Here is a 55,899-nt window from a genome sequence, read left to right as displayed (position 1 = left end):
GCCTGCTGCCCGGCGTCCTGATGCGCAATGCTCGGCTGAAATTCATCTGCAAGGACGTGCATCTGCGCGTCGAGCGTTCCGATACGCCGTTCACCCGCGGCTACAATGCGGGCCAGGTGATCCGCGTGCCGGTGGCGCATGGCGAGGGCAATTACGAGGCGGATGAAGAGACCATCAAGCGGCTCGAAGGCGAGGGGCGGGTGCTCTATCGCTACTGCTCGGCCGACGGCGTGGTCGATGATATCAGCAACATTAACGGCGCGGCGCAATCCATCGCCGGAATCGTCAACGACAGGGGCAACGTGCTCGGCATGATGCCGCACCCGGAGAACCACGTCGAAGACATCATGGGCTGCACCGATGGCCGCGGCCTGTTCGCCGGCCTCACTGCGCATCTGGAAAAGGCCGCGTGATCTCGTTCGCGGGGAAGCGGGCTCTCGCCGCGATCGCGGCGCTGTCGCTCGCGACATTTTCGTTCGCGACCGCCGCCTTCGCGCAGGATTTCCCCAAGCGCCCGATCACGATGATCGTGCCGTTCGCGGCCGGCGGTACGTCGGACGTGATCGCGCGCACGGTGGCCGAGCAGATGGGCATCGCGCTCGGCCAGACCATCGTGATCGAGAACGTCGCCGGCGCCGGCGGCTCGACCGCGTTGGCGCGCGCCTCCCGCGCCGAGCCTGACGGCTACACCATCGCGATCGGCAACGCCGGCACCAATGCCGCGACCTACACGATCTATCCCAAACTGCCGTTCACGCCTGAATCCTTCGTGCCGATCGCCATGGTCGCGAAGACGTTCGGCATCATCGCGCTGCGCAAGGATTTCCCGGCGAAGGATCTGAAAGAGTTCATCGCCTACGCCAAGGCCAACCCGGGCAAGATCAATCTTGGCCACGCCGGTGTCGGCTCGTCGAATTACCTCATTTGCAAGAGCTTCGTGACGGCCGCCGGGATCGATGCGACGCTGGTCGGCTATCGCGGCGCAGCGCCTGCGCTCACCGACGCGGTCGGCAGCCAGATCGACGGCGTCTGCGACGCCGCGGCCTCCGTCTCGCAGTCCATCAACGAGAAGCTGGTGCGGGGGCTCGTGGTCGGCTCGACCGTGCGGCTGGCCACGCTACCCGATCTGCCGACGTCTGCCGAGGCGGGCCTGCCGGACTTCGAGGCGCAGGGCTGGAATGGCCTGTTCGCACCCAAGGGCACGCCGGAGTCCGTCATCGCCAAGCTGAATGCGGCCGCGCGCACCGCGGTGGAAACCGACGCGGTGAAGAAGCGTTTTGCGGATCTGTCGACCGTCGCGCCCGATCCCGACGAGCATGCGCCCGAGGTGCTCCAGAAGCTCGTGACGCGCGACGTCGAGAAGTACCGGAAGATGCTGGCGGACGACGCCAAGTAGCAGCCGCCCAAATCATAGCAAGTCATACCGGTTTTGGGCTTGCTGTCTCATGAACCTCAATTGCGTTTGAGACGACTGACTCCTCGTCGCCATCAAGGCGCACGCGTCCGGGGTCGCTGATTTCCGCGCGGATGGAAGCAACTCAAAGTTGTTTCGCCGCGCGAGTTGCGATATCAGGAAGCGTGCGCTGTCGTTGTGCTCCCGGATGTCACATGCCCGTCGCTTTGGTCGTTCTGCTGCTCGATATCACACTGATTTATCACGCGTCGCGAACCGGACGGTTGCAGCCCTGGGCCTTCATCATCCTGATGGTGCCGCTGATCGGCGCGCTCGCCTACATCGCGGTCGAGCTCGTCCCCGAATGGTTTTCCAGCCCCGGTGCGCGACAGGCGCGTCAGCGCGTCGCCAATCGGCTGGATCCGGAGAAGCGCTATCGCGAGCTGTGCGACCGGCTGGCGGCCACCGACACCATCGCCAACCGTGCGGCGCTGGCCGAGGAATGCGCGAAGGTCGGCCGCTTCAGCGAGGCCGAGCAGCATTACGGTCACATCCTGAGCCTGCCGATGGGCCACGACCCCGCTTATGCCTTCGGCAAGGCGCAAGCCGAGTTTTCCGCCAAGCGTCCGGCCGATGCTCTGGCGACGCTGGACGATCTTCAGAAGCAATGGCCGGACTTCGATTCCGCCGACGCACATCTGCTCTACGCCCGCGCGCTCGCCGAGGTCGGCCGGCTCGACGAGGCGCTGGAGGAATATCACGCCGTCGCCGGCTATTTCCCGGGCGCCGAAGCGCGGGTGCGCTACGGCATGCTGCTCCAGATGGTCGGCCGCAGCGCCGAGGCGCGCGTGGTCTTCAACGAGCTCCTGATCCAGATGCGTCGCGCGCCCAAATATCTGCGCGAGGCGCAAGCCGAGTGGCTCTCGATCGCCGAGAAGCAGATTTCGACCTGAAGGGGCGTGCCAGGCGGTTGGCTTCAGGTCGGGAATCTCACAGAAACACCAGCGATATCCAGGGCACGAAGGTGATCAGCAGCAGGCCCAGGAAAAGCCAGGCGAGATAGATCCAGATCCGGCGCATGCCGGCATCCGGCGACACGCCGCCGATGCTGCAGGCTGCGTAGTAGCAGAGGCCGAACGGCGGCGCGAACAGGCCGAGGCCCATCGGGAGGATCACCACCATCGCATAGTGCACCTCGTTAATGCCGAACGTTGCGGCCACCGGAAACAGCAGCGGGCCGAACAGCACGATGGCCGGAATGCCCTCCAGGACGCTGCCGAGCACGATGAAGGCGACCACCGAGATCAGCAGGAAGCCGTAAGAGCCGCCGGGCACGCCGGCCATGCGCGCGGCCAGATCATGCGAGAAGCCGGATTGCGCCAGCGCCCAGGCCATCGCGCTCGCCGCCCCCACGATGAACAGGATCGAGCCCGACAGCGAGGCGGTCTGTACCAGCATCGGCAGCACGTTCTTCCAGACCAGGCTGCCGCGATAGATGATCAGGCCGAGCACGAGGCAATAGGCGATGCCGATGGTCGAGACTTCGGTGGCCGTCGCGTACCCCTCGACCACCGCGCTGCGGATCAGGAACGGTAGCGTCAGCGCCGGCAAGGCGACCCACAACGTCTTCGCCACCACCGACATCGGCGCTCGCGCGATCTTGAACGCGGCGTTTTCCTCCGCGCCCGCCCGGTAGCGCGCGACGAAGCCGAGCACGATCGCCAGCACGATCCCCGGCAGGATGCCCGCAGTGAACAAGGCCGCGATCGACACGCCGGTGACGGAGGCGATCGCGATCAGCACGATCGACGGCGGAATGGTCTCGCTCATCGCGCCCGACGCCGCGAGCAGGGACACCAGCTCGCCATCCTTCATGCCGCGCTTGCGCATCTCGGGAAACAGCACCGGCGCGATCGCCGCCATGTCGGCGGTCTTGGAACCGGAAATGCCCGAGACCAGCAGCATGGCGCCGAGCATCACGTAGGACAGTCCGCCCCGGACATGGCCGAGCACAGAGGCCAGGAACGCGACCATGACGCGCGCCATCCCGGTTTGCTCGACCAATTGTCCCAGCAGCACGAACAGGGGCACCGCGAGCAGGATCAAGGAGCTCATGCCCTCGTCGATCCGCCCGACCACGACCAGCAGCGGCGTCCGTGTCGTGGTCAGCAGGAAAGCGACGGTCGCCAGACAAAACGAAAACGCGATCGGCACGCCCGCCATCACGGCGCAGCCGAGCAGGCCGACGAAGAAGATCAGCAGATTCCAGTTGCCGAGCGATTTCAGCGAGGGACCTGCGAGATAGAGCACGCCGGCAATCGCCGCAAACAGGAGGGCGACGGCAAGCAGGTCCTTTGCCGACCGCTTGACGAGCGTGAGGCAGATGCTGGCGAGCGCGATGATGCAGCCGACCGGGATGGCGGCCGCGCGAACCATGCCGGACCAGCCAAGCGCCGGCGTCTCCACGAAGGCCTGGTCTTCCACATAATCCAGCGCCGGATGCAGGATGATCGCGAGGAACAGCGCAACCCCGCCGGCGGCAAGCGTCGAGGCCCAGGCCTCGGCGCGCGGTGACAGATACGACGTGAAGAACGTCAGGCGCATATGCGCCGAGCGCTGCACGGCGATCGCGCTGCCGAGCATCGCCAGCCACAGGAACAGGATCGACGCCAACTCGTCCGACCAGATGATCGGCCGGTGGAAGATTCCACGCGCGACGATGCCGGCGAACAGGATGACGACTTCGGCGACGACGGCGATTGCAGCCGGGATCTCGACCAGCCAGCGCAGCGATTGCTCCAGCCAGCGTCCGCGCAGCGGCCGTGCTTCGCCGAGCGTGACCGTTTCCGGCATGCCGACCACCGTGCTCATGCCAATGCTCCGGCCGCGGCCTCCAGCGTCTTCCAATTATCTTCGCCGAACTTGGCGCGCCATTCCTTGTAGAAGCCGGCGGCCGACAGTCCCTTGCGGAACGCCTCCTTGTCGGAGACCTCGAAGGTGATGCCCTTGGCGATCAGCTGGTCCTTCAGCGTCAGATTGAGCTTTGCGGTGTCCGCGCGCTGCTCCATCGCGGCCTGGTCGAACTCGCGCCGCACGATCGCCTGCAACTCGTCGGGCAGCGCCTTCACCGAGCGGCGGTTGCCGAGGATGAAGAACGGATCCCAGATGTGGTTGGTCTCGGAGATGTATTTCTGCACCTCGTAGATCTTGCCGGCCTCGATGGTGACGAGGCCGTTCTCCTGGCCGTCGACGAGATGGGTCTGGAGCGCCGTGTACAATTCGTTGAAGTTGATCGAGGTCGGGTTGGCGCCGAGCGACTTGAACAGCGAGGTGAAGATCGGCGACACCGGCACGCGGATGCGGTAGCCGTCGAGGTCGGCCGGCGTCTTGATCGGCTTGGTGAACGACGAAATCTGCCGGAACGTGTTGTCGGCGGGCTTGGCCACCACCAGCGCGCCGGTCTTCTCGATCTGGGTTGCGATCAGCTTGCCGAGGTCGCCATCCATCGCATTCCAGACCTGGCCGTAGTCCGAGAACGCGAAGCCGACATTGGCGATGCCGGCGGTCGGCGCCACCGTCGACAGCACGGAGCCCGCGATGTTGAGGAAATCGACGCCGCCGCTGCGGATCTGGGTCAGGAGATCGGTGTCCGAGCCGAGCTGCGAGGCGGGAAAGAACTTGATCTCCAGCCGGCCGCCGCTCGCTTCCCTGATCCGCTTCACGGCCTGATCGAGGCGGGTGTTGATCGGCTGGGTCAGCGACTGGCCGGTGGCGAGCTTGTATTCGAACTCCGCGGCCTGCGCCGGCCGGGTGCGGATCGCGACCAGTGGAACGGCCGCAGCCGCCACCATGAAATTGCGGCGTGAAAGCGTGTGGTTCTTGCCCGACATCGTTGGTCCTCCCTGATGGTCTCGTTCGGCGCCTTTGTCGGCGCACGTGGTCGTTGCGGCGCGCAGGCTTTGCTGCGCCGGTGTCGTCAAAATCGCTTGTCTGGTGAAAGGCCTGGCCTTGCGTTCCTTCCCCCGGGCGGACCGGCGCTCTGCGCCGTCCAGTTTCCTCGTCGGCACCCGTCTGTCGCGGGTTGCCTTGAGGTTGAAGCCTAGATCGCTGGTCATGCACGACAATTGAATTATATTCGCCGTCACTTTAGCTGGCCTAAAAGGTTTCCTGATGCAGATACCCTTCCGCGCCATCATCGTCTTCCACGCGGTGGCGCGCGCGGGCAGCATTTCCCGTGCGGCGGATGAATTGCGGGTGACGCCGTCGGCCGTCAGCCAGCAGATCCAGGCGCTGGAGCTGCATCTCGGCACGGCGCTGACCTCGCGGGTCGGGCGCAACATCACGCTGACCGAGGCCGGCGAGCGCTATTTCGAGATGATCAGCCGCGAGATCGAGCACGTCACCGATGTCACGCAGCATGTCCGCGGCATCCGTTCCGCCACCACGTTGACGGTGCGCGCCGCGCCGAGCGTATCGAGCAAATGGTTGCTGCCGCGGCTTGCCAGCTTCGTCGACGCCAATCCGGACATCGAATTGCGGCTCGACGGTACCAATGAGCCGACCGATTTCCGCAAGGAGAATGTCGATCTGGAGATCCGCCACGGCGAGGGCGGCTGGGCCGGCCTGTTCGTCGAAAGCCTCGGCAAGGAGCGATTCTTTCCGCTGTGCGCGCCCACGTCCTTTGCGGCGGGCAGTCTCGCAGCCCAGGATCTGCTCGAGCACCGGCTGATCCATTCGGTGAAATCGCAGATGCAATGGCCGCGCTGGTTCACGGAGGCCGGCATCGAGCCTGCGGAACGCTGGAAGCGCGTGCTGTTCGACCGCAGCCACATGGCGATCGACGCTGCCGTCGACGGCCTCGGCATCGGGCTGGAGAGCGAGCTGCTGGCCTGGCGCGAACTGCGTGACGGCCGCCTGGTTTGCCCGGTGAAGAATCCGCCCGAGGTCACGCTGACCACGCAGTGGATTGTCTGCCCGCATGGCCATCTGCGCCACCGCAAGACCCGCACCTTCCTCGACTGGTTGCGCCGCGAACGCGACGCCTGGAGCGGCGCGCATGATCCGGAAAAGTGTGAAGCGGTTTTCCGAGAAAGATCATGCGCAAACTAAGAGCCAAAGCGCGCGGATTGTTTAGCGCGTCTACATCGTCGCGGCAGATAATCTGAATTGCCCTTGGATTCACCGCTGCCTAACGTTTGCTGCGAAACGGCGGACACAGCCGTCGTCAGAGAACGCCAAGGAAAAATCCCATGAATCTCCATCGCATGCTGCTGGAGCGCAAAGCTGCCGGCAAACCGATCACCATTGGCCTGATCGGGGCCGGAAAATTCGGCCTGATGTTCCTGTCGCAGGTACGCCAGACCGATGGCATGCATCTCGTCGGTGTCGCCGACCTGAACACGGGCCGCGCCCGTTCGCAGCTCAAGCTCGGCTGCTGGCCCGAGGAGCAATATGCGGCTGCTACGATCGACGATGCGCTGAAACAGGGCCGCACGATCGTCACCGACAATGCGGACGCCCTGATCACCCATCCCGCCATCGAGGTCATCATCGAAGCGACCGGAGATCCCGGCGCAGGCATCCGCTTCGCGATGAAGGCGATCGAGAACGGCAAGCACATCGTGATGGTCAATGTCGAGGCGGACGCAGTCGCAGGCCCAATCCTGGCGCGCAAGGCAAAGCAGGCCGGCGTGGTCTATTCGCTGGCCTGGGGCGACCAGCCGGCGCTGATCGCCGATCACGTCGACTGGGCCCGCGCAGCCGGCTTCAAGGTCGTCGCCGCCGGCAAGGGCACGCGCTACCACCCGACCTATCACCAGTCGACGCCCGACACGGTCTGGGACATCCTCGACAAGTACATGAAGATCAAGGATCGCAGCTCGATCAACCCGAAGATGTTCAACTCCTTCGTCGACGGCACCAAGTCGGGCATCGAGATGACGGCGGTGTGCAATGCGACCGGGCTGCATGCGCAGAGCGAGGGCCTGTCGTTCCCGCCGGCGACGCGGTTCGAGCACGCCGAAATCTGCAAGCCGAAATCCGACGGCGGCATGCTGGAGAAGTCGGGCGTCACCGAGGTCACGTCCTCGGTCTATCGTGACGGCACCGACGTGCCGCAGAGCCTCGTGATGGGGACCTATGTCGTGTTCGAGACCGACAGCGCCTATTCCGAGGAATGTTTCCGCGAATACAGCATGCTGCCGGACAAGACCGGCAAATATGCCTCGCTGTACCGGCCGATCCACATGATCGGGCTCGAGCTCGGGATCTCCGTCGCCTCCGCGGCGCTGCGCAAGGAGCCGACCGGCGCGCCGATCGTGTTCAATTCCGACGTCGTCGCGACCGCCAAGCGCAAGCTGAAGGCCGGCGAGATGCTCGACGGCGAGGGCGGCTTTTGCGTCTGGGGCAAGCAGACCCCCGCCGACGCTTCACTAAAGCATGGCTACCTGCCGCTCGGCCTCGCCCACCATGTCAAGCTCAAGACCGATATCGCGCCAGGTCAGCGCCTGAAATGGGAGGACGTGGAGTACGATCCCAATAGTCTCGCCGTGCGGGTGCGCCGCGAGATGGAAGCGGCCTTCCGGCAACCAAACATGGCTGCTTGATCGGTACAACGGCGGCGCGGCCTGCGCCCGACCAAAGCGCGATGACATCGATGAATCGTCATCGCGCTTTGGGCTATTACTCGAGCGTGGTCTTCGTACCGCTAGCGCAGCTTCAGCCGTTCCGCCGGCACCGTCATGGCGGCGACGCCGGCCATGACCAGCAGCAGTCCCAGCGCGAGGTTCGACGGCACGCTCTCGCCAAGTAGCAGCACGGACAATCCGACGCCGATCGGAATGCGCAGATAGCCTTGTGCGTTCGTGGTCAGCGTGCCGAGCCGGCCGAGGCAGACGTAGAACAACATCAATCCCAGCGCGCTGGAGACGATGCCCATGACGATTGTGGCGACGATCGCCGTCGGCGTCGGGTGCAGCGTCCAGGGCTGGTCGATGATCAGCGAGGGCGGCAGCAGCACGAGGCCGCCGAACAGCAGCGAGCCGGTCGCCACCACCATCGGGTCGTATTCGGAGAGCCGCAGGCCAAAGATCGTCGCGCAGGCGAAGGAGATGGTGGCGAGCAGGATCGCGATCTCGGCAATGATCTCGCTGCCGAAGCCGCGTAGCGCGTCCAGCCCGACGATGGCGATCGTGCCGGCAAGGCCGAGAATTGCGCCCGCGAGCTTTAGCAGCGTTGCCGGCTCGTGCCGCGTGATCAGAGAGGTGATCAGGAAGGCGAAGATCGGCGTCGTCGAGGCGAGCACCACCGTGTTCGACGCCGGGACATATTGTTGCGACCAGGTGATGATCAGGAACGGGAAGGTCGAATTGATCAGCTGCTGGGTCGCAAACAGCTTCCAGGCCTTCAAGTCGGTCGGCAGCTTGACGCCGCGCATCCACAGGATGGCAAACAGGAAGGCGAACGCGATCAGCGAGCGCGCCGAGATGAAGGTGATGGGAGGGATCGTGGGAAGCGCGAGCTTGGCCAGCGGATAGGTCGAGCTCCAGCAGCAGGCGAGCGCGAACAGCAGCGCGTAGTCGCGCCAGTTGCGCGCACCGGTGGCGATGATGGATGGCGACGATGATGCGGCGGCCGCCGTGCGGCCCGACGATGTGCTCTGCGGCACCTTGTTCCTGCTCCCCCGCGCCAAAGCGCTTGTCGCAAGTCTGGGCGAGGGAACGCGAAAAGGGAAGGCGTCGAGCTATGCGTTTGGCTGGAGTGCCGGCTTCCGCTTCACCCGCTTGATCGTGCCGGAGAAGGTGAACAGCGGCCGCCCGGCCGAGGTCAGCTTGCCCCGCAGGAAGATCAGCGAGCCGCCGGCGCGGGACACTTCGCCGACGCATTCGACCAGCTCGCCCTCGCGGGCCGCGTCGAGGAAATCACAGGCGAAATTCGTCGTCACGGCCGGGCCATCCAGCTCATGGGTGGCGATCGCGAACAGGCAATAGTCGGCGAACGCCATGAAGCAGCCGCCATGGACGTTCCCGGAGCCGTTGAGGTGCTTTTTCTCGACCCGGAACGCCGAGCGGACGCTGCCGTCGTCCTCGATCTTGTGCCAGAACGGGCCGATATGGCTCTCAAAACTGTCGCGAATCCAGGTCCGCCAGCCCGTGAACTCGCCATCGGTGGCGACGTGCAGGTCCGGGCGGCGGGTGGAGGGGACTTTGGTCAATTCGTGCAAGGAAATGGGCCTTCAATTACGGATCTTTAGCCCTTAAATCCGATCCGTCAGCGCCTTGCAATTCCCGTTCCCGCCGACCGCCTGCCCGCAAAACGTGGGACAGCGGGAAAATGCGCCATAAAGGGCTTTTCGTAGGCCCCCGATCTTCCTAAGAACGGCAAAACGCCGCGGAAAGCCCCGAATCCATGAAGAACGAACCCAAGATCACCCCCGAACTGGTTGCCGCCCACGGGCTCAAGCCCGACGAGTACGAGCGCATCCTGAAGCTGATCGGGCGGGAGCCGACCTTCACCGAGCTCGGCATCTTCTCGGCGATGTGGAACGAGCACTGCTCGTACAAATCGTCGCGCATCCATCTGCGCGGCCTGCCGACCAAGGCGCCCTGGGTGATCCAGGGCCCCGGCGAGAATGCCGGCGTGATCGACATCGGCGACGGCCAGGCCGTGGTCTTCAAGATGGAGAGCCACAACCACCCGAGCTACATCGAGCCCTACCAGGGTGCGACCACCGGCGTCGGTGGCATTCTGCGCGACGTCTTCACCATGGGCGCACGTCCCATCGCCTGCCTCAATGCGCTGAGCTTTGGCGCGCCCGAGCATGCCAGGACGCGGCATCTCGTCTCCGGCGTCGTCGCCGGGGTCGGCGGCTACGGCAATTCGTTCGGCGTGCCGACGGTCGGCGGCCAGGTGCGCTTCCACACCCGCTATGACGGCAACATCCTCGTCAACGCGATGGCTGTGGGCCTCGCCGACGCAGACAAGATATTCTATGCGGCTGCCTCCGGCGTGAACATGCCGATCGTCTATCTGGGCTCCAAGACGGGGCGCGATGGCATCCACGGCGCCTCGATGGCCTCGGCCGAGTTCGACGACAAGTCCGAGGAGAAGCGCCCCACCGTGCAGGTCGGCGATCCCTTCGCCGAGAAACTGCTGCTCGAGGCCTGCCTCGAGATCATGGAGAAGGGCTGCGTCATCGCGATCCAGGACATGGGCGCCGCCGGCCTGACCTGCTCGGCGGTCGAGATGGGCGCCAAGGGCGACCTCGGCGTCGACCTCGATCTCGACGCGGTGCCGACGCGCGAGACCGGCATGAGCGCCTACGAGATGATGCTCTCGGAGAGCCAGGAGCGCATGCTCATGGTGCTCAAGCCCGAGAAGGAAAAGGAAGCCGAGGCGATCTTCAAGAAATGGGGCCTCGACTTTGCGGTCGTCGGCTACACCACGCCGAGCAAGCGCTTTGTCGTCAAGCATGGCGGCGACGTGATGGCCGATCTGCCGATCAAGGAGCTCGGCGACGAGGCGCCGCTCTATGACCGGCCGCATATTCCTTCTGCCGCGCTGCCGGTCGTGCATGCGCGCGAGGTGCCGGCGCCGATGGGCGTCGGTGCCGCGCTGGAGAAGCTGATCGGCACGCCCGACATGTGCAGCAAGCGCTGGGTCTGGGAGCAATACGACCACGTCATCCTCGGCAACACCTTGCAGCGTCCGGGCGGCGACGCCGCTGTCGTGCGCGTGCAGGATGGGCCGAAGGGGCTGGCACTGACTGTCGACGTCACGCCGCGCTATTGCGAAGCTGACCCGTTCGAGGGCGGCAAGCAGGCGGTGGCGGAAGCCTGGCGCAACATCACCGCGGTCGGCGGCAAGCCGCTCGCGATCACCGACAATCTCAATTTCGGCAATCCTGAACGGCCCGAGATCATGGGCCAGTTTGTCGGCTGCCTGAAGGGCATCTCGGAAGCCTGCCGCACGCTCGACTTCCCGGTCGTGTCCGGCAACGTCTCGCTCTACAACGAGACCAACGGCCGCGCGATCCTGCCGACACCTTCGATCGGCGGCGTCGGCCTGCTCGACGATTTCACCAAGTCCGCTTCGCTGGCCTTCAAGGCGGAGGGCGAGGCGATCCTCCTGGTCGGCGAAACCCACGGCTGGCTCGGCCAGTCGGTCTACCTGCGCGACATCTGTGGTCGCGAGGAGGGCGCGCCGCCGCCGGTCGACCTCGCGGCCGAGAAGCGCAACGGCGACTGCGTGCGCGGCATGATCCATGCGGGCACCGCGACCGCGGTGCACGATCTCTCCGACGGTGGCCTCCTGATCGCGCTCGCCGAGATGGCAATGGCCAGCGGTATCGGCGCAAGACTGCTCGCGGCGCCGGCGGCGCTCGTGCCGCAGGCCTATTGGTTCGGCGAGGACCAGGCGCGCTATCTCGTCACCGTGCCGGAAGCGGACGCCGGCCGCGTGCTGGCCAAGATGCGCGGCTGCGAGGTGCCCTGCGTGCGCATCGGCACCACCGGCGGCGATGCGATCGCGATCGCGGGCGAGGCGCCTGTCACGATCGATAGCCTGCGGAAGTCGTTCGAGCGCTGGCTGCCGGAATATATGAGCGGGAAGGCGGCGTAAGGCGCTTTCTCCGTCATTGCGAGGAGCAAAGCGACGAAGCAATCCAGACCGTCTCCGCGGAGAGACTCTGGATTGCTTCGCTACGCTCGCAATGACGGGCGGAGAGACCTCGGCCTCACAAAACGTGCGACGCGCCCGGAATCTTCCGCAACATTGCCGTCAGTCCCCAGCTCAGCAACACCGTAAGCACGAAGCCGATCGCGGCCTTGAAGATCGCAGGCCACGAGTAGTCGAACAGCACATACTGGATCCACAGCGCGATCGGGTAGTGCACCAGGAACATGCCGTAGGCGTCCGCCTGCATGCGGTCGAGCAGATTCGGCCCCGGCGACTTCTGGTGCAGGAAAAAGGCGAGGATCGCGAGCAGGATCGCGGCCGAGAACAGCACGACGAACGTGCCGTAGATCGCCTGATACCAGTCCGGCAGCACGTTGGGATTCCCGAGGATTGCGCGCTTGATGTAGATCATGCACCACATCAGGCAGTAGGGCACCAGCGTGGCGATCACCCACATCCATCGGTTCTTCGGCAACTGGCCCTCGGCGCTGAGGATGCCGCGATCGAAGTTGGCGGCACCGACGCTGACGCCAATGAAGAAATAGGCGAAGTAGAGCAGGACGCGGCTCGCCTGCACCGAAAACGGTCCGAACTCGAACCATTTGTTGGCCCCGAAATGGACCAGCGCTGGCACGTAGACGACGGCGGTGACGACGACCAGCAGCAGCCAGAACACGGCCGGCTGGTCAAATCCGCGCAGCGAAACGCGGTTGACCGGATCGACCAGGTGGGCCGAGACCCGGTAGAGCAGGCTCGCAGTCAGGTCGAACGCCAGCAGCACCCACACGAACCAGATCGGCCCGCTCGGCCACGGCCCGACGGTGATCGTCTTCCACCAGAACGAAGCGAAGGTCAGCTCGGGATCGTGCCGCAGCGCGATCGCGTAATAGGCGATCGGGATGACCGTGAAGGCCGCGATCACGAACGGCAGCCCGAGCCGCAACAGGCGGTCGCGCAGGAAAACCTGTGGCGCCTTGCGCGCGATGCCGGACCACGTGAACAGTCCCGACAGGAAGAAGAACATCGCCATGAAGAAGCTGTCGGTGCAGAGCACGACGACGTCGAAGCCGATCCAGGACGCCGGGTCGGTGTGACCGAAATAGGTGTAGGGAATGACCGCGTGGTGCAGCAGCACCACCAGCGTGAGGAAGGTGCGGGTCCGATCGAGCGACAGATTGCGCGCCTTGGCTTTCGGCGCGGCGTGCGCCTCTGCGCCGATCGTCGCGGAATGTGACATCGTCATCATGGTCGCCCCGATTGCACTCCAGCCCTGGCCGGACTGTGCCGCCGGGAACCGGATTCAGCAAGCGCAGTTTATGCCGCGCCTTGCTCGCGGAGCGCCCTCAGGAACCAGTTCCGCGCAGCGAAGTTAGCGTTCGCGAATGGGTTGAGGGCCGCAAAACATGCGGCATCCACGTCGGAGCTGGCTATGACGATCCTGAAATGGGCGCTGATCTTTCTCCTGGTCTCGATCGTGGCCGGCGTGCTCGGCTTCACCGGCCTCTCGGCCGCCTCGGCCGATGTCGCCCGCTTCCTGTTCTATATCTTCGTCGCGATCTTCCTGGTGCTGCTGATACTGGGGCTCACGATCTTCAGGGCGTAGCCGGGCAGACGGGAGATTTGACATGGCGTGCCGGCTCTCAGGCTGGCCGGTCAATCGCTTGCGAACGGTCTCACGTGGGTGACCAGCCCCGCCAAGAACTCGTCGGGACGATCGAACGGAATGAAATGACTCCCCCCGCGCACCCAGACAAATTCCTTATGCGGAGCCGTGATCTGATTGAAGAGTTCTTCGGCCGGCCCGCTCGGTGTGTTGTAGTCCGCATCGCCCTCGATGAAGATCACCGGGATCGGAAACGCGAGCCCCAGCGAGGCGACGTCGCGCTTAAACATGGGGCCCTCTCGTCCGCGCAGATATTTTGCGGAGAAGGCCATGCCGTTGCGCCAGTTGTACCAGTCCAGCAGCGAGAATTCCGGCATGAATGGGGGCGGGACGGGACCTGCCAACTGGACGCTCTCGATGGAGGGTAGCCCCAGCACTTTGCTCCATTTGTCCGCAACCAGTCGATTTTGTGGACTGAACAGGGGGCGCGCGACGATTGGTGCCAACTCCGCCTGGGCCTCGCTGTTGCCAGCGGACTGCGCCAACGCTTGCAGATGCGCGATGGTGATCTCGAATTGCTTCTCGAACGTCACCCTGCCGACCACTTGTCCCGTGCCGACATAAGCATAAAACAGATCGGGGCGCTGCTTGACGATGTGAATGCCCAGAAACGAGCCCCAAGAATGCCCGACCAGGACAATTTTGTCCTTGTGCAGATGGGTCCGCAGATGCTCGACCAGCTCGACGCCATCCTGTGTCATCCGCTCCAACGTCATGGTTGGCGCGAGCGCGTCTCCAGCAGCGCCATAAGTGCGCCCGGTGCCGCGCTGGTCCCACTGCACGACGGTGAAATGCTTTTCCCAGGGGCGCCAGCCCGACGAGATCGGCAAGGTGGAGCCTCCGGGCCCGCCATGGACGAACAGGAGGACCGGGTTATCCCGATCCTCGCCGCGGATTTGAATCCATTGCTTGATTCCACCGATGTCGACGAAGCCTCCCTCCTGCACGCCCTTTGGTGAGCGGATCGCGAGAGTTTCGGCAGCAAGATGTTGGCGATAGGCGCGGAATCCCAGTCCGGCGGCGGCCACCACAATGAGGATGCCGGCCACGCCCAGCAACGAGACCCCAATCAGTCTTGCGGCTCTTCGCGGCATCCTGAGCCTTGCGTCGACGGAGCGGAGGCGGCCTGCGATCGCCCAGCGCCCCGGCGCGACGAGCCTACCCCACTTCCTCGATCTTCACCTTGTCCGGATAGAAGGCGAGATGGCCGGAAATCTCCGTCATAGCGGGAAAGGGCGTCTCGTAGGTCCAGATCGCGTTGTCGAGCGTCTTGCCGTCGGCCTTGACGCTGTAATAGCTCGCGTCCCCTTTGTAGGGGCAATGGGTGACGCGGTCGGTGCGCTCCAGCAGCGCCATGTTGGCGTCCTCCCGCGGCACATATTGCACCGCCGGATATTTGGCCTCCTTCAAGATCAGTGCCTTGCTGGTCTCGGCGATCACGATGTCGCCGGCCGTGACGCGGACGCGCCGGGGATTTTGGGTAATGGTGATGGGGTGGTCGGGCCCTGGAAGCTTCATGATTTCACGCCTTTTCGATCAATCTGCCGCGCGCGGCACTTTGTCGTGCCTTTATCCGGATGGGATCAGGGATATAGTGCCGGAATGCGTGACGTAGAAGCCCGTTCACGCTAAGTTTGGCCCTGCCGGTCCGGGGACCCCGGCAAGCGATTCGAAGCCGAGACAGGAGCAAGACCCGAATGCCCATGGACGCCCACGATATCGAGGCGATGATCAAGGCAGCGATCCCCGATGCCGAGGTGACGATCCGTGACCTCGCCGGCGATGGCGACCACTATGCCGCGACCGTGATCTCGGAATCCTTCCGCGGCAAGTCCCGCGTCCAGCAGCACCAGATCGTCTATCAGTCCCTGCAAGGCCAGATGGGCGGCGTGTTGCATGCGCTGGCATTGCAAACCGGGGTACCGGGGGCCTGATCTGATCGCGTGACGGGGGGATGACGATGGCTGCGGACAATCCTCGCGGCGCGATGTTTCGCGTCATCGCTCCGAACCAGCACAGCCGCGTCACCAATGCTGAGCTGTTCTTCGACCTCGTCTTCGTCTTCGCCGTCACGCAGGTCTCGCACACGCTGCTGCACCATTTCACGCCGCTCGGCGCGGTGCACGTCACGGTGCTGTTCCTCGCGGTGTGGTGGGTGTGGGTCTACACCGCCTGGGTCACCAACTGGCTCAATCCCGAGCTGACTCCGGTCCGCATCCTGATCTTCCTGATGATGCTGGGCGGCCTCGTGCTGTCGACCACGATCCCGACCGCCTTCGAGGGGCGAGGCCTGTGGTTCGCGATCGCCTACGCGACCATGCAGGTCGGACGCACCGCCTTCTGGCTGTTCGCGACCCCGCGCCATCGAACGGCCGTCCGGCACAACGCGATCCGCATTCTGGTCTGGCTCTGCGGCTCCGCGATCTTCTGGATCCTCGGCGGTCTCGCCCATGACGAGGCGCGGCTGTGGTTCTGGATCGCGGCGCTCGCGATCGAATACGTCTCGCCCGCGGTGCGCTTCTGGGTCCCGAAGCTCGGCTTCTCGTCGGTAGAAGCCTGGGCCGTCGAGGGCGGCCATATGGCCGAGCGCTGCGCCGGCTTCATCATCATCGCACTCGGTGAAGCCGTCGTCGTCAACGGTGCCACCTTCGCCGAGCTGGAGTGGACCGCGGACAACATCCTGGCCTTCATCTCCGCGCTCACCGGCGCCATCGCGATGTGGTGGATCTATTTCCACAAGGGCGCGGAAGCCGGTTCCGAGCGCATCTCGAAATCCGCGGAATCCGGCCGGCTGGCGCGGCTCGCCTACACCTATCTGCACATGCCAATCGTCGCCGGCATCATCCTGACCGCGGTGTCGGACGAGCTGGTGCTGAAGCATCCGACCGGCCATTCCGATATCAGGACCATCGTGAGCACGGTCGGTGGTCCCCTGGTGTTCCTGGTCGGCACCATCCTGTTCAAGCACGCGATCCGCGGCTTCCTCCAACTCTCCCACGGCATCGGCATCATCCTGCTACTGGTGCTGTGGTGGTTCGCCGCCGATCTCTCGCCGCTCTGGCTGTCGGTCGCGTCGACCGTGATCATGATCGTGGTCGCGGTCTGGGAGTCGGTGTCGCTGGGGACGAAGCCGGAGGAGGCAGAGGCGCATTGAGTCCCGGCGCCACTGGCGCCGGAGCCTTTACTCCGCCGCCTCCAGCGCGTGCACCGAAAACATCTTCGCCGCGTCCGTCCAGCTTTCGCGCACCTGCCAGCCCGCGCCCTGCGCCAGCGCAGCAAAACGCTCGAGGCTGTATTTGTAGCTGTTCTCGGTGTGGATGCTCTCGCCGGGCCGGAACGAGAAGCTGGTGCCGAGGAGGCGCACGGTCTGGCTCTTCTTGCTGATCAGGTGCATCTCGATCCGGTGCCGCTCGCGGTTGTAGATCGCGCGATGGGTGAAGGCGGACAGGTCGAAATTGCCGCCGAGCTCGCGGTTGATGCGCACGAGCACATTGAGGTTGAAGCGGGCGGTGACGCCGGCGGCATCATTGTAGGCGTCGTGGAGGACGCGCTCTTCCTTCTCGAGGTCGGCGCCGATGATCATCTGCGCGCCCTTGCCCAGGATCTTGCGGGCGCTCTTCAGGAAGGCCTGCGCCTCATGCGGCTCGAAATTTCCGATGGTCGAGCCGGGGAAGAAGCCGACCTTGGGCATCGATGCGACTGCCTTGGGCAACTCGAACGGCGTGGTGAAGTCGGCCGCCACCGGATAGATGCCGAGCGTCGGGAAGTCCCGCTTCAGGCCGTTGGCCTGCGCCTTCAGGAAGTCGCCGGAGATGTCGACGGGCACATAGGCCGCGAACCTGCAGTGATCGAGCAGCAGGCGGACTTTCGTGGTTGCTCCGGCGCCGAACTCGACCAGCGCCGCATGCTGCGGAATGATCTTCGCGATCTCGCTGCCGCGCTCCTTCAGGATCGCAAGCTCGGTCCGCGTCGGGTAATATTCCGGCAGGCGCGTGATTGCCTCGAACAGCTCCGAGCCGGTCGCGTCGTAGAAATATTTCGGCGACAGCTTTTTCGGCTTCTGCGAGAGGTCCTCGATGGCCTCGCGGGCGAAAGCGGTGGTCTGCTCGTCGGGGAGATGGGCTTCGGCCAAAGCGCTGGCGTGCACATTCATGATACTCTCCTGAACGCGCTGTCCGGCGCGCATTTATCGTCGGATGATTTTTTATTCGTAGTCGGCGAGCCGCAGTCCCGTGAACTGCCAGCGATGGTGCGGATAGAAGAAGTTGCGATAGGTAATACGGCTGTGGCCCTCGGGAGTTGCAAGCGAGGAGCCGCGCAGCACCAGTTGGTTGATCATGAACTTGCCGTTGTACTCCCCGAGCGCGCCTTCGATGGCGCGATAGCCGGGGTAGGGCGAATATGAAGAACGCGTCCACTGCCAGACGATGCCGAAGGCGTCGTTGAGCTCGCCGGCTCTGGCCGCAACCTCCCATTCCATCTCGGTCGGCAGATGCTTTCCGGCCCAGCGCGCAAACGCATCGGCCTCGTAATAGCTGACGTGGCAGACCGGCGCGTCCGTATCGACCGGCTTGAGGCCAGCGAGCGTCATCATGTGCCACTGGCCGTCGATCTCGCGCCAATGGCCGGGGGCGTCCCAGCCTTCGTTGTTGACGGTGGCAAAGCCGTCCATCAGCCACAGCGTTGCGGTCCGGTAGCCGTCGTCGCGCATGAAGGCGAGCCACTCGGCGTTGGTGACGAGATTGCGTGCGACCCTGACCGGACCGACGAGGGCGCGATGCGCCGGCTTCTCGTTGTCGAAATGAAAACTGTCGTCGACATGACCGACGGTGTGGATACCCTCGTTCAGCGTCAGCCAACCCTCACCCGCGCGTGTCGAAGCCGGGAAGCGCCAGTCCGGATCATAGGCCGGCGGGATCGGGTTCTGCGCGAAGGCCTGCAGGATGTCGGTGAACATCAGTTCCTGATGCTGCTGCTCGTGATTGAGCCCGACCTCGACGAGCGGTGCGACCTCGCGAAGCTTGTCCGCGCCAACCTCGCGGAAGAATTTGACGACGGCCGTATCGACATATGTTCGATAGGCGCCGACCTGATCGGCGCTGGGGCGGGTGATGTCGCCGCGGTGATTGCGGGAATGACGCGGGCCGGCGCTGACGTAATAGGAATTGAACAGGAACGCGAAATCAGGGTGGAAGGGCCGGTAGCCGGGACAGTGCTCACCGAGCAGGAATTGCTCCCAGAACCAGGTGGTATGGGCCCGATGCCATTTCGCGGGGCTCGCATCCGGCATGGATTGAATCTGCTGATCCTCCGGCGACAGCGGCGCGGCCCGGCGCTCGGTCTCGTTGCGGACGGCGAGAAATGCCTCTTCCAGCCCCTGGGCGAGGCCGCGCGGGTCGGCCGACGGTGACGAAAGCGGCGGGGTGGCCGTAGCGGAGGCTTGTTTCGTCACGTTTTTCTCCAGACAGGACAAGAGAACGTTGTTGGCGTTGCCCGGTTCCAAAACCTGGGTTCGTCCTAGATAGGGGCTCCGTTACGGTATGAAAGTCCTCCCCGGCGATGATATTCGTGGCATCATGCAATGCGGCCGGCGTGGCCTGGACCGGCCGCCCAAGGGGTGTTCGCCGCCATTTTACTTTGGATGCACAACGGTTTGGGCTACATATATAGGCAAGTATCGGGTTAGATCGGCTGGGCCGGCCCGAGGGAATCGTTGAGGGCTGCGCCCCGGAAGGACATGGATATGAGCATCGAGGAATTCATCGCCAACGAAGTGAAGTCGAACGACGTGGTTCTGTTTATGAAGGGTACGCCGCAATTTCCGCAGTGCGGTTTCTCCGGCCAGGTCGTCCAGATCCTCGACCACATCGGCGTTGGTTATAAGGGCCTCAACGTCCTCGAATCCGCCGAACTGCGTAACGGCATCAAGGAATATTCGAACTGGCCGACCATTCCGCAGCTCTATGTGAAGGGCGAGTTCGTCGGCGGATGCGACATCATCCGTGAGATGTTCCAGGCTGGCGAACTGCAGCAGCTCTTCTCCGAGAAGGGCGTCGCCGTCGCGGCTTGATCGGGTGACCCAGCTGACGCGCCGCATCGGCGGCGCCGAGCTCGAGGTTATCGTAGCTGACATCACGACACTCGGCGTTGACGCCATCGTCAACGCCGCAAATTCGTCTCTCCTGGGCGGAGGCGGCGTTGATGGCGCAATCCACGACGCTGCCGGTTCCGAGCTTCTGGCCGAGTGCCGGACGCTCGGGGGATGTCCGACCGGCGATGCCAAGATCACGAAGGGCTACCGTCTGCCCGCGCGACATGTGATCCACGCAGTCGGCCCCGTCTGGCACGGCGGCGGCTGCGGCGAGGCGGATGCGTTGCGCTCCTGTTATCGCCGTGCGCTTGAGCTCTCCCAGGCCAATAGACTGAACTCTCTAGCCTTCTCCGCGATCTCGACCGGGGTATATCGCTTTCCGGCCGATCAGGCCGCGACGATTGCGGTCCACACGACCATTGAAGCCCTGCCGGCTGCGCCGCTGGTCACCCACGTCATATTCTGTTGTTTCTCGGAGACAAGCGCCGCGCTCCACACGGACGTTTTGGCGCGGTACGGCAGCCCTTGTGCCTGATGACGTGGTCAGTACACTCCGCTCGGCCACCTTCCGGGGAGGGGATATGAATTCACATTTCGGACTGCGTGCGTTGGTTTGCGGCGCACTGGTATCGCTGGGGGCGATGTCGCTCGCGCGCGCCGAAGGCACTTACGAGATTCCGGCCGGCGCGCATTTCAATCAGGACAAGCTCGCCAAGGTCAGCGAGTTCTTCAAGAACGAGGTCGCGACGGGCAAGATCGCCGGCGCCACCGTGCTGATCAAGCAGCATGGCAAGCCGGTCTACCACGAAGCCTTCGGCGTGCAGGACGTGGTGAGCAAGGCGCCGATCACCGACAAGACCATCTTCCGCCTGTTCTCGATGAGCAAGGCGATCACCTCCGTCGTCGCGGTGCAGTTGATCGAAGACGGCAAGATCAAGCTCGACGATCCCGTCTCGAAATACATTCCCTCCTTCGCCAACGTGAAGGTCGGCGTCGAGAAGAAGGCCGACGACGGCACCAAGTCGCTCGAACTCGTCCCGTTGAGCCGGCCGATGACGGTGCATGATCTGATGACGCACACCTCGGGCGTCACCTATGGCTTCTATGGCGACAGCCTGGTCCGCAAGGCCTATCGCGAGGCCAATATCTACGCCGGCGATTTCGATCTCGCCGAGTTCGCTGAGCGCATCGCAAAACTGCCGCTGCACAACCAGCCGGGCGCGCTGTGGCAATACGGCCATTCCACCGACATCCTGGCGCGAGTGATGGAGGTCGCAACCGGCAAGCCGCTGCTCGAGATCGAGCGGGAGAAGCTGCTCGACCCGCTCGGCATGGTCGACACCGGCTTCTTCGTCACGGCCCCGGAGAAGCAGAAGCTTCTGGCGCAGCCGGTGCCGAACGACAGCGATTTCCGGGTCGGCCGGATCAACGATCCGACGGTTGTCAAAAAAATTCAGTTCGCCAGCGGCGGCATGGTTACGACCATGGCAGACTATGAGCGCTTTGCGCAGATGCTGCTCAACGGCGGCAGCCTCGACGGCAAGACCATCCTCAAGCCCGAGACATTCAAGCTGATGGTGACCGATCAAATCGGCCCGACCTCGGGGGTTGGTCGCGACTATTTCTATTTCCCCGGCGACGGTTTCGGCTTCGGTCTTGGCCTTGCGGTCCGCACCGATCCCGGCAACGCCAAGCCACCGCCGCCCGGTGATCTCGGGGAATTGAAGTGGGACGGTGCTTCAGGCTGCTATTTCGTCATCGACCCAAAGCAGGACATGTTCTTCGTGCTGCTGGAGCAGACCCCGACCGAGCGCCAGCGCGTGCAGCGGACATTGAAGCAGTTGGTTTATGAAGCGATGGAGAAGTGACATGTTCGGGCGCCGCGCGCTGATCGCGGCGCTCGTTCTTTTGTTCGGTGCAGGTGGTGCGCAAGCGGGCTCCGAGGGGCGCGCCCACACCTTCTCGCCAGAAGGCCTGGCAAAGGTTTCCGACTACATCAGGAGCGAGGTCGCAGCCGGCACCTTTCCGGGCGCGATCCTGCTGCTCCAGCAGCACGGCAAGCCGGTCTATTACGAGAATTTCGGCGTCCGCGATGTCGCCACCGAGATCTCGATGAGCGCGGACACGATCTTCCGACTCTATTCGATGTCGAAGCCGGTCACGACAGTCATGGCGATGATGCTGGTCGAGGAGGGCAAGCTCTCGCTCGACGATCCCGTCGCAAAGTACATTCCGGCCTTTGCCAAGATGAAGGTCGGTGTCGAGACGAAGGCCGAGGACGGCAAGGTTGCACTGGCGCTGGAGCCGCTCAGTCGCCCCGTGACGATCAAGGATTTGATGCGCCACACTGCCGGGCTGCCCTACGGTTATTATGGCGGGGGCTTGGTGAACAAGCTCTATGCCGACGCGGGTCTCTTCGACAACAAGGCTTTGACCAACGCCGAACTCGTCGCGAAGATCACCGCGCTTCCGCTCGCCGAACAGCCCGGCACGAACTGGGACTATGGCCACTCCACGGACGTGCTCGGCCGCATCGTCGAGGTCATATCGGGGAAATCGCTGTTCGGGTTCGAGAAGGAGCGGCTGCTTGATCCGCTCGGGATGACGGACACTGCATATTATGTCGCCGATCCTGCCAAGTGGCCGCGCGTCGCCGAGCCGATGCCGCAGGATCGCGCGATTAGCCCGATGACGCAGATCCGCGATCCCAGGAAACCGCTGAGGTGGGAGTCGGGCGGCGGCGGCCTTGTCGGTACGGTCGGTGACTACGCGCGTTTCTCGCAGATGCTGCTCAACGGCGGCAGCTATGCAGGCCGGCGCTATCTCAAGCCGGAGACCATCGCGCTGATGGCGTCGGATCATATCGGCCCCGAGACGAAGATCGCGCGCGATCAGAATTACTATCCGGGCGGTAGCTCCGGCTTCGGCCTCGGTTTCGCGGTGCGCACCTCGGTGCCATCAGGGACATCGTGGCCGCTTGGCGAATATCGCTGGGACGGCGTCGGCGGCACCTTCTTCTTCATCGATCCCGAAGACGACCTGTTCGGGATCTTCATGGTGCAGACCCCCTCGCAGCGCGGCCGGATTCAGCTGGCGCTGAAGACGCTGATCTATCAGGCGATGGGACGGTAGCTAGCCGCCTTCGCAGCCCGGATGGAGCCAACGGGTCGGCGCGATGCGCCGCCCGATGACAGGCTCCGCGCAATCCGGGAAAATCTTTCCGCGAGGCGAGGACCACGGATTTCGCTGCGCTCCATCCGGGCTACGGACTTACGCCCCGCGCACGATCTCTCTGACGTATCCGATCGTTTCCTCGACCTGGGCCGCATTGACGTCGAGATGGGTGCAGGCGCGGATGCGGCCGTCCATCATCGCGAGCGTCACGCCGCGCTGGCGCAGTGCGGCGACCATCTTGTCGCCGGCAATTCCGGCGCCATCAGGCTTGAAGAACACGAGATTGGTCTCGGGCTCCTGCACCTCGACGCCTGCGATCTGCGATAGCCCGCGGGCGAGCGCGCGCGCATTGGCGTGGTCGTCGGCGAGGCGATCGACGTGATGGTCGAGTGCGTAGATGCAGGCGGCCGCGCAGACGCCTGCCTGCCGCATCGAGCCGCCGAGGCGCTGCTTCCACTGCCACACCGCATCGATGAAGGCGCGGGTGCCCGCGAGCACGCCGCCGATCGGCGCGCCCAGGCCCTTCGAGAAATCGATCCAGGCCGAATCCCACCCCGCCGTCATGTCGCGTGGGGAGATGCCGCTTGCTACCGTGGCGTTGAGCAGGCGCGCACCGTCCATGTGGGTGACGAGGCCGTGCTGCTTGGCGATCGCGACGATCTCGTCGAGCGCCGCCTTCTTCCAGATCGTGCCACCGCCGATATTGGCGGTCTGCTCGACGCTGACGACGGTCTGCGGCGGTTGGTAGCGCGTCCGCGGATGCAGTGCCTTGCGAAAGGTCTCCGGTGTGAACTGGCCGTCGGGTCCCTTGAGCTGGGTGACCTGGAAGCCGCCGATCGCGGCATGCGCGCCGCCTTCACGGGCGATGATATGTGCGCTCTCGTGGGCGAGGATCTCGTCGCCGGGACGGCAATGCACCAGCGTCGCGGTGACGTTGCACATCGTGCCTGAGGGCATGTAGACCGCGGCTTCCTTGCCCATCAGCGCGGCGACGCGCTCGCACAGTGCGTTCACGGTCGGATCGTCGCCGACCTGCTCGTCGCCGACCTCGGCCCGCGCCATCGCCTCGCGCATCGCAGCCGTCGGCTTGGTCTGCGTGTCCGAAAGCAGATTGATGCGCACCGGTGGCGCCTTGGGATCGATCGGGGGAGGGGTGTAGAGCATCAACTTGCTCCCTGAGGGGAATGGCACTCGCTCGCGGTCAGCGAGCTCTGGGTGGACGCCGGGCGGCGTGACGAAACCGCATAATAACGATTTCTGTCTCGGTCACACGATAATCGATCAGATAGGGATAAGGGTTGACCGGCAAGCGATGGACGTATGCACGCGTAGTCGTTCGCCCTGCGTGGGGGTAGGTCTCTAGCAATGCTATGAGAGCGACAATGCGATCGCGCACGTGGCCTGCGCCTTGGGGCGAGCGCGCCTCAATGTGTAGGTCAGAATTTGGTCGATTTGGGCGAGCGCCCGCTTCGTATAACGGACCTTCACAGCCCGTGCTTGGCCCACATCGCGCGGACTTCGTCGGCGCTGGCCAACTCGCCGCGGGCGATTTCGGCTTCGGCCTCGGCGAGATCTGCCTCTTCCGCCGCTGTCAGCTGGATTGGTGGCTGATCGACCCCGGCAAGCTCAAGCAGGGTCCGCGCCAGTTCGTCCTGCTCTGAATCGGGCAGGCCGGAAACTTTGCTGAAGGCCTCTTCCAGAAGACGAGTCATGCTCAACTCCGCGATGTGCAATCATAGCACAGATGGCTTGAGACATAGGAATCACCGGCTCAAACAAAAAGGCCCCGGTGAACCGGGGCCTTTGAATGTCGTTCTGCCGAACTATCAGCGCGAATAGAATTCGACGACCAGATGCGGCTCCATCTGCACCGGGAACGGCACGTCGGAGAGGCCGGGGATGCGCACGTACTTGGCGGTCATCTTGCCGTGGTCGACTTCGAGATAGTCGGGGGTGTCGCGCTCGGGGAGCTGGCTGGCTTCGAGCACGTGGGCGAGCTGCTTGGAGGCTTCCTTGACCTCGATCACGTCGCCGATCTTGAGCTGGTAGCTCGAGATGTTCACCTTGCGGCCGTTCACCTTGATGTGGCCGTGGTTGATGAACTGGCGCGCGGCGAAGATCGTGGAGACGAACTTGGCGCGGTACACGACCGCGTCGAGACGACGCTCCAGCAGGCCGATCAGGTTCTCGCCGGTGTCACCCTTGAGGCGGCTCGCCTCAACATAGATGCCGTGGAACTGGCGCTCGGAAATGTTGGCGTAGTAGCCCTTCAGCTTCTGCTTGGCGCGCAGCTGCACGCCGAAGTCGGAGAGCTTGCCCTTGCGGCGCTGGCCGTGCTGGCCGGGGCCGTACTCGCGGCGGTTGACGGGGCTCTTCGGGCGGCCCCAGATGTTCTGGCCCATACGGCGATCGAGTTTGTACTTCGCCTCACTGCGCTTAGTCATCGCGTCCTCTTCAGGTACATGGTTTGAGGAAACGCGCCCTCCTGTGTGACGGGCTAGCCCGGCACTGACAGGTCCGATCCCCAAAGCTTAAGGGAGAGGACCACGGGTCGCGAAACGCTTCGCGGGCCGAAATCGGCCCGCGAGCAGGCGGCTTTTAGGTGAGTTTGGGCCGTTCTGTCAATGCGAATAGCCCCGAAATCATGTCCGGACCGCGCGGATCGGCTTCGGCCCGGCCGCGCGCAATTCGGCAGCGATTTCAGTGTTCAGGACCTGTTCCAGCCGGGTCAGGACCCGGGCAATGGGGGCGGCGTCGGTGACCCGGTGGTCCCAGCGGATCACGACATGGATGGTCTGGTCGCCCTCGACCACCCCATAACTGACGATGAACGGGCCCGGCGTGATGGGATGGAGCTCGCCACCGCCATAGGCGGCCACTGAGCTCACCGCAAAACTGCCGAACCAGTTGCCGCGCTGCCGGCCGAAATTCAGCCCGACCGCCCAGCACAGCCGCCGCAGCGGCAGCGGCAGGCGGGTGGCCCGCATGATCTTGCGGAACATCGGGATATCGTCGATTGGGGCCGTCTTGGCACGCCGGATTTCGGCGTCCACCGCGGCCAGCGCCATGGCTTCGGGAGCCGCGATTCGCTGCGGCATCACGCATTCCTCGCCGTCTTGGACCCGGGCGATCGCCACCGACGCCACACTATTGGGCAGCTCGTAGAGCATCGGCCAGGGCCATTTGGCGTAGACGGTGCGCAGGACCGGCTCGTCCCTGGCAACCAGGGCAAAGGCCTTGACGAACATCGCGGCCCAGCCGGCGGGCGCCATCGCTCCGGCACGCGCCTCCAGCAGGGGGCGAATATTGAGGGGGCGGGAGAGCGAGACGAATGGCACGTCCATCGACGCCCGCATGAGGTCGCAAATCAGGCGGCGCGGCAGCGAAATGGTCTTGGGCGTCCCGCGCATGGGTCTTTCGGTTCCTACGGACTAAAATATGTGCAGCGAGCGGGTGGCCCGCTCGCCGCGTGCTCTAGCACGATCCAACCCGCCTGGGGTCGGTCGGTTCGCCGCATCAGGGTGCCGGCGAGGCCAGCGGCTTGGTCTTGTCGACGATGTAAACTCCAAGCACTTTCATGGCCTTATCGCCGTGAGCCTTGGCGTCGTGCACGACGCCTGCCGGGATCTGGTAAGAATCCCCGGCTTTCAGGGTTTTCTCCGGCTGGCCGTCGATGAGGAGATTCAGCTCGCCTTCGAGCACGTAGCCGGTTTCGACCCCAGGATGGGTATGGCGTCCGGCCGCGCCGCCCGCCGGGACCTCGGCGATGGCGGTGACGGTGTTGTAACCGTCGGGAAATTCGACCTTCTGCAGTGGGGTCCGCTTGATGCCGGTCTGCTGGGCGAAGGCTGCGAGGGCGAGGCTGGTGAAAGCGAGAGCGAGCAAAGTCTTTTTGAGCATGGTTCTTCCTCCCTGGAACCGCCGACCCTAGCAGCGCGGCAGTTCCCGGCAAGGCCGCGATCGCCTCGTTCAGCGCTTGATTCCCTCGAACGCCGCCATGATGCCGCGCTGGAACAGCGACCAGTCGAAACCCAGCGCGATCGCGCGATAGCCGCGATCGACCAGGGCGTTGGCCTGGTCTGCGGTGCGGGCCACGCCGCCGATCGGCACGCCGCTTTTGAGGATGCCGGCCTCGGCGCGGGCGACCAGCTCCAGCAATTCCGGATCGTCCATCTGCCCGCGCTTGTTGATGGACGTCGCGAGATCGCCGGGGCCGATCACCGCGACGTCGATGCCCGGCGTCGCCATGATCTCGTCGATGCGATTGACGGCCTCGACATGCTCGATGGTGATCATGCAGATCATCTCGTCGTCGGCGCCGGCCATGTAGTCCGGCATCGACTGGCCCTAGCGGAACGGCGCGTGGAACGGACCCCAGAGACGATCGCCGCGGGGCGGATAGCGCACGCTGCGCACCGCCTTCTCGGCTTCGGCGCGATTGGTGATCATCGGGAAATTGATGCCGAAGGCGCCGATGTCCATCGGCGCTTTCGCAAGCCACGGCTCGTTCGCCGCGATCCGCACCAGGGGCGTGCATGGCGTGCCTGTCGTGGCGGCGATCATCGCATGCGCTTCGGTCAAGCCAATCGGGCCATGCTCGAGGTCGACGATGATCCAGTCGAGCGAGCGCGCCATGATCTGTACGGTCTGCACGCTCGGGATCGTCGCGATCGCGCCGAAGGCGGGGCGCCCTTCGCTCCACAATTGGCGGAGGCGATTGAGCGGCGTTGCGGGGACCGGCATGGGGATGAACCTGCGAAGATGGCGACGGCGAAGCCTAGCAGCGCGCCGTCGAGGCGCAAGGTCAGGCCAGCGCGCGGCCGCCGAAGAACGGCGTCAGCGTGGCTGAAAGCCCGTGCACGCGGTTCGAGGTGAAGATCATCTCGGCGCCGGAGTGCGCAATGCCGCCGATTTGCGCGCCGAGCAGGTCGGAGACGCGGCGGGCGATGGCGGGCGCGGGGTCGATCCATTCGACCGGCCAGGGCGCGAGCGTCTTCATCCGGTCGAGCAGCAGCGGGTAATGCGTGCAGGCGAGCACCACGGTGTCGGTGCGCGATGTCGCGTCCGCGGGATCACCGACGAAGCAGGGGGCGAGTTCGGCGAGGATGTCGCCGTCGCTGATCGGATGGCCGCTGAGCGCGGCTTCCGCCAGCGAGGCGAGCTCGGGCGAGCCGACCAATGTCACCTCGCAACCTAGGCCGAAATCGCGGATCAGAGCCTTGGTGTATTCGCGCTTCACCGTGCCCTTGGTGCCGAGCACCGAGACGCGGCGGGTTTTCGACTGCGCGCAGGCGGGCTTGATCGCCGGCACGGTGCCGACGAAGGGCAGGGAATAAGCGGCGCGCAAGTGAGATAGGACCAGGGTGGACGCCGTGTTGCAGGCGATGACGATGAGGTCAGGATCGTGGGTGCCAATCAGTTCGCCCATCAGCGGCACGACGCGGGCGATGATCTCGTCCTCGCTGTGGTGGCCATAGGGGAAGAAGGCATCGTCGGCGACATAGACGTAATGCGCGTCCGGGCGCGCGGCCACGACCTCGCGGAGCACCGTGAGTCCGCCAAGGCCGGAATCGAACACCAGGATCGTCGCAGAATTGGTCACGTCGCTACCTTAAGGGCACCATGGTTACCATTCGGTTTTTGGGGCGGTTTTGCGGCGGGGCCGTTTGGTACCAGTTTGGAACGATTCAATTTCACGGTTACCGCAAGTTCCCGCTATCAGCAGCTGCGCTGCGGACGGGGACATATCCGCAAAACTCCGGAGAGCCGACATGATCAGAAATACCGGTAACGGCTGGGGCAGCGTTTCCCGGTGGCTGCACTGGATTTTGGCGCTGGCCATCCTCGCCATGATCGGCTTCGGCTGGTGGATGAACCATATCCCGGCGCGTCCCGACCGCTTCTTTTACCGCTCGATCCACGCCGATATCGGCTATGTGATCCTGCTGCTGACCGTGCTGCACCCGGTCTGGCGCGCCGTCAACCCGACGCCGGCGATGCCGCCTGAAACCTCGCGCTGGCAGAAGATCGCGGCCCATGTCAGCCACGGCGCGCTCTATCTCGTGGTCATCCTGGTCGCGATGCTGGGCTGGGCGCATTCCGGCGCGCGTACGCCGGATTATTCCGACTTCTTCGGCCTGTTTCACGTGCCGCAATTCACCTCTCCCGACCGTGCGGCGGCGGGCGCCTATGAGGACCGCCACATCCTCTTTGCCTATGTGCTGCTCGCGCTGATCGCGATTCACGTGGTCGCTGCGCTTTGGCACCACTTCATCCGCCGCGACCGCGTCGTGGCGCGGATGGTGACGGACGAGGCGGGGTAGGTCTCGTGTCCCGGACGCGCTGCAGCGTGCAACGCTGCTGCGCAGAGCCGGGACCCAGGAGGCCACGGTACCGACCGCAACATGGGCCCCGGCTCTGCAGCGCATCACTTCGTGCTGCGCTGCGTCCGGGGCACGAGAGCAAAGTGTCGGGGGCATGCTCTCTCCCCACGCCATCATTGCGCGCGCAGCGAAGCAATCCAGAGTCTTTCCGCGGTGGCTGCCTGGATTGCTTCGCTGCGCTCGCAATGACCGGTTAAGATGCGGCGTCACGACAGGTCCAACTCACGGTCGCAGGAGATGCTATGCTCACCGTCCATCATCTCGGCAAGTCGCAATCCGAGCGCATCGTCTGGCTCTGCGAGGAACTGGGAATTCCCTACGAACTGAAGCGCTACGCGCGCGATTCTGTCACCAAGCTGGCGCCGCCCGACTACAAGGCGCTGCACCCGATCGGGAGCGCGCCCGTGATCACCGACGGCGACCTCGTGCTCGCCGAGTCCGGCGCCATCGTCGATTACATCATGGCCAAATACGGCGACGGGCGCCTTGCGCTCCGCCCTGATCATCCTGATTTCGCCCAGTTCCTGTACTGGTTTCACTTCGCCAACGGCACGCTGCAGGCCGGCATGGGCCGGCTGATGATCCTGAACCGGCTCAAGCTCGCCGAGGACAATCCGATACTGGTCGCGAGCAGAGGGCGTACCGACCGCGCCTTCGACCTGGTCGATGCGCGCGTTCGCGACGCCGAATATCTGGCGGGCGACACCTTCACCACCGCCGACATCATGATGGGCTTCTCGCTCACCACGATGCGCTACTTCCAGCCCTATGACCTGTCGCGCTGCCCGAATGTGATCAAATATCTCGGCCGCGTCGGTGCCCGCCCGGCCTACCGGCGCGCGATGGAGAAGGGCGATCCGGGAATGGCGCTGCTGCTGAGCTGAGCCGCGGCGCCGTTCACGCGATCCGGTTCGTGGTCGCCGCCCGCTCGCTCGCCAGCTGCTTCTGCAAGCGGTCGATGTTTTGCAGCAGGCGCTGGCTGGTCAGCACCAGGAAGTAATAGCCGAACTGCGGGTCCTGAAAATAGATCTCGAGCAAGCGGTCATAGGTGATCGTCAGGACCTGTCCGTCCTCGACGCATTCGATCGTTCCGGTGCGCCGGTTGTCCGGCGTGAGGAAGCCGAGCTCTCCCATGAGAGCTCCGGGCCCGATCTCGACATTGATCTCCTTGACCAGGAACTTGCCGGTGACCGTGAGGAGCATCTCCTTGGCGGGATCGCCCAGTTTGAAGAGCGTATCGCCACTGCGATATTTGCGCTCGGTCATGAACGGCTTGAGCCACTCGATCGACATGTCGCCTTCGGCCGCATGGCGCGCCTTCTTGACCAGCTTGAGCATCTGCCGCAGGCGCAGGGCGTTGATCGGAAGCAGCAGCAGATAGAGGAGGAAGGTCGAGACGTTGGCCGAGAGCGCGCCGAAGACGGCGAAGAACGCACAGCCGACCATGTTGGCGACGCGCAGGGGCACCATCGTCCGCATCAGGAGGGTGGCGACGAAGAAGCCGGCGCCGACCGCGGCGAACAGATTGGCCAGCGTGATGTTTTGGACAAAGATCTCCAGCAACCGGTTGAAGATCGCGTCGTAGGTGACGTTGTTGGGATCGAGGCCCATCTGGACCAGGATCTTTGCGATCCTGAGGTTGTCCGTCGCCGCATCCAGAATGCGGTCGAGGATCGAGGAAATGTCTGCGCTGCCGGACGGCATGTACTAACCCCGCGTAAGGCCTTCAGTCCTGGTCGGTATGCTCGACACGTATAGCCGAAATCGAATGACGACCGCTTGAAATGAAGCCTTCGGCCGCCGTGCCGCAAGAGGCAAATTTTAGCCTGATCGGGCGTTTCGGCAATTGCCCGTTGGTTGTGCGCATGGCCGTGTTGCGCCCGTGATTCGGGGCCCCCGGGGGCGCGGGCTTTGGCGTCTTGGATCGTTGCGCCCCGACGGGGCGGGGGCGCAGGGCGACCAGCCTTACGGCTTGGCGGCGGGTTGCACGACCTGCTGCTCGACGAGGTCGAGGTGCCCCGGCAGCGAACCGGCGCGCAGCAGCATCGCGACACTATTGGCTTCCTCCAGGGTGAAATTGCCGGAGATCTGGCCCGAGCCGCCGGTGATCGGCTCGCGGATCACGGGGGCGGAGATCACCTTGCCGTCGAGCACGATGGCGAAGGGCCTTCCGATGTTCTCCTCGGTGACGTGGGCAAAGCGCCGCGTCCCGCGGCCGTTGAAGCGGAACGAGGCGATCGGGTCTTTCGTACCGCTGGCAAATCCCGGGCCGGCATAGCTGATGTCGTCGCCGTCGAGCGCGCTGTCCTTGGCGACCAGGTAATGGCGCTCGTCCTTGAAGCCGGGCAGGACTTCGGTGCCCGTGGGCGGCGTGCCGGATTGCGCCTGCTCCGCCGGCATCGAGACGTCGATCAGGCGGAAGCTGACCTTGACCTTCCTGGCGAAGACCGCGGTCACGCGGGCGGGCTCCATCATGCCCGGAATGAAAATGCGGATGCGATCCGTGCCATCCGGAAGGACGCTGGCGAGGTTGATGCCGGCATCCTTGAGGCGCTGCTCGATCATCGCGATGGAATCTTCGACGAGATCGCGCAGCCGGGCCGCGGATGCGGCATCGGTCGGCGCGAGCCTCACCAGTCCGTCGCCGCCATCGGTCACCGTGAGCGCATGCGACGGCAATCCCTCCGCGGCCGACGCGAGCTTGCGTGCGAGCTGCTCGCGGCCCTTGGCGTCCGCGATCTTCACCTCGACGCCGGCGTCGCGGATCGCAAGACCGGAGAAGGCGATCTTGCCCTCACGCAGGGTCTTGTAGACATCGTCGCGCAAATCCGTGACCACGCTCTCGCGCAAGCCGTCGGTATCGACCTTGTAGACGATGCGCGAGCCGCCCAGCTTCTCCATCTTGTCGGCGACGAAGGCGGCGATCCTGGCACGCATCTTGTCGAACTGGCCGTCCTCGGCGCGCGCCGCGCGGGGCAGGACGATCGCCGAAATCATGATCGCCGAGGTCACGGCGAGCGCGACAATCAGCCGTGTGACGCGGTCCCGCGGGGGCGTGGTCATGATTTCCTCAAGTCTTGCGGCAGGACGCTGGCAGGGGAGTCCGATGCATGTTCTTGGTCCCCGCATCGGGCGGGGAGGTTCAATGGCCTCGAAGACGCGTGCTACGACCGTAGCCGTTCGGCCATGGACGAACGCTCAATCATCCATCATTCTGTCCGCGCTCGACCGGCCATCGGTCGAGGTCTCGCCGACCAAAATGTCAAAAGACAGGGGGCGGGGAAATGCATCTGAGGGAGGACAGAATTCCATGGCGGGCATCCACGCGCTCGATCGGTTCATCGGCAACGACTATCCGGACTTCGCGACGGACGCAGAGGTCCGGGCCTTCGAGCAGGTCCCTTACGCCGATCGCGTCGCAGCCGAGAGCACCTATGACGCCATCAGGCTCGGTGCGGAGCGCAACCCCGACGGCGCGGCGATCCAGTTCCTGCAAAACGCCGATCCGGCCGATACGCCTGTGATGGTCACCTATCGCGATTTCGTCGCGCGCGTCACGCAGGCCGCCAACATGTTTCACGCGCTCGGCGTCGAGAAGGGCGACGTCGTCAGCTTCATGCTGCCGCTGGTGCCCGATGCCTTCGTGACGCTGTTCGGCGCCGAGGCCGCGGGCATCGCCAATCCCGTCAATCCGCTGCTCGAGCCGCACCAGATCGCGGAGATCCTTGAGGCCGCGAACACCAAGGTTCTGGTTGCGCTCGGGCCGATGCCGGGCACCGACATCTGGCAGAAGGTCGAGCAGATCCGTCCGCGGCTAAAACATCTCAAGGCGGTCGTGCAGGTGTTCGGCGGAGGGGCTCGGCGATCCAGGACAAGCTGAAGCTGCCGGTGGCCGAGGTCTACGGCATGACCGAGACCTCGAGCGTGCACACGCTTGCTTATCCCAGCCGGCCGATCCGGCTCGGCTCGGTCGGCCTTCCCATGCCTTACGCGCGCGTGCGCATCGTGCAGCTCGATGCCGACGGCCGCTTGATCCGCGACTGCGCAGCCGACGAGATCGGCGTCGTCATCATGGCCGGGCCCGGCGTGTTCAGCGGCTATCTCAACGACGAGCACAACAGGGGCGCCTTCGTCGACGAGGTCTGGGTCAACTCCGGCGACCTCGGACGTCTCGATGCCGACGGCTACCTCTGGATCACCGGCCGCGCCAAGGATCTCGTGATCCGCGGCGGCCACAATATCGACCCGGCGCCGATCGAAGAGATCATGTTTCGCCATCCCGCCGTCGGCTTCGCCGCCGTGGTTGGCCAGCCCGACGCCTATGCCGGTGAATTGCCGGTCGGTTATGTGCAGCTGAAGCCGGGCGCCACGGTCGAGCCGGGCGAGCTGGAAGCCTGGGTGCGCGAGCGCACGCCGGAGCGCGCGGCCGTTCCGGTGCAGGTCATTCCGATCGATTCGATGCCGGTGACCGGCGTCGGCAAGGTGTTCAAGCCGCAGCTGCGCTGGGATGCCGCGCAGCGCGTGTTCGCCAAGGTGCTGTCGCCGCTCACTGAGCGCGGCATCGACTGCAAGGTGAAGGTCGGCGCGCACGGCAGCCACGGCTCGATTGCCACTGTGACGCTCGCGGGCCTGCCGGCAGACCAGCGCGAACTCGTCGCTGGCGAGGTGCACACGCTGCTCGATCCGTTCGTGATGCGGCACGAGGTGGCGCAGGCGTAAGTGAGGGCACACGAGGCTTGCGCGCCTCGCCGCGAGCGCGCATCATCCTCTCAAAAAATGGGGGGAAGCCGATGCCTGAACTCTCTCGCCGCCATCACCTTCAACAATTGTCGGCCGTGTTCGGATCCGCTGCGCTGTCCGGATTGTCACGGCCGGTATGGGCGTCAGAGCCGGACATTCCGCCGGAGGGCATCGGCAAGGGCATCAAGCATATCTCGTACAGCGATGTCGGCGGCCGGCCCGACACTGTGCAGGTGATGTTCAACCGGCAGCACGTCTATGTCGGACACATGTTCAGCGACGGCGTGACGATCCTGGACGCATCCGATCCGCGCGCACTGAAACCGGTCAATTTCTTCACTGCCGGGCAATACACCCGCACCCACCATCTGCAGGTGGCGGAAGACCTGCTGCTGCTTGCGAACGGCGCCAACATCGTCGCGATGCAGTCCTACGACAGCATGCGCGGATATTTCGAGAATTCGCTCGCCGACAGCATCACCAAGGCCAAGAAATTCCGCTCCGGCCTGTCGATCCACGACATCTCGAAACCGGGCGAGATGCGCGAGGTCGCGTTCCTCGAAATGCCGGGCTTCGGCATCAACCGGCTATGGTGGCCCGGCGGCCGCTACGCCTATGTGTCGGCGCATTTCGATGGCTTCGCCGACCACATCCTTTGCGTGGTCGATCTCAAGACCATCACCAAGCCGGAGATCGTCGCGAAATGGTGGCTGCCGGGCATGAACCGCGCGGCCGGCGAGCCGGCGACGCCCAAGGGCAAGCGCTTTGCGCTGCATCACATGATCACGGCCGGCGATCGCGGCTATGCCGCCTGGCGCGACGGCGGCTTCACCATCCACGACATCGGCGATCCCGCCAATCCGAAGCTGCTCTCGCACATCAACTGGTCGCCGCCCTTCGCCGGCGGCACGCATACGCCGCTGCCGCTGCCCAAGCGTCAGCTCGCCATCGTCGCGGATGAAGCCAATGCGGATCAATGCGCCAAGGGCCTGTTTCACACATTCGTGCTTGACGTGCGCGCGCCGCAAAATCCGGTGCCGATCGCGACGCTGCCGACGCCACGCGATCGCGACTTCTGTGCGAAGGGCACCTTCGGTCCGCATAATCTGCATGAGAACCGCCCCGGCTCCTTCCAGAGCGAGGAGACGATTTTCGCGACCTACAACAATGCCGGCGCCAGGGTGTTTGACGTCAGGGATCAGTTTGCGCCGAAGGAGATCGCGTATTGGGTGCCGCCGACACCGAAAAAACTCATCGACCCCCGCCCGAACGTCGCGCTCGCAGCTAAGACCTGCGATGCCTATGTCCGGCCCGACGGTCTGATGTTCGTCTCCGACTGGAACGCCGGCATGCACGTGCTGCAATATCAGGGGTAATCGCCGCGCAGCGGGAGTCGGCGACTTGTCCGCCGTGGCCACCTCTTCCGATCGGGCGACGCCTCGCCGCTACCCGCGGATCGCCGCATTGGCCCTTTCGGCAGCGCCCGTCATCGCATCCTTGGCCGATTTCGCCCCGTTGACCACTTCATTCACGCCGATCATGAAGGCGTCCAGGATCAGTCTCGATTGCGGATGGAAAAGAATCGCCTTGGCACGGTCGACGTCGGCATTCTGCAAATTGATCAGCGCCGCCTCGGCGGCCTGCGGACCGAACGCCTTCCTGAAGCCCTCGCTCGACCAGGCCGACACGCGTGTCGTCGCCAGCCCTGCTGCGGCAGTCTGCAGCGAGGTCGCCTTGCTCGTCGCCCAGAGCAGGAATAGGAAAGCCGCCCGCTTGTTTCGCGATTTGGAATTGATGCACCCTTGCCAGTGCGACATGAAGGGGACGGGTCCGCGACCGGCGAGATGCGGAAAGGTTGCAAACCCGGCTTGCTTGGCGACACGGCTTTTCGCTGGATTGGAGATGTCGGTCGCGAAGTTGCTGCTGTCGATCGCCATGGCCGTCCGCCCCTGCAGGAAGTCGTCCAGCACGTGGTACCATTCATAGCTGCCGACGCCGGCAGGCCCGGCCTGACTGAGCAGCTGTCCGTACATCTCGACGGCGGCGATTGCCTCCGGGGTCGCGAACGCGACCCTGTTGTGCTCGACCATGGCCCCTCCGTAGGAGAACACGAAGCCCATGGCCGGTGGGGAGGAATTGCCGCCGGCTTGGGCTCGCATCGTAATCCCCGACATCCCGTTGGTCTTGACCGCCTTGGCGGTGACGAGCAGTTCGTCGAAAGTCCGGGGGACCGGCTGGTCCTTGGCTGCCAGCGCATCGCTGTTGATGAACAGGGTCATCGCCTCTGAGGTAATCGGGACGGCGTACCGTTCGCCGTCCGACCACAGCGGGAAGGCTCGGGCCGTCTTGAGCAGGTCGCTCTCGTCATACCAGGCGGGGTCGGTCAGCGACTTCATGGAATAATAGCCGTTCAGCGGCTCCAGCCATCCGTTCGAGATGCCCTGGCCATAGGTCGTGAACATGAAGACGTCGGGCGTGCTACTGCCGCGAGCGAGCCTGATCGGCAGCGCGCCGAGGTAGGTGGTTTCCAGCTGGAAATCGACGGTGACGTTGATGCCGGTGAGGATGGTGAACTCCGGCAACAGCGGCGCGATCGCGTTGGACCACGGATGGATCGCGCCCGAAAGCGCGATCGTCTGTCCCGCAAATTGCTTCCAGTCGATCGCGGCGTTGGCGTTGGCCGCAGCGGAATCCTGGGCAAAGCTCCAGCGCGGCAGCGCGGTCAGGCCCGCGCCAGCCGCCCCCAGTCCCTTGATGAAACTGCGCCGGCTCGCCGGATGGCTCAACGAGTTTTCACCCTGTGCCATGATGATGCTCCTTGAATCAACCAAGGGCATTCATTCATAGCACACGCACGGGGCCGCAGCCCTGCGACATCACGGCCGTCCTCCGGCGTATCCGATGAATGTCGGGTTTCCGCCCTCTCTATCCGTGCTATTGTCCCATCATGCTCTGGCGTCGGCACCAGAACACGCGCGGTCACACGAGCATCGAAGACCCACGGTCAATGTCCGTTCCTGTTCGGGCCCTGCCTCTGCGATGGTTTGCTCGTCCGCTGATCCTTGCGGTCGCAGTGCTTGTGACTCTGTTTGCCGCGACCAGCTTCCTCGTTCTGCAATATTGGCAGGAGCGGCAGGCAGCTCATCACTTCATCGAGCATAGCCGCCAGGTCCTCGAAACGCTCGATCGGCTGCGAGCGATCGTTGCGGAGCTGGAGACTGAAAGGCGCGGGTATCTCATGACCCTCGACCCCGCCTATCTCAAGGCCTACGGCGTCTCTGACGAAAGCGTACGGCGGGAGGCTCAGGCGCTGCAGATGTTGGTGGCGGACGATCCGTTGCAGGGCCTTCGGGCCGGACATCTGGCGCTGACCGTTACAGCCACGCTGCGCGAGATCGACGAGCTGCTGAAGACGGCCGGCGCGTCCGGACTGGCCGCGCTGGCAATGATCCGCAGCATGGACGAGGTCCGCTCGCAAATCGACCAGATGGTGGATCACGAGCGCTTTCGGCTCGCCGACCGGGAGGCGCGCGCCGAAGCATTCGAGCAACGCTGGACCTGGCTGATCGCCGGCGCCGTCGTCCTCGTCGTCGCGCTGGCCGCAGCGGCGTTGGCGCTCGCGCGGCTCGAAGCGAAACGGCGGAGAGAGGCGACCGAGCAGAACATCCAGCTCCAGAGTGATGTTGCAGCACGGGATATCAAGATCAGGCGTCTGTTCGATGCCAACATCATCGGCATCATCATCTGGGAGGTCGAGGGGCGTATTCTCGAGGCCAACGATGCCTTCCTGCGCATCGTGGGATACGACCGGGAAGATCTCGCCGCGGGGCGCCTGCATCGGACCGACCTCACGCCGCCGGAATGGCGCGACCGCGACTTGCAGACCGTGACGGAACTGAAGCGGGTCGGGACGGCCCAGCCATTCGAGAAGGAGTATGTGCGGAAGGACGGAAGCCGCGTGCCGGTGCTGATCGGCGGGACCATGTTCGGAGAAGATACGGATCATGGCGTCGGCTCGTCCTTGATCTCACGGCTCTCAAGCGAGCGGAGGCCGAAGGCCGCGAACATGAGCGGCGCTACCGCGAAGCACTGATGGAGCTCGCGCACGCCAATCGCGTCACCACCATGGGGCAGCTGACCGCTTCGATCGCCCATGAAGTCAACCAGCCGATCGCCGCGATCGTGGCGAACGCCGAGGCGGGGCTGAATTGGCTGGGGGCGCAGCCGCCGGATCTGGAGCGGGTTCGACAGACCTTCGGCTGGATCACCGGTGACGGCATGCGAGCCGGCGACATCATCGGCCGGATCCGGGCGCTGATCAGGAACTCGCCCCCGCAAAAGGAGACACTTGAGATCAACCCGGCGGTGCTTGAGGTCATCGCGCTGACACGCAGCGAAGCGTTCAAGAACGGCGTCTCGGTGCGAACGCAATTTGCCGAGGGCTTGCCGCCGATTCAGGCCGACCGAGTTCAAGTTCAGCAAGTGGTGCTGAACCTGATCGTCAACGCGATCGAGGCGATGGCCGCGGTCGGCGAGGGGGGACGGGAGCTGCTGATCAGCACCGGTCGGGATGCATCGGACGGCGTCCACGTCACCTTGCGGGATTCCGGTCCGGGGCTGGATCCGAACAACGTGGATCGCCTGTTCGAAGCCTTCTACACCACCAAGCCCACAGGCATGGGGATGGGTCTCGCCATCTGCCGCTCGATCATCGAGGCGCATGGCGGGCGGATGTGGGCCGGCGCAAACGAGCCGCGGGGCGCCTTCTTCCAGTTCACCCTGCCTCTCGCCTCAGATGAGACCGCATCTCGCCCGCTGGAGACGGAAGAGCCAACGGAGCAACGCTCTGCGGCTCGATGACGGGCTCCGCGTGGCGTGGCCCTTTGCCGGGATTGTCGCCGGGGCCACGATTGCAGCGAAGCGGCGCTAGCCAGCCGGCATCCGCGTCTCCACCAGGCGCGCCCAGTAGGAGGCGCCGTGGCCGAGGATGTTGTCGTTGAAGACATAGGCCGGGTGGTGGCACTCATTGCCGTCGCCCATGCCGACCAGGATCATCGCGCCGGGACGAGCTTCCAGCATAAACGAGAAGTCCTCGGCGCCCATCATCGGGATGAACTTGTCGTTGACGCGCTCGGCACCGACGATGTCGCGGGCGACGTCGGCGGCAAGGCCGGCCTCGCGCGCATGGTTCATCGTCACCGGATACATCCGCGTGTACTTGGTCTCGGCCGAGCCGCCATAGGCGCGGGCGACGCTCTCGGCGACCTCGCCGATGCGGCGCTCGACGAGATCGCGCACTTCAGGATCGAGCGTGCGGACGGTGCCGCCGAGTTCGGCGACTTCAGGAATGATGTTGAAGGCCGTGCCGGAGTGGAATTGCGTGATCGAGATGACGGCGGACTTCAGCGGATCGACGTTGCGCGCGACGATCGACTGCAGCGCGTTGACGATCTGCGAGCCGATCAGCACGCTGTCGACGGATTTGTGCGGACCGGCGCCGGCGTGGCCGCCCTTGCCGTGGACGATGATCTGGATGTTGTCGGAGGAGGCCAGCATCGCGCCGGGCGTGGTCGCGAAATGGCCCTCGGGCAGGCCCGGCATGTTGTGCATGCCGTAGACCTCCTGGATGTTCCAGCGCGTCATCAAGCCGTCCTCGACCATCGCCTTGCCGCCGCCGCCGCCTTCCTCCGCAGGCTGGAAGATCATGATCGCGGTGCCGTCGAAATTGCGCGTCTCGGCGAGATATTTGGCGGCGCCGAGCAGCATGGCGGTGTGGCCGTCGTGGCCGCAGGCGTGCATCTTGCCGGGGACCTTGGAGGCGTAGGCGACGCCCGACGTCTCCATGATCGGCAGCGCGTCCATGTCGGCACGAAGCCCGATGGTCTTGCCGGAGGCGGACTTGCGGCCGCGGATCACGCCGACGACACCGGTCCGGCCGATGCCCGTCACCACCTTGTCGCAGCCGAATTCGCGCAAGCGATCGGCGACGATGCCGGCGGTGCGATGGACCTCGTAGAGCAGCTCCGGGTTCTCATGGAAGTCATGGCGCCAGGCGGCCATTTCGTCGGAGAGGGCGGCAACGCGGTTGACGATGGGCATGAGGGGATCCGTTTCTTGTTCGTGGGGTGGGTTAGCGTAGCGTAACCCACCGCCGTGTCACGAGGAATGGTGGGTGATGCCTGCGGCTAACCACCCGGCAGCTTCTACGGACGCGCGCTCAGCTCTCGCCGAACACGCGCTTGAAGATCGTGTCGACATGCTTGAGGTGATAGCCGAGGTCGAACTGCTCCTCGATCTCGGCGTCAGTGAGGTACTTCTTCACTTCAGTGTCCTTTTTCAGGAGCTGGAGGAAGTCGCCTTCGCCGCGCCAGACCGGCATCGCGTTGCGCTGCACCAGCTTGTAGGCGTCCTCGCGGCTTGCGCCCTTCTGGGTCAGCGCCAGCAGCACGCGCTGCGAATGCACGAGCCCGCCGAGGCGGTCGAGGTTCTTCTGCATGTTGGCGGGGTACACCAGCAGCTTGTCGATCAGGCCGGCGAGGCGCACCAGCGCGAAGTCCAGCGTCACGGTCGCATCCGGGCCCATCATGCGCTCGGCGGAGGAGTGCGAGATGTCGCGCTCGTGCCAGAGCACGACGTTCTCCAGGGCCGGCGTCACGTAGGCGCGGACCATGCGGGAGAGGCCGGTGAGGTTTTCCGACAGCACCGGGTTGCGCTTGTGCGGCATCGCGGACGAGCCCTTCTGGCCTTCCGAGAAGAACTCCTCGGCCTCCAGCACCTCGGTGCGCTGCATGTGGCGGATCTCCACGGCAATGCGCTCGACCGAGGAGGCGATCACGCCAAGCGTTGAGAAATACATCGCGTGGCGGTCGCGCGGGATGACCTGGGTGGAGATCGGCTCGGGGACGAGGCCCATCGCCTTGGCGACGTGCTCTTCGACGCGCGGGTCGATCTGGGCGAAGGTGCCGACGGCGCCGGAGATGGCGCAGGTCGCAACTTCCTTGCGCGCCGCGATCAGGCGCTCCTTGGCGCGTGAGAATTCGGCATAGGCATAAGCGAGCTTGAGGCCGAAGGTGACAGGCTCGGCGTGGATGCCGTGGCTGCGGCCGATCGTCGGCGTCATCTTGTGCTCGAAGGCGCGCTTCTTCAGCGCGGCCAGCACCTTGTCGAGATCGGCGAGCAGGAGGTCGGCGGCGCGGGTGAGCTGGACGTTGAGGCAGGTGTCGAGCACGTCGGAGGAGGTCATGCCCTGGTGTACGAAGCGCGCCTCGGGGCCGACGATTTCGGCAAGGTGGGTCAGGAAGGCGATGACGTCGTGCTTGGTCTCGCGCTCGATCTCATCGATGCGGGCGACGTCGAAAGTGGCGTCCTTGGCCTTGGCCCAGACCGTCTTGGCGGCCTCCTTGGGGATGGTCCCGAGCTCGGCGAGGGCGTCCGCCGCGTGCGCCTCGATCTCGAACCAGATCTTGAACCGGGTCTGCGGCTCCCAGATCGAGGCCATTTCCGGGCGGGTATAGCGGGGGATCATCAGACTGCTCCAGGAAGGTGGGCGGGCGGCCCCAGGGGAGGCGGCGATCGGCCAAAATGCTTTTTACGCCGTGATTTAGCAGAGCGGGCAGGACGAAACAAACGATCTGGACCCGGGGCGAGGGGGATCGGCGAGCTATCCACCGCCCCCGGAACTAGCCCAGTCTGAGACGCCGGCCACAAAAATTAACTGTGTCACGGATCATTGACTAACAGATATTGAAATCTGTCAGCGAGACGTGTATATCCGTTCTCGGACGCTCCAATTGGGCGTCCCGCGGTGACCCGCCCGGGGAGCCCGAGGTCCGAAACACTTGCGGATCGCGGGACGTAATTTGGCGGTGGGGACCGCGGACGAATGGAGACTTAAGACAATGACGACCGAAATCATCAACTTCACCGGAACGATTGGGCATTGGCTCAATTTACTGGTTGCGCGCCAGATCGCGGCGCAGGCTGCAAAACTGCCTCATTAAGGCGAGAGCTTTCCGAAACGACCGGCGCGGGCGCTTCGGAAGCAGCTCCATCGCCGGGTAACTGAGCCCTCAACGGGAACATGGTGCTGGCATGAATGAAGCCGTGATCTTGACGCCGGAGCGGATCCTCGAAGTCACCGAGGACGTTCTGCGGCGCTACGGACTCGCCAAGGCCACCGTGGTTGACGTTGCCCGTGCGCTCGATGTGAGCCACGGCAGCGTCTATCGCCATTTCCCGAGCAAGGCCTCGCTGCGCGAGGCCGTCGCCAAACGCTGGCTGGATCGCATCGACGCGCCGTTGCTGGCGATCGCCGGGGAGCAGGGGCCGGCGCCGGCGCGACTCGACCGCTGGCTGCGCACGCTGTTCGCCGCCAAGCGCTCGCGCGTGCTCGACGATCCCGAGATGTTTGACACCTATCTGACGCTGGCGCGCGAGGCTTGCGCCGCCGTCAAGTGCCACAAGGACACCATGATCGACCAGATCGCGTCGATCCTGACCGACGGCGTGAAGCAGGGCGTGTTCGAGGTAGGCGACGTCAAGGCCACCGCCCGCGCCATCTTCGATGCCACCGTCCGCTTCCACCATCCGGCCCACGCCGACGAGTGGAAGGATGCCGATCTGCCCGCCCGAGTCGACGCGACCCTGGCGCTGGTGCTGCGCGGGTTGAAGGCGGCCTAGACCGACACGCTCCCGCCAAAGCGCGTAATTGCCGATTCAGCCTTTCGCCTTGTGCAGCAGGGCCTCCTCGCGAAGGGGAGGCGAGAGGGTCGATTGCCTTCCGTTGGAAGACGGGACTACCGGCGGGCTCTCCGGATATGTGTTCACCGCGATTTCGACAGCGTCCTTCGACCGCTTCCGAATGCGGTAGAATGTAAGCTCCTGATCGAGTGCGGGGCAGCGGAAGTGGACGACGGCCGTATCCGGCAAGCGGCAGAGTTCGTCGATGAGCTCGCCCACGGTGAGGAGCGGAGGATCGACGACCGTTCGGTGCATGGCCTTACTCATGGCGCAACTCCTTCACTCTGCTGCTAACCAAAGCGCGACAGTGTCGGTTCCATTCCGCTCGACTCACGCGCTGGATAAAGGCGCGACTACGCGCGCTAGAGCGCGGATCCCGACCGCTGGCTGCGCGACCGCAAGATGCCGAACGGGTCTTCGCGCCCGGCCAGTTTCCGATATGTCTCAAGGTCGTCAAGCGTTGGACCTTCCCCACGTCTGGCATTCCCACTCGTTCCAACCGGAATCGACGTGCCGAGGCCGGCATAGAGATAGCTGTCGCCGAACGCCTTCTTGAGCGCGGCAAAAGTCGGCTCACCGGTGCAATGTCCCGGTGCTACGGCGTCGACCTTGAACCTGTCCTTCAGAGCGGTAACGACTTTCGCGATCGCATCGTCAGGCGCCATGACCAGATGAAATCCGCCGGCGATGAGATGAATCCTGGGATTGATACCGGTCGCCGCTTCGACAATGCGCTCGATCCCGGGGTGCGAACAACCGACCAGAAGGACTACGCCTTCTGCGGTGTTGACGGCCAAGGACAGCTCCTTGAGCTCTCTTGTTCCGGGCGCATCGGAGATCAGCGAAATCAGCGTGATCCCGGGAGCAATCTCGGTCGTTTGATCGATCAGTTCGAAGTTTGCGTTGGCCCATGCCGAGCCGAACTTCATCACCGCTGGGGGCTTACCTCCGTAGTACCGCATCTCTGGCGGCAGGGCCTCGTCCTTCCGGAAGAAGCCGGAAGGCAGCGAAGAGCCGTAGATGCCAAATCCTTCCTTCGGCGCGTAGATCTTGACGGTCGGATTGACGCTTAGGACGTAGGACAAGCCCGCCATATGATCGGAATGGCGGTGCGAAAGAACGACAAAGTCGAGGTCCGAGAGGTTGACACCCCTGGCCTTCACGTTTGCCGCGAAGATATCGGGGTCGTTACCCGTGTCGAACAGGATGCGTTTTCCCGCGACTTCGACAAGGGCGGAAAAACCCCAGTCCTTTGTCATCGCGTCATTTGTGCCGAAGGCGTCATAAAGAATAGTGATCTGGTCTTTCGCCTCGGTTGCTGCGCTCTCGGTGGTTCCGGTCGCGACAACGTTGAAGGCGATCAGTGCGGCAAGAAGACTGTCCCTGATGTTCATGGAAGCGTCTCCTGTTGTCGTGCAAAGCATACAACGGGAACGAGGGCGGCTTCGAAAGAGCCGGGAGGCTCGCGTCAAGATCGGAGCCCAACAGGCATCCACCGGCGGTCTCGTGCCGCATGCCGTGGCTGCGATCGAGCCTAGCACAATCCGAGAGCGACTGGAGACCTTCGTTGGGGCGGTCGGCCGGAACCAGATAGGCGTCCAGCCGCGAAGCCCTAGATCCTCGTCAGCCCGCAGCTCGCTGCCAGCCGCACGAGCTGTGCGTCGGTGCGCGCGCCGGTCTTGGTCTTGATCAAATAGTGATAGTTCTGCACCGTCTTGACGCTGAGATTGAGATGCGCAGCAATCTGCTCGGTCGTAGCGCCACCGGCGAATTGGCGCAGGATCTCGATCTCGCGCTCACCCAGTTGGTCCAGCGCCGAGCCCGCCGACAGGCTGTCCTCGGCCAGGATATGCGCGATGTCGTCGCTCATGGCGCGCTCGCCGCGTGCAACGCTGCGGATCGCGGTGACGACCGCGGAGGGTTCGCTGCTCTTGGTGACGAAGCCGCTGGCGCCGGCGCTGAAGGCGGCTTTCACCAGCACGGCTTCGTTGTGCATGGTGAAGACGAGGATGCGCGCCCGCGGGCTGCGCGCGCGGATGTTGCGGATCGCCTCCAGTCCGCTCGCGCCCGGCATCGAGATATCCAGCAGGACGACATCAGGGTCGTGTGCCTTGAAGGCGCCGTACGCATCCGCGGCGTTGTCGGCTTCCGCCACGACATGGAGATCGCCCTGGCTCTCCAGCACGCGGCGGTAGCCCTGCCGCACGATCGGATGATCGTCGACCAGCAGCACGGAGATGCCTGTTGCCGCGACATCGCTCATGTCGACCTCACGCTGCGAGCGGGATGGTGGCGGCGACGCTGAGGCCTCCTCGCGCAGGCAGGATCGACAGCGATCCGCCGGCCGCCGCGACCCGCTCGCGGATGCCGGTGAGGCCGAAGCCGGCCGACTGCGCCACACGCGCGGCGTCGCCGCCGCCGTCGTCCTCGACACGGATCAGCAACGCGTCGTCGTCACCGGCGCGCCGCTCGATGCGCAAGGAGATTTCGCGCGCCGAGCTGTGGCGCAGTGCGTTGGTCAGGCATTCCTGCGCCACGCGATAGGCGGTGGTGGCGGCCGGGCCGCTGATGTCGGTGAGGTCGCCCTTGAGGTCGAGCCGGATGGTCGGCTGGGCTGCGCTTTGCGAGCGCCAGCTGTCCACCAAATTGACCAGGCTGGCCTCGAGCCCAAGCTCCTCGGGCAGTGGATTGCGCAGGCGTTTGAGCGCATCGCGCAGCGAGGCCATCAGATGATGGGTGGCCTGCGAGATCATGCGCGCGTCCTGCGCGATTCCGTTATCCTTGCTCTCCTTCGCGCTTGCGGTCTCGATCGTGTTGGCAAAGGCGAGGATGGCGGAGAGATTTTGACCGAACTCGTCGTGCAGCTCGCGGGCGAGCGCGCGGCGTTCGTCGTCACGAATCTCGATCAGCCGCCGTGTCAGCGCGGCGCGCTGTTCGGTGGCTTCCTCCAGCCGGCCGCCGAGCTCGCCGACGGCGCTGCCGATCATCGCCAGCTCCATGGAGCGGAAGCGCGGCAGTTTCGTGCGATACTGGCCCCGCGCCATGCGCTGGAGCGCGGCGACGATGGTGCGCGCCGGCGCCAGCGCGTGCGCGATGGCAAGCGACGCCAGGAGCGCGATCGCCGCCGCCATCAGAAGCGCGACATCGACCACGTTGAGGAGATACTCCCAGGCAAGCGAGATGGCCGCCGCGGCATCCGGCGTCGCGACGACCGTTCCGGCGGCTGCCGCGCGGGGACTGACGGGCCTTATCACTTCGGCGTGGCTGCCGAGGAAGATAGGTACGATCGCGGTGAACCAGTGCGGCGGCGTCTTGCCTAGCCCCACGCTCTGGCCGCAGAGCGGCCTTTCGAATGCGATGGCCGGCTGGAACTCGACGCAGACGCCGGGCGAGATCAGCTTCATCGTCTCCAGGGTGCGCCACTCCGGAACCGGCAAGAGCTGCTCGCGCGTTCTGCTGCTGCGCAACAAGAACTCGTGCCAGTACAGCGCCTGAAGCGCCTGCGCGACCCGCTGCGCCGAGGCCGCGGTCGCCCGGTCGACGCTGCGATAGGCGTCGAACGTGGCCCAGACGGTCGCAGCGCCAAGGCAGAGCGCGACGATGAGAAGCAGACGGGCGACAAGCTGAAGCACGAGGCACATGCGATCACCCTCAACGTTTGGTAAGGTCAGCCTAACAACGCCGCCGCGCCTTGCCAATTGCGGGGTTTGGGCCGGATTGCAGCTCGGGCAAATTTCCCAAGCCGGATTGGGCATGGCTCTTTGGACCGCGCGCGGCGGCTTTGATCTAATCGGGTGGAATCATTGCAGGCCAATCCCTGCAAGCCAGGAGCAGTGCAGCATGAGTTCGATGACGATTGGACCGATCGCGGGGTCTGCTGCCGACCCATCCGAGCGCAGCGCGCTGCTGTTCTGGATGATCTTCACTGGGTTGTCGATCTTCGCCGTCGTGCTGCTGTGGCGCTTCGGCCTGATCCGCCTGATGCTGACCTCGGACCGCACCTACATTTCCAGCGTGATCGCGCTGCTCTATGTCCTTACCTGCGGCCACTGCTTCCTGCGGACACGGGCGATCGCCCGTGAAGGCGCGGCGGCGCGGCGCTGCCGGGCGGTGCTCGCCGCGCCCGGGGGCAGCAAGGTGCTCGACGGCAGCGCGGCCGCGCTGCCACGCGGGCTGGTGCGGGACCACATCGAGAGCCTCGTGACGAAAGCGTCCGCGCAGGACTACCGGGCGGTCGACCAGACGCTGCTGCTGCGGACGCTGGCCGACCGGCTGCGCGGCTCCAACGGCTTCGGTGCCTTCGTCTCGGACACGCTGATGAAGCTCGGCCTGCTCGGCACCATCATCGGCTTCATCATCATGCTGGCGCCGATCGCGGGGCTGGACGCCGCCGACAAGGTCGCGATGCGTTCCTCGATGGGGCTGATGAGCGACGGCATGGCGGTCGCGATGTACACCACGCTGGCGGGCCTCGTCGGCTCGATCCTGGTGCGCATCCAGTATTACATGCTGGATGCCGCGACCCAGCGCGTGTTCTCGGACGCGGTGGTGCTGACCGAGACCTATGTGACGCCGGTGCTGGAGCGCAAAGGCGCTGGAACCGCGTCATGATGGATGATTTCGGTCTCTATCCGCGCGAGGAGCCTTTCGATCCCCTGGGCGTGATGCTGTTCAAGGCGCTTCAGGTGATCGCCTTCCTGTTCTTCCTCGCGCTCCTCGCGGTGTCGCCCGATGCCAAGGACGGCAAGATCGACTCCAAGGCCGAGTTCATGATCACACTGGACTGGCCCGACAGCCATCCAGACGATCTCGACCTGTTCGTGCAGGATCCCGCCGGCAACATCGCCTGGTATCGCCACCGCGAAGCCGGCTTCCTCACGCTCGATCGCGACGACCGGGGCGGGGCCAACGACTTCATCATGGTCAACGGCAAGAAGATCGCCTCGCCGATCCGCGAGGAGATCGTCACGGTGCGCGGCATCCTCGCCGGCGAATACACCGTCAACGTCTCACATTTCGTGGCGACGACCGGCGAACCGGTCCAGGCCAATGTGAAGGTGCAGAAGCTCAATCCGACCGCGCAGGTGGTCTTCGACAACAAATTCACGCTCGATCACACCGGCGACGAGAAGACCGCGGTGCGGTTCCGGCTCGATGCCGAGGGCAAGGTCGTCAATGTGGACCAGCGGCCGAAATCGCTGCTGGAGACGTTCCGCAGCAGCTGGCGCAACGGCGCCGATCTCGATCCGCGGACAGGGGTGAGCAAGAACGCTGTGAGGGTGCGCCGTGACTAGCCTGCAGACGGTCATCCTCACGCTGTCGGTCGCCTACGCCGTCATCGGCGCGCTGCTGCTGGTCGTGCTGGTCTATGCGCGGCTGCACTGGTCGTTGAAGGCCGTCGCGGTGGTCGTGACCAGCGCCTTCTATGTCGTCAGCTTCACCGAGATGCGCGGGCTGCTGGGCTGGGCCAGTTCCGAACGGCTGCCGGCGACCTTCAAGCTGCTGAAGGCCCGCATCGTCGAGCCGCATTCGCTGGAGGGCGATCCCGGCTCGATCTATCTCTGGGTCGAGCAGCTGGATGACGACAATCGCCCGAGCGGCATCCCGCGCGCCTTTCGTGTGCCCTACAATGACAGGCTGGCCGACAAGACCCATGCGGCGGAGAACGAGATCGCGTTGGGACATCCGCAAGGCGGCCGTGCCGCCGATTTCGGCGGCGGCGATGGCAGTCTCATTGACATGGTCCGGGAATACGTGACGCCCAAGACCATTCTGGAGACCAGCGGCGGCGATTCCTCGACCGGCGAATTCCTGGCACCACCCGCCGGCGCGCAAGGCGCGGTGTTCACCCCGATTCCGCCGCCCCGGATGCCGCCGAAGGACGAGCAATAGGCTCTTCACCATCGCGACAGGGGCACGCTGGAAAACGCACCCGCACTGGCGCATCTTCTTGACGTCCCTCAATTTGGCCTTATCGGCTTCCGATAAGGCCTTTGGGGTGGAGGGTGCGTGCTTCTCGCTGTCTTCTCGGATATCCACGGCAACCGGCAGGCGTTCGAGGCCTGCCTGAAGGTTGCCCGCGCGAAGGGCGTGGAGCGGTTCGTCCTGCTCGGCGATTTCGTCGGCTATGGCGCCGATCCGGAATGGGTCGTGGATACCGTGATGGGTCTGGTCCGGGAGGGCGCCATCGCCGTCCGCGGCAATCATGACGAGGCGGTCAACACCACGACCGAAGCCATGAATGCGGAGGCGCAGATCGCGATCGAATGGACGCGCGGGCGGCTCGACGTCGCGCAGCGGCGGTTCCTCGCCGAGCTGCCGATGCTGGTGGATGAGAAGGAGCGCCTTTACGTCCACTCGGAGGCCTCGAGCCCGCAGCGCTGGCACTATGTCCGTTCGACGGCGGATGCCGCCAAGAGCCTGATATCGACGCCCGCCCATGTCACCTTCTGCGGCCACATCCATCGCCCGGCGCTCTATTCGATGTCGGTGACGGCGAAGATGACGAGCCTCGTGCCCAAGACCGACGTTTCCGTGCCGCTGCTGCGCGGTCGGCAATGGCTGGCCGTGCTCGGCTCGGTGGGCCAGCCTCGCGACGGCGATCCATCCGCAGCCTTCGTGCTGTTCGACACCGTGTCGTGCCAGATCACCTATTGCCGCGCGCCCTATGACATCGCGAGCGCGGCGAGCAAGATTCGCGAGAACGGCCTGCCGCCCTGGCTCGCCGACCGGCTGTCGCAGGGACGCTAGAGGCCGATGCCGCAACCCCTGGTCAAATCAGGCGCCGAGATCGACGGCTACACCATCGGCGACTGCGTCCATGCCGGCGGCATGGCGACGCTGTGGACCGTCACCCATCCCGGCATCGACGTGCCGCTGCTGATGAAGATTCCGCGGGTGTCGGAGGGCGAGGACCCGGCCGCGATCGTCTCGTTCGAGATGGAGATGATGATCTTGCCGCGGCTCGCCGGCCCGCACGTGCCCTCGTGCTTCGGCACCGGCGACTTCGCGCACCAGGCTTACGCCGTGATCGAGCGCATTCCCGGGACCACGCTCTACAAGCGGCTGCCCGACCTGCCGCTCCCATATGAGGAGGCGCGGCAGCTCGTCGCGAAGATCGCCGCCGCGCTGGCCGATCTGCACCGGCAGAACGTGATCCATCACGACATCAAGCCGAGCAGCATCATGTTCCGCGATAGCGGCGAGGCGGTCCTGATTGATTACGGCTTGTCGCACCACAACCATCTGCCGGACCTGCTGCAGGAAGAATTCCGCCTGCCTTACGGCACCGCGCCCTACATGGCGCCCGAGCGGCTGTTGGGGGTACGCGACGATCCGCGCAGCGATCTGTTTTCGCTGGGCGTGCTGCTCTATTTCTTCACCACCGGCGAGCGTCCCTTCGGCGAGGGCGAGACGCTGCGCGCGATGCGTCGCCGGCTGTGGCGCGATCCGCATCCGCCGCGCGAATTGCGCGCGGACTATCCGCCCTGGCTTCAGGAGGTGGTGCTGCGCTGTCTCGAGATCGAGCCGGTGCGGCGCTATCCGACCGCGTCCCAGCTCGCCTTCGATCTCGCTCATCCGGACCAGGTCAGGCTCACCGCGCGTTCGGAACGGCTGAAGCGCGACCCCTTGAGCGTGGCCTGGCGGCGGCGCTTCAACCTGGGCGTCATGGCGCCGCGCGCGAAATCGGACGTCGCCGCGCAAATCGCCTCCAGCCCGATCCTCGCGGTCGCGCTCGACACGGAGGAAGGCGCGGGCGAGCTGAACGAGGCGCTGCGCGTGACGACCGAGCGCATTCTCGCGACGCTGCCGTCGGCGCGGCTTGCCTGCGTCAACGTGCTCAAGCTCAACCGCATTGCGATCGACCGGACGCTCGACGAGCAGGGCTCCAACAAGCATATCGACCGCCTGGTCGCGCTCCGGCATTGGGCGACGCCGCTCAAGCTGGATGAGAGCCGGCTGTCGGTTCACGTGCTGGAGGCCGTCGACCCCGCCGCGGCGCTGCTGGAATTCGCCGAGGTCAATCAGGTCGACCACGTCATCATCGGCGCACGGCAGAGCTCGTTCCGCCGCACGCTGCTCGGCAGCGTCTCGGCCAAGGTGGCCTCGGAGGCGGCCTGCACCGTCACCGTGGTGCGGCCACCGCGGATGGCTGCGGCGAAACCAGACGCCGGCGTCGTGTGGGGCTAGGAAAGATCACGCCGCGTGGGCGGCGTGGACGGAGCGCTTGCGGCGGATCGGCCAGCAGAATTGCGGGCCGGGCTCGCCGTGATCCGCGCCGCCGCCGAAATACTGGATGATCTCGCGGCAGGGCTCGCAATTGAAGAGGTTACGCGACGCGGATGCCTTGGTCATTTCCTTCAGGCAGTTCGGGCAGTGCGGTTTCATCGGGCGTGGTCCAGAATAGAATTCAATGCCGGCGCGGTGACCGGAGCGGGTGATCCGGGTCCGCCATCTCGGGCCCGGTGTCGTCGCGCCTCTCGCCTTCGGTGCGTTCGAGCCGACCGAAGAAATAGTCAAGGTCAGGATGCGGGCGCCGCGGGATGCGGCACCTGCGCTTCGCTTGACGCTTCACGAGCGCGATCTGCATGGGCTCAGGCCCGATACCAGTCGCGACGGACGATGCGGGCCGAACGTGCCGGCACCTTCGCCGGTCCGGCCGATGGGCCGAACACAACAAACGCACTGAAACCAAGCCACAACGCCACGCCAGTCCAAACCAGGGTCGTCGTCATGATGTGCTCCCGCGAAAACAGGCAAGAATCACTAGCGGTGATTTGCACGAATCAGGGAAGCCCGGAGGAGTACGGATTAAGGTTGCAATTTTACGCATTGCGGGCTGCAAGACCCGCAAGACCAGCAGCTTTTCAGCGAATACGTTGCTTGTGCTTTAGATCGCTTCGCCGCGTGCGCCTGCGGCGGCGTTGCGGATCGCGGCGATGTTGGTCTTGTACGCTTCCTGCGTGCCGCCCTTGAACACGGAGGTGCCGGCGACGAAGGCGTTGGCGCCCGCCGCGGCCAGGGGACCCGCGACATCAGGACCGACGCCGCCATCGACCTCGATGTCGATCGGACGTCCTGCCGTCATCGCGCGGATGTCGCGGATCTTGCCGATCGCGGAGGAGATGAAAGCCTGGCCGCCGAAGCCGGGATTGACCGACATCACCAGCACGAGGTCGACGAGGTCGATGACGTATTCGAGCACGCTGATCGGCGTGCCCGGGTTGAGCGAGACGCCGGCCTTCTTGCCGAGCGCGCGGATCGCCTGGAGCGAGCGGTGCAGATGGGGACCTGCTTCCGCATGCACGGTGATGTGGTCACAGCCGGCTTTGGCGAAGGCCTCGAGATAGGGGTCGCAGGGCGAGATCATCAGATGCGCGTCGAAGATCTTCTTGGTGTGCGGGCGCATCGCCTTGATGACGTCGGGGCCGTAGGAGATGTTGGGAACGAAATGACCGTCCATCACGTCGAGATGGATCCAGTCGGCGCCGGCCGCGTCCACCGCGCGCACCTCTTCGCCGAGCTTGGAGAAGTCCGAGGCCAGGATCGAGGGCGCGATGGCCAGGGGGCGGGGAGTGAAGGCTTGGGTCATGGCGCGGTGTCCCGTGGCGGCCGTGAAAGATGATGCTCGCCTAACATGGGCCTCTCAGCCGGGCAATGCAGGGGTGGTGTGCTTCCTGTGGGCGGAAATTTCTGCCGCGACCGGCATGAATTGCCGGTGTTCCCGAGCCGCGCCAGGCGTCGCGAAGGCGGATTTCATTGAGCTTTTTGCGCTGGCACGACGCTTGCTGACATCACCGCCAGAACATTGGCTGCGGCGTGCCGCATCGGTTGGAGTTGTGCAATGTTGTTTGCCCTTGGTGCCGTATCGAGCGCGCTCGACGCGATCCAGTCGCTGACGAACTCGAAATCGTCCTCGTCGACCCAGAAGACGGGGTCCTCGCAGAACGCGCCGATCAATCCGTTCGCGATCGACAGCGGCAGCAGCACAACCAGCGGCGCGACCTCGTCGGTCAATGCGGGCAAAACTCCGCAGATCTCGCCGGAGACGATGAACGCGCTGTTCGCCGCGCAAAGCCAGTCGACGGACAGCACCGGCAGCGCGGCCAGCTCGACCTCGTCGAGCTCGACGTCTTCGACCTCGACGAGCCGGGACGCCGCGCTGAAGGACCTGTTCTCGCAGATCGACGGGGACGGCGACGGCAAGATCACCAAGTCCGAATTCGAGAACGCGCTGGGCGCCGGCGGCACCAACCTCGCGCAGGCCGACGACGTGTTCTCGAAGATGGATACGAATTCCGACGGCAGCGTCAGCCTGGATGAGATGTCGAAAGCGCTGAAGAGCGGCCATCACGGCCACCATGCCCACGGTGCCAGCGGCTCCGGCGACGCCTCCGGCAGCGGCTCGGATTCGTCGTCGTCGAGCGGTGGATCGACCTCGACCACGACGACCGCCGCCGACGGCTCGACCACCACCACCGTCACCTATGCCGACGGCTTCAAGATGTCGACGACGGTCCCGGGCGCCTCCAGCTCCTCTCGCAATTCGGCCTACGATCTGTTCGCGCAGTTGATGCAGCGGCAAGGCGGGCAGGGCCAAGGCGCCTCAGCGACCGCCGGCTCGTCGATGTCGATGAGCGTCTGACGCCCACGCGCTGTCATGCCCCGGCTTGCCGCCTTCGCTAAAGCTTCGGCGGCCGAGCACCCTTGTGGCCCCGGCGTAGCCTTGGCGGAGCCGGGACCGGGGCATCCAGTACGCCGCGGCTTCTCGGTTCAATCACAAGGGTCTCTGGAATACTGAATCGCCCGGTCTTCGCCGGGCGATGACGCGCGATATGTGGTGAGGGGCGCGCGCCCCTTACGCGCCGAAGCGGTTCTTCCACGCCGGCAATGCTCCCACAAACGGCAGGGCCGTCGCGCTGTAGACGCCGCGCGCGATCGCGCGCGCGACCACGTTGGCGGCGACCGTGCCGAGCTCGGTGAGGCCGACCAGCGGCTCGATCGGCTTCTCGCAGGTCGCAGCCGCAAACAGCACGTCGCCGTCGGTCGGTGCATGCACCGGATAGATGGCGCGGGCAAATCCGGTATGCGCGATCATCGCCAGCCGCTTGGCCTGGGCCTTGGTCAGCGTCGCATCGGTGACGACGGCGCCGATCGTGGTGTTCTCGCGCGCGCTCGCGGCCGGGCCGCCCTTGATGCGCATCGCCAGCATGTCCGGCGTGAATTTGGCTGGCAGGCCGCGCCCGCCAAACTCGCCGTTCTCCTCGAACGGCGCCGCCCAGAACCACGGGCCGTCGCCGACGGTTGCGCTGCCGACCGCGTTGACGACCACGATGGCGGCCACCTTGATGCCGTTGGGCAGGACCGCTGAAGCCGAGCCGAGCCCGCCCTTGAAGGTCGCAGTGGTACAGCCGAGGCCCGCACCGACGCTGCCCAGCGCGAAATCGTGGCCCGCGGCCACAGCTGCCGCGTAACCGAGATCGCGATAGGGCGCGAAGCGACCCCAGGCCTTGTCACCGCCGTTGAGCAGGTCGAACACGATGGCGCCCGGCACGATCGGGATCACTGCCTCGCGAATCCGGAAGCCGCGGCCCTGTTCGGCAAGCCAGGCCTGGACGCCGCCGCCGGCCTCGATGCCAAAGGCGGAGCCGCCGGACAGCGCAATCGCATCGACGCGCTCGACCGTGCTGGCAAGGTCGAGCAGCGCATCCTCGCGCGTGCCGGGCCCGCCGCCGCGCACGTCGATCGCCGCGACCGCCGGGGCATCGAAGATGATCGCCGTCGTGCCGGAGGCGACTTTCGCATCCTCGGCATGGCCGACGCGGACGCCGGCGATATCGGTAAGCAGATTTTTCAAGGCCGGCACTCCATGCGCTTCAGGCATCAGCGATAGCGCACCGATGCCGCGCGCTCAACTCGCCAGCGCCGTCCTGAGCATCTTGGCAAGCTCGGATTTGCGGTAGGGCTTGGCCAGCAGCAGCACGCCGGAATCGAGCCGGCCGTGATGGACGATGGCGTTCTCGGTGTAGCCCGAGGTGAACAGCGTCTTCAGGTCGGGACGCCGCCGCACCGCCTCGTCCGCGAGCTGGCGGCCGTTCATATGGCCGGGCATGATGATGTCGGTGAAGAGCAGGTCGATGCCCTTGTCGGCATCGATGATGGTGAGGGCTTCAGCGGCGTTGGCGGCTTCGAGCGCGGCATAGCCGAGGCTCTTGATCTGGGTCACGACATATTGGCGCACCAGCGCGTCGTCCTCGACGATCAGGATCTTCTCGTCGCCGCCGGCGATGGGCACGTTCTGGAGCGACTCGTACTCGCTCTCCTGCACGCCGCTCGAACGCGGCAGGTAGATCTTCACGCTCGTGCCGTGGCCTTCCTCGCTGTAGATCTTGATGTGGCCGCCGGACTGCTTGACGAAGCCGAACACCATGCTGAGCCCGAGCCCGGTGCCCTTGCCGACCTCCTTGGTGGTGAAGAACGGGTCGAACACCCGCTCCATCAGGTCCGGTGGAATGCCGGTGCCGGTGTCGCTGACCGCGATCATCACATAGCTGCCGGCGACGACGTCGGGATTCATGCTGGCATAGCCGTCGTCGAGGAAGATGTTGCGGGTCTCCAGCACCAATGTGCCGCCGTCCGGCATGGCGTCGCGCGCGTTCAGCGCGAGATTGAGGATCGCGGTGGAAAGCTGGCCCGGGTCGACCAGCGCCGGCCACGCATCCTCGGTGAGCTGCGGCATTATGGTGATCTGCTCGCCGAGGGTCGGGTGCAGCAGCTTGGCGGCCTCGAGCGCCAGCGCATTGACGTCGATCTCGCGCGGCTGGAGCGGCTGCTTGCGGGCAAAGGCGAGCAGGTGCTTGGTCAGTTGCGCGCCGCGCTCGGCGGCGTCGTCGATCAGCTTGGTGATGGCGGCGAGCTCGGGACGGTCGGCCACCGCGTCCGCGAGGATGCCAATTGTGCCGGTGATGACGGTCAGCACGTTGTTGAAATCGTGGGCGACGCCGCCGGTCAGCTGGCCGATGGAGTCCATTTTCTGGACCTG

At 64.9% G+C, this 55,899-nt stretch carries 53 protein-coding genes and 4 pseudogenes (2 of these 57 running past the window's edge); 26 read left to right on the top strand and 31 right to left on the bottom strand.

The genetic code is table 11. The features are described from left to right. The 3 genes from purQ to QJT78_RS07325 form a co-directional block, all read left to right on the top strand. A protein-coding gene (gene purQ, locus QJT78_RS07335; protein ID WP_014494127.1) for a phosphoribosylformylglycinamidine synthase subunit PurQ crosses the window boundary here: on the top strand, nt 1-413 show its 3' portion. The gene continues 289 nt to the left of window position 1, outside the view; the window shows 413 of its 702 coding nt (coding positions 290-702); its start codon lies beyond the left edge, outside the window; it ends in the stop codon at nt 411-413. Further along, nucleotides 410-1,396, top strand: a complete 987-nt coding sequence (locus QJT78_RS07330; RefSeq protein ID WP_028147501.1) for a tripartite tricarboxylate transporter substrate binding protein BugD — start codon at nt 410-412, stop codon at nt 1,394-1,396. Before purQ ends, QJT78_RS07330 begins: the two co-directional genes overlap by 4 nt. 212 nt (nt 1,397-1,608) lie before the next feature. Beyond that, nucleotides 1,609-2,346 carry a tetratricopeptide repeat protein gene (locus QJT78_RS07325; protein WP_028147500.1) on the top strand — a complete coding sequence of 246 codons (738 nt, stop codon included), beginning with the start codon at nt 1,609-1,611 and terminating at the stop codon, nt 2,344-2,346. A gap of 37 nt (nt 2,347-2,383) precedes the next feature. On the opposite strand, the gene QJT78_RS07320 is transcribed toward QJT78_RS07325, so the two are convergent. Both QJT78_RS07320 and QJT78_RS07315 read right to left on the bottom strand, forming a co-directional pair. After that, on the bottom strand, nt 2,384-4,246 hold the full coding sequence (locus tag QJT78_RS07320; RefSeq protein ID WP_049807407.1) for a TRAP transporter large permease subunit: 1,863 nt from the start codon (nt 4,244-4,246) through the stop codon (nt 2,384-2,386). A gap of 14 nt (nt 4,247-4,260) precedes the next feature. Next, on the bottom strand, nt 4,261-5,283 hold the full coding sequence (locus QJT78_RS07315; RefSeq protein ID WP_028147498.1) for a TRAP transporter substrate-binding protein: 1,023 nt from the start codon (nt 5,281-5,283) through the stop codon (nt 4,261-4,263). A gap of 280 nt (nt 5,284-5,563) precedes the next feature. Here QJT78_RS07315 and QJT78_RS07310 point away from each other — a divergent pair, with 280 nt between their 5' ends. Together QJT78_RS07310 and QJT78_RS07305 are read left to right on the top strand one after the other, a co-directional pair. Further along, nucleotides 5,564-6,502, top strand: coding sequence for a LysR substrate-binding domain-containing protein (locus tag QJT78_RS07310; RefSeq protein ID WP_038941999.1), 939 nt, complete (start codon nt 5,564-5,566; stop codon nt 6,500-6,502). Nucleotides 6,503-6,642: 140 nt separating this feature from the next. After that, nucleotides 6,643-7,998 carry a Gfo/Idh/MocA family oxidoreductase gene (locus QJT78_RS07305; RefSeq protein WP_028147496.1) on the top strand — a complete coding sequence of 452 codons (1,356 nt, stop codon included), beginning with the start codon at nt 6,643-6,645 and terminating at the stop codon, nt 7,996-7,998. Nucleotides 7,999-8,099: 101 nt separating this feature from the next. On the opposite strand, the gene QJT78_RS07300 is transcribed toward QJT78_RS07305, so the two are convergent. Both QJT78_RS07300 and QJT78_RS07295 read right to left on the bottom strand, forming a co-directional pair. Next, nucleotides 8,100-9,059 carry a DMT family transporter gene (locus QJT78_RS07300; protein ID WP_028147495.1) on the bottom strand — a complete coding sequence of 320 codons (960 nt, stop codon included), beginning with the start codon at nt 9,057-9,059 and terminating at the stop codon, nt 8,100-8,102. Between the two features lie 75 nt (nt 9,060-9,134). Next, nucleotides 9,135-9,614, bottom strand: coding sequence for a PaaI family thioesterase (locus QJT78_RS07295; RefSeq protein WP_028147494.1), 480 nt, complete (start codon nt 9,612-9,614; stop codon nt 9,135-9,137). 185 nt (nt 9,615-9,799) lie between these two features. On the opposite strand from QJT78_RS07295, the gene purL reads away from it, so the two are divergent. After that, a complete protein-coding gene (gene purL / locus QJT78_RS07290; RefSeq protein WP_028147493.1) occupies nt 9,800-12,010 on the top strand; it encodes a phosphoribosylformylglycinamidine synthase subunit PurL in 2,211 nt (736 codons plus the stop codon). Nucleotides 12,011-12,125: 115 nt separating this feature from the next. On the opposite strand, the gene QJT78_RS07285 is transcribed toward purL, so the two are convergent. After that, the gene (locus QJT78_RS07285; RefSeq protein ID WP_028147492.1) at nt 12,126-13,313 is read right to left on the bottom strand and encodes an acyltransferase; all 1,188 of its coding nucleotides are present in this window, start codon (nt 13,311-13,313) and stop codon (nt 12,126-12,128) included. A gap of 183 nt (nt 13,314-13,496) precedes the next feature. Here QJT78_RS07285 and QJT78_RS07280 point away from each other — a divergent pair, with 183 nt between their 5' ends. Next, nucleotides 13,497-13,670 carry a DUF1328 domain-containing protein gene (locus QJT78_RS07280; RefSeq protein WP_028147491.1) on the top strand — a complete coding sequence of 58 codons (174 nt, stop codon included), beginning with the start codon at nt 13,497-13,499 and terminating at the stop codon, nt 13,668-13,670. Between the two features lie 50 nt (nt 13,671-13,720). On the opposite strand, the gene QJT78_RS07275 is transcribed toward QJT78_RS07280, so the two are convergent. Both QJT78_RS07275 and QJT78_RS07270 read right to left on the bottom strand, forming a co-directional pair. Beyond that, nucleotides 13,721-14,779, bottom strand: coding sequence for an alpha/beta hydrolase (locus tag QJT78_RS07275; RefSeq protein ID WP_240537469.1), 1,059 nt, complete (start codon nt 14,777-14,779; stop codon nt 13,721-13,723). Nucleotides 14,780-14,888: 109 nt separating this feature from the next. Beyond that, nucleotides 14,889-15,248, bottom strand: a complete 360-nt coding sequence (locus tag QJT78_RS07270; protein WP_014494138.1) for a DUF427 domain-containing protein — start codon at nt 15,246-15,248, stop codon at nt 14,889-14,891. Nucleotides 15,249-15,427: 179 nt separating this feature from the next. Between QJT78_RS07270 and QJT78_RS07265 the strand changes: the two genes are divergently transcribed. Beyond that, nucleotides 15,428-15,664, top strand: coding sequence for a BolA family transcriptional regulator (locus QJT78_RS07265; protein ID WP_028147489.1), 237 nt, complete (start codon nt 15,428-15,430; stop codon nt 15,662-15,664). 26 nt (nt 15,665-15,690) lie between these two features. Next, entirely contained in the window at nt 15,691-16,884 is a 1,194-nt protein-coding gene (locus QJT78_RS07260; RefSeq protein ID WP_028147488.1) for a low temperature requirement protein A, read from the top strand. Between the two features lie 27 nt (nt 16,885-16,911). Here QJT78_RS07260 and egtD read toward each other — a convergent pair whose 3' ends face one another. Further along, complete coding sequence (gene egtD, locus QJT78_RS07255) at nt 16,912-17,883, bottom strand: L-histidine N(alpha)-methyltransferase (protein WP_028147487.1); 972 nt, start codon at nt 17,881-17,883, stop codon at nt 16,912-16,914. A gap of 51 nt (nt 17,884-17,934) precedes the next feature. Then, nucleotides 17,935-19,233 carry an ergothioneine biosynthesis protein EgtB gene (gene egtB, locus QJT78_RS07250; protein ID WP_038941995.1) on the bottom strand — a complete coding sequence of 433 codons (1,299 nt, stop codon included), beginning with the start codon at nt 19,231-19,233 and terminating at the stop codon, nt 17,935-17,937. 240 nt (nt 19,234-19,473) lie between these two features. Here egtB and grxD point away from each other — a divergent pair, with 240 nt between their 5' ends. From grxD to QJT78_RS07230, 4 genes are read left to right on the top strand one after another with little or no spacing between them, the layout of a single operon-like run. Beyond that, nucleotides 19,474-19,800 (top strand): Grx4 family monothiol glutaredoxin, encoded by a 327-nt coding sequence (grxD, locus tag QJT78_RS07245; protein WP_028147485.1) that lies wholly within the window; start codon nt 19,474-19,476, stop codon nt 19,798-19,800. 4 nt (nt 19,801-19,804) lie between these two features. Continuing rightward, nucleotides 19,805-20,356: an O-acetyl-ADP-ribose deacetylase gene (locus QJT78_RS07240; RefSeq protein WP_028147484.1), complete on the top strand. Its 552-nt coding sequence runs from the start codon at nt 19,805-19,807 to the stop codon at nt 20,354-20,356. A 46-nt stretch (nt 20,357-20,402) separates the two neighbouring features. Continuing rightward, the gene (locus QJT78_RS07235) at nt 20,403-21,689 is read left to right on the top strand and encodes a serine hydrolase domain-containing protein (protein ID WP_028147483.1); all 1,287 of its coding nucleotides are present in this window, start codon (nt 20,403-20,405) and stop codon (nt 21,687-21,689) included. Between the two features lies 1 nt (nt 21,690). Further along, a complete protein-coding gene (locus QJT78_RS07230) occupies nt 21,691-22,953 on the top strand; it encodes a serine hydrolase domain-containing protein (RefSeq protein WP_028147482.1) in 1,263 nt (420 codons plus the stop codon). Nucleotides 22,954-23,091: 138 nt separating this feature from the next. On the opposite strand, the gene QJT78_RS07225 is transcribed toward QJT78_RS07230, so the two are convergent. The 8 genes and pseudogenes from QJT78_RS07225 to murI form a co-directional block, all read right to left on the bottom strand. After that, entirely contained in the window at nt 23,092-24,159 is a 1,068-nt protein-coding gene (locus QJT78_RS07225) for a threonine aldolase family protein (protein ID WP_028147481.1), read from the bottom strand. Between the two features lie 37 nt (nt 24,160-24,196). Continuing rightward, nucleotides 24,197-24,391, bottom strand: a complete 195-nt coding sequence (locus QJT78_RS07220; protein WP_240537468.1) for a type II toxin-antitoxin system RelE/ParE family toxin — start codon at nt 24,389-24,391, stop codon at nt 24,197-24,199. 88 nt (nt 24,392-24,479) lie between these two features. Next, entirely contained in the window at nt 24,480-24,707 is a 228-nt protein-coding gene (locus tag QJT78_RS07215) for a hypothetical protein (protein ID WP_028147480.1), read from the bottom strand. A 114-nt stretch (nt 24,708-24,821) separates the two neighbouring features. Beyond that, nucleotides 24,822-25,439: a 30S ribosomal protein S4 gene (gene rpsD / locus QJT78_RS07210; protein ID WP_028147479.1), complete on the bottom strand. Its 618-nt coding sequence runs from the start codon at nt 25,437-25,439 to the stop codon at nt 24,822-24,824. 198 nt (nt 25,440-25,637) lie between these two features. Then, a complete protein-coding gene (locus QJT78_RS07205) occupies nt 25,638-26,405 on the bottom strand; it encodes an acyltransferase (RefSeq protein WP_038941992.1) in 768 nt (255 codons plus the stop codon). 106 nt (nt 26,406-26,511) lie between these two features. Continuing rightward, nucleotides 26,512-26,895, bottom strand: coding sequence for a cupin domain-containing protein (locus QJT78_RS07200; protein WP_038941991.1), 384 nt, complete (start codon nt 26,893-26,895; stop codon nt 26,512-26,514). Nucleotides 26,896-26,964: 69 nt separating this feature from the next. Then, a pseudogene (locus tag QJT78_RS07195) lies at nt 26,965-27,738 on the bottom strand (aldolase/citrate lyase family protein). A 61-nt stretch (nt 27,739-27,799) separates the two neighbouring features. Continuing rightward, entirely contained in the window at nt 27,800-28,597 is a 798-nt protein-coding gene (gene murI / locus QJT78_RS07190; RefSeq protein WP_028147476.1) for a glutamate racemase, read from the bottom strand. Nucleotides 28,598-28,766: 169 nt separating this feature from the next. Here murI and QJT78_RS07185 point away from each other — a divergent pair, with 169 nt between their 5' ends. Then, the gene (locus QJT78_RS07185; RefSeq protein WP_028147475.1) at nt 28,767-29,318 is read left to right on the top strand and encodes a cytochrome b; all 552 of its coding nucleotides are present in this window, start codon (nt 28,767-28,769) and stop codon (nt 29,316-29,318) included. A 302-nt stretch (nt 29,319-29,620) separates the two neighbouring features. Beyond that, nucleotides 29,621-30,262, top strand: coding sequence for a glutathione S-transferase family protein (locus QJT78_RS07180; protein ID WP_028147474.1), 642 nt, complete (start codon nt 29,621-29,623; stop codon nt 30,260-30,262). Nucleotides 30,263-30,275: 13 nt separating this feature from the next. On the opposite strand, the gene QJT78_RS07175 is transcribed toward QJT78_RS07180, so the two are convergent. Both QJT78_RS07175 and QJT78_RS07170 read right to left on the bottom strand, forming a co-directional pair. Beyond that, a complete protein-coding gene (locus tag QJT78_RS07175) occupies nt 30,276-31,082 on the bottom strand; it encodes a cyclic nucleotide-binding domain-containing protein (RefSeq protein ID WP_028147473.1) in 807 nt (268 codons plus the stop codon). Nucleotides 31,083-31,343: 261 nt separating this feature from the next. Next, nucleotides 31,344-32,441 (bottom strand): preprotein translocase subunit SecD, encoded by a 1,098-nt coding sequence (locus tag QJT78_RS07170; protein ID WP_028147472.1) that lies wholly within the window; start codon nt 32,439-32,441, stop codon nt 31,344-31,346. A 247-nt stretch (nt 32,442-32,688) separates the two neighbouring features. Here QJT78_RS07170 and QJT78_RS07165 point away from each other — a divergent pair. Together QJT78_RS07165 and QJT78_RS07160 are read left to right on the top strand one after the other, a co-directional pair. After that, nucleotides 32,689-34,097 (top strand): annotated as a pseudogene (locus QJT78_RS07165) (AMP-binding protein). 71 nt (nt 34,098-34,168) lie between these two features. After that, a complete protein-coding gene (locus QJT78_RS07160; RefSeq protein WP_028147471.1) occupies nt 34,169-35,494 on the top strand; it encodes a hypothetical protein in 1,326 nt (441 codons plus the stop codon). 69 nt (nt 35,495-35,563) lie between these two features. On the opposite strand, the gene QJT78_RS07155 is transcribed toward QJT78_RS07160, so the two are convergent. After that, nucleotides 35,564-36,925: an extracellular solute-binding protein gene (locus tag QJT78_RS07155; RefSeq protein ID WP_028147470.1), complete on the bottom strand. Its 1,362-nt coding sequence runs from the start codon at nt 36,923-36,925 to the stop codon at nt 35,564-35,566. A gap of 98 nt (nt 36,926-37,023) precedes the next feature. Between QJT78_RS07155 and QJT78_RS07150 the strand changes: the two are divergent. Further along, nucleotides 37,024-37,587, top strand: a pseudogene (locus tag QJT78_RS07150) (CHASE3 domain-containing protein); the annotation flags it as partial. Between the two features lie 183 nt (nt 37,588-37,770). After that, a pseudogene (locus tag QJT78_RS07145) lies at nt 37,771-38,978 on the top strand (ATP-binding protein); the annotation flags it as partial. 66 nt (nt 38,979-39,044) lie between these two features. On the opposite strand, the gene QJT78_RS07140 reads toward QJT78_RS07145, so the two are convergent. Together QJT78_RS07140 and purB are read right to left on the bottom strand one after the other, a co-directional pair. Then, on the bottom strand, nt 39,045-40,217 hold the full coding sequence (locus QJT78_RS07140; RefSeq protein ID WP_028147469.1) for a M20 aminoacylase family protein: 1,173 nt from the start codon (nt 40,215-40,217) through the stop codon (nt 39,045-39,047). Between the two features lie 118 nt (nt 40,218-40,335). Further along, on the bottom strand, nt 40,336-41,643 hold the full coding sequence (purB, locus tag QJT78_RS07135; protein WP_014494164.1) for an adenylosuccinate lyase: 1,308 nt from the start codon (nt 41,641-41,643) through the stop codon (nt 40,336-40,338). Between the two features lie 566 nt (nt 41,644-42,209). Here purB and QJT78_RS07130 point away from each other — a divergent pair. Beyond that, a complete protein-coding gene (locus tag QJT78_RS07130; RefSeq protein ID WP_028147467.1) occupies nt 42,210-42,797 on the top strand; it encodes a TetR family transcriptional regulator in 588 nt (195 codons plus the stop codon). A 36-nt stretch (nt 42,798-42,833) separates the two neighbouring features. Here the strand turns inward: QJT78_RS07130 and QJT78_RS07125 are convergent, their stop codons facing one another. From QJT78_RS07125 to QJT78_RS07110, 4 genes are all read right to left on the bottom strand, one after another. Continuing rightward, nucleotides 42,834-43,124, bottom strand: coding sequence for a hypothetical protein (locus QJT78_RS07125; RefSeq protein WP_028147466.1), 291 nt, complete (start codon nt 43,122-43,124; stop codon nt 42,834-42,836). A gap of 95 nt (nt 43,125-43,219) precedes the next feature. Next, entirely contained in the window at nt 43,220-44,251 is a 1,032-nt protein-coding gene (locus QJT78_RS07120) for an MBL fold metallo-hydrolase (protein ID WP_028147465.1), read from the bottom strand. Between the two features lie 218 nt (nt 44,252-44,469). After that, entirely contained in the window at nt 44,470-45,120 is a 651-nt protein-coding gene (locus QJT78_RS07115) for a response regulator transcription factor (protein WP_014494168.1), read from the bottom strand. Nucleotides 45,121-45,127: 7 nt separating this feature from the next. Then, nucleotides 45,128-46,498: a histidine kinase gene (locus tag QJT78_RS07110; RefSeq protein WP_038952834.1), complete on the bottom strand. Its 1,371-nt coding sequence runs from the start codon at nt 46,496-46,498 to the stop codon at nt 45,128-45,130. A gap of 199 nt (nt 46,499-46,697) precedes the next feature. Here QJT78_RS07110 and QJT78_RS07105 point away from each other — a divergent pair, with 199 nt between their 5' ends. The 5 genes from QJT78_RS07105 (at nt 46,698) to QJT78_RS07085 (ending at nt 51,047) form a co-directional block, all read left to right on the top strand. After that, on the top strand, nt 46,698-47,468 hold the full coding sequence (locus tag QJT78_RS07105) for a MotA/TolQ/ExbB proton channel family protein (protein ID WP_028147463.1): 771 nt from the start codon (nt 46,698-46,700) through the stop codon (nt 47,466-47,468). Then, nucleotides 47,465-48,151, top strand: a complete 687-nt coding sequence (locus tag QJT78_RS07100) for a hypothetical protein (RefSeq protein ID WP_028147462.1) — start codon at nt 47,465-47,467, stop codon at nt 48,149-48,151. Before QJT78_RS07105 ends, QJT78_RS07100 begins: the two co-directional genes overlap by 4 nt. Then, the gene (locus QJT78_RS07095; RefSeq protein ID WP_028147461.1) at nt 48,144-48,749 is read left to right on the top strand and encodes a hypothetical protein; all 606 of its coding nucleotides are present in this window, start codon (nt 48,144-48,146) and stop codon (nt 48,747-48,749) included. The genes QJT78_RS07100 and QJT78_RS07095 overlap by 8 nt, the downstream gene beginning before the upstream one ends. 117 nt (nt 48,750-48,866) lie before the next feature. Next, a complete protein-coding gene (locus QJT78_RS07090; RefSeq protein ID WP_028147460.1) occupies nt 48,867-49,607 on the top strand; it encodes a metallophosphoesterase family protein in 741 nt (246 codons plus the stop codon). Between the two features lie 6 nt (nt 49,608-49,613). Next, a complete protein-coding gene (locus QJT78_RS07085; RefSeq protein WP_038941988.1) occupies nt 49,614-51,047 on the top strand; it encodes a bifunctional serine/threonine-protein kinase/universal stress protein in 1,434 nt (477 codons plus the stop codon). 6 nt (nt 51,048-51,053) lie between these two features. On the opposite strand, the gene QJT78_RS07080 is transcribed toward QJT78_RS07085, so the two are convergent. The 3 genes from QJT78_RS07080 to rpe all read right to left on the bottom strand — a co-directional run bounded on the left by QJT78_RS07080 (nt 51,054) and on the right by rpe (nt 52,449). Next, complete coding sequence (locus tag QJT78_RS07080; protein WP_014494175.1) at nt 51,054-51,245, bottom strand: hypothetical protein; 192 nt, start codon at nt 51,243-51,245, stop codon at nt 51,054-51,056. Nucleotides 51,246-51,451: 206 nt separating this feature from the next. Beyond that, nucleotides 51,452-51,592 (bottom strand): hypothetical protein, encoded by a 141-nt coding sequence (locus QJT78_RS07075; protein ID WP_193375894.1) that lies wholly within the window; start codon nt 51,590-51,592, stop codon nt 51,452-51,454. Nucleotides 51,593-51,747: 155 nt separating this feature from the next. Beyond that, complete coding sequence (rpe, locus tag QJT78_RS07070; RefSeq protein ID WP_028147457.1) at nt 51,748-52,449, bottom strand: ribulose-phosphate 3-epimerase; 702 nt, start codon at nt 52,447-52,449, stop codon at nt 51,748-51,750. Between the two features lie 252 nt (nt 52,450-52,701). On the opposite strand from rpe, the gene QJT78_RS07065 reads away from it, so the two are divergent. Beyond that, nucleotides 52,702-53,502, top strand: a complete 801-nt coding sequence (locus tag QJT78_RS07065; protein WP_028147456.1) for an EF-hand domain-containing protein — start codon at nt 52,702-52,704, stop codon at nt 53,500-53,502. A gap of 213 nt (nt 53,503-53,715) precedes the next feature. Here QJT78_RS07065 and QJT78_RS07060 read toward each other — a convergent pair whose 3' ends face one another. Together QJT78_RS07060 and QJT78_RS07055 are read right to left on the bottom strand one after the other, a co-directional pair. Beyond that, nucleotides 53,716-54,714 (bottom strand): P1 family peptidase, encoded by a 999-nt coding sequence (locus QJT78_RS07060; RefSeq protein WP_028147455.1) that lies wholly within the window; start codon nt 54,712-54,714, stop codon nt 53,716-53,718. Between the two features lie 54 nt (nt 54,715-54,768). Then, on the bottom strand, nt 54,769-55,899 hold the final stretch of the coding sequence (locus QJT78_RS07055) for a PAS domain S-box protein (protein ID WP_049807406.1). 1,722 nt of this gene lie beyond the right edge of the window; 1,131 of the gene's 2,853 nt are visible here — the last part of the coding sequence; its start codon lies beyond the right edge, outside the window; its stop codon occupies nt 54,769-54,771.

This window comes from Bradyrhizobium sp. Mp27 (assembly GCF_029953005.1).
GTDB lineage: Bacteria > Pseudomonadota > Alphaproteobacteria > Rhizobiales > Xanthobacteraceae > Bradyrhizobium > Bradyrhizobium barranii.
This window is presented reverse-complemented; position numbering and strand designations above follow the sequence as displayed.

Excerpts from the sequence above, each read along its gene's own strand:
- QJT78_RS07325 (WP_028147500.1), top strand. The coding sequence starts at position 1,609 with ATGCCCGTCGCTTTGGTCGTTCTGCTGCTCGATATCACACTGATTTAT.
- QJT78_RS07320 (WP_049807407.1), bottom strand. The coding sequence starts at position 4,246 with ATGCCGGAAACGGTCACGCTCGGCGAAGCACGGCCGCTGCGCGGACGC.
- QJT78_RS07315 (WP_028147498.1), bottom strand. The coding sequence starts at position 5,283 with ATGTCGGGCAAGAACCACACGCTTTCACGCCGCAATTTCATGGTGGCG.
- QJT78_RS07310 (WP_038941999.1), top strand. The coding sequence starts at position 5,564 with ATGCAGATACCCTTCCGCGCCATCATCGTCTTCCACGCGGTGGCGCGC.
- QJT78_RS07305 (WP_028147496.1), top strand. The coding sequence starts at position 6,643 with ATGAATCTCCATCGCATGCTGCTGGAGCGCAAAGCTGCCGGCAAACCG.
- purL (WP_028147493.1), top strand. The coding sequence starts at position 9,800 with ATGAAGAACGAACCCAAGATCACCCCCGAACTGGTTGCCGCCCACGGG.
- QJT78_RS07285 (WP_028147492.1), bottom strand. The coding sequence starts at position 13,313 with ATGATGACGATGTCACATTCCGCGACGATCGGCGCAGAGGCGCACGCC.
- QJT78_RS07280 (WP_028147491.1), top strand. The coding sequence starts at position 13,497 with ATGACGATCCTGAAATGGGCGCTGATCTTTCTCCTGGTCTCGATCGTG.
- QJT78_RS07270 (WP_014494138.1), bottom strand. The coding sequence starts at position 15,248 with ATGAAGCTTCCAGGGCCCGACCACCCCATCACCATTACCCAAAATCCC.
- QJT78_RS07265 (WP_028147489.1), top strand. The coding sequence starts at position 15,428 with ATGCCCATGGACGCCCACGATATCGAGGCGATGATCAAGGCAGCGATC.
- QJT78_RS07260 (WP_028147488.1), top strand. The coding sequence starts at position 15,691 with ATGGCTGCGGACAATCCTCGCGGCGCGATGTTTCGCGTCATCGCTCCG.
- egtD (WP_028147487.1), bottom strand. The coding sequence starts at position 17,883 with ATGAATGTGCACGCCAGCGCTTTGGCCGAAGCCCATCTCCCCGACGAG.
- grxD (WP_028147485.1), top strand. The coding sequence starts at position 19,474 with ATGAGCATCGAGGAATTCATCGCCAACGAAGTGAAGTCGAACGACGTG.
- QJT78_RS07235 (WP_028147483.1), top strand. The coding sequence starts at position 20,403 with ATGAATTCACATTTCGGACTGCGTGCGTTGGTTTGCGGCGCACTGGTA.
- QJT78_RS07230 (WP_028147482.1), top strand. The coding sequence starts at position 21,691 with ATGTTCGGGCGCCGCGCGCTGATCGCGGCGCTCGTTCTTTTGTTCGGT.
- QJT78_RS07225 (WP_028147481.1), bottom strand. The coding sequence starts at position 24,159 with ATGCTCTACACCCCTCCCCCGATCGATCCCAAGGCGCCACCGGTGCGC.
- QJT78_RS07215 (WP_028147480.1), bottom strand. The coding sequence starts at position 24,707 with ATGACTCGTCTTCTGGAAGAGGCCTTCAGCAAAGTTTCCGGCCTGCCC.
- rpsD (WP_028147479.1), bottom strand. The coding sequence starts at position 25,439 with ATGACTAAGCGCAGTGAGGCGAAGTACAAACTCGATCGCCGTATGGGC.
- QJT78_RS07205 (WP_038941992.1), bottom strand. The coding sequence starts at position 26,405 with ATGCGCGGGACGCCCAAGACCATTTCGCTGCCGCGCCGCCTGATTTGC.
- QJT78_RS07200 (WP_038941991.1), bottom strand. The coding sequence starts at position 26,895 with ATGCTCAAAAAGACTTTGCTCGCTCTCGCTTTCACCAGCCTCGCCCTC.
- QJT78_RS07185 (WP_028147475.1), top strand. The coding sequence starts at position 28,767 with ATGATCAGAAATACCGGTAACGGCTGGGGCAGCGTTTCCCGGTGGCTG.
- QJT78_RS07180 (WP_028147474.1), top strand. The coding sequence starts at position 29,621 with ATGCTCACCGTCCATCATCTCGGCAAGTCGCAATCCGAGCGCATCGTC.
- QJT78_RS07175 (WP_028147473.1), bottom strand. The coding sequence starts at position 31,082 with ATGCCGTCCGGCAGCGCAGACATTTCCTCGATCCTCGACCGCATTCTG.
- QJT78_RS07170 (WP_028147472.1), bottom strand. The coding sequence starts at position 32,441 with ATGACCACGCCCCCGCGGGACCGCGTCACACGGCTGATTGTCGCGCTC.
- QJT78_RS07160 (WP_028147471.1), top strand. The coding sequence starts at position 34,169 with ATGCCTGAACTCTCTCGCCGCCATCACCTTCAACAATTGTCGGCCGTG.
- QJT78_RS07155 (WP_028147470.1), bottom strand. The coding sequence starts at position 36,925 with ATGGCACAGGGTGAAAACTCGTTGAGCCATCCGGCGAGCCGGCGCAGT.
- QJT78_RS07140 (WP_028147469.1), bottom strand. The coding sequence starts at position 40,217 with ATGCCCATCGTCAACCGCGTTGCCGCCCTCTCCGACGAAATGGCCGCC.
- purB (WP_014494164.1), bottom strand. The coding sequence starts at position 41,643 with ATGATCCCCCGCTATACCCGCCCGGAAATGGCCTCGATCTGGGAGCCG.
- QJT78_RS07130 (WP_028147467.1), top strand. The coding sequence starts at position 42,210 with ATGAATGAAGCCGTGATCTTGACGCCGGAGCGGATCCTCGAAGTCACC.
- QJT78_RS07125 (WP_028147466.1), bottom strand. The coding sequence starts at position 43,124 with ATGAGTAAGGCCATGCACCGAACGGTCGTCGATCCTCCGCTCCTCACC.
- QJT78_RS07120 (WP_028147465.1), bottom strand. The coding sequence starts at position 44,251 with ATGAACATCAGGGACAGTCTTCTTGCCGCACTGATCGCCTTCAACGTT.
- QJT78_RS07115 (WP_014494168.1), bottom strand. The coding sequence starts at position 45,120 with ATGAGCGATGTCGCGGCAACAGGCATCTCCGTGCTGCTGGTCGACGAT.
- QJT78_RS07110 (WP_038952834.1), bottom strand. The coding sequence starts at position 46,498 with ATGTGCCTCGTGCTTCAGCTTGTCGCCCGTCTGCTTCTCATCGTCGCG.
- QJT78_RS07105 (WP_028147463.1), top strand. The coding sequence starts at position 46,698 with ATGAGTTCGATGACGATTGGACCGATCGCGGGGTCTGCTGCCGACCCA.
- QJT78_RS07100 (WP_028147462.1), top strand. The coding sequence starts at position 47,465 with ATGATGGATGATTTCGGTCTCTATCCGCGCGAGGAGCCTTTCGATCCC.
- QJT78_RS07085 (WP_038941988.1), top strand. The coding sequence starts at position 49,614 with ATGCCGCAACCCCTGGTCAAATCAGGCGCCGAGATCGACGGCTACACC.
- QJT78_RS07080 (WP_014494175.1), bottom strand. The coding sequence starts at position 51,245 with ATGAAACCGCACTGCCCGAACTGCCTGAAGGAAATGACCAAGGCATCC.
- QJT78_RS07075 (WP_193375894.1), bottom strand. The coding sequence starts at position 51,592 with ATGACGACGACCCTGGTTTGGACTGGCGTGGCGTTGTGGCTTGGTTTC.
- rpe (WP_028147457.1), bottom strand. The coding sequence starts at position 52,449 with ATGACCCAAGCCTTCACTCCCCGCCCCCTGGCCATCGCGCCCTCGATC.
- QJT78_RS07065 (WP_028147456.1), top strand. The coding sequence starts at position 52,702 with ATGTTGTTTGCCCTTGGTGCCGTATCGAGCGCGCTCGACGCGATCCAG.